The sequence below is a fragment of the Nostoc sp. UCD121 genome (assembly GCF_014222285.1).
Classification (GTDB): Bacteria; Cyanobacteriota; Cyanobacteriia; order Cyanobacteriales; family Nostocaceae; genus Nostoc.
Window position 1 is genome coordinate 1 of record NZ_JACKZS010000022.1, and the last position, 57671, is coordinate 57671.

The 57671-nt window shown below is 40.4% G+C and carries 46 protein-coding genes and 2 pseudogenes (1 of these 48 running past the window's edge); 22 read left to right on the plus strand and 26 right to left on the minus strand.

All coding sequences use genetic code 11. From position 1 onward, the window contains the following. From GNF10_RS07310 to GNF10_RS07320, 3 genes are all read left to right on the plus strand, one after another. On the plus strand, positions 1-1694 hold a 1694-nt coding region (locus GNF10_RS07310; RefSeq protein ID WP_260446226.1), incomplete at its 5' end, for a thiazole synthase. 191 nt (positions 1695-1885) lie between these two features. Continuing rightward, positions 1886-2065 carry a photosystem II assembly protein Psb34 gene (locus GNF10_RS07315; RefSeq protein ID WP_179074287.1) on the plus strand — a complete coding sequence of 60 codons (180 nt, stop codon included), beginning with the start codon at positions 1886-1888 and terminating at the stop codon, positions 2063-2065. Positions 2066-2458: 393 nt separating this feature from the next. After that, positions 2459-4621, plus strand: a complete 2163-nt coding sequence (locus GNF10_RS07320) for a tetratricopeptide repeat protein (RefSeq protein WP_185584795.1) — start codon at positions 2459-2461, stop codon at positions 4619-4621. An 88-nt stretch (positions 4622-4709) separates the two neighbouring features. Here GNF10_RS07320 and GNF10_RS07325 read toward each other — a convergent pair whose 3' ends face one another. Further along, on the minus strand, positions 4710-4901 hold the full coding sequence (locus tag GNF10_RS07325) for a hypothetical protein (protein ID WP_185584794.1): 192 nt from the start codon (positions 4899-4901) through the stop codon (positions 4710-4712). A gap of 162 nt (positions 4902-5063) precedes the next feature. Here GNF10_RS07325 and GNF10_RS07330 point away from each other — a divergent pair, with 162 nt between their 5' ends. The 7 genes and pseudogenes from GNF10_RS07330 to GNF10_RS07360 all read left to right on the plus strand — a co-directional run bounded on the left by GNF10_RS07330 (position 5064) and on the right by GNF10_RS07360 (position 14819). Next, positions 5064-7352, plus strand: a complete 2289-nt coding sequence (locus tag GNF10_RS07330; RefSeq protein WP_185584793.1) for an NACHT domain-containing NTPase — start codon at positions 5064-5066, stop codon at positions 7350-7352. Between the two features lie 402 nt (positions 7353-7754). Then, positions 7755-8468 (plus strand): conjugal transfer protein TrbI, encoded by a 714-nt coding sequence (locus tag GNF10_RS07335; RefSeq protein ID WP_185584792.1) that lies wholly within the window; start codon positions 7755-7757, stop codon positions 8466-8468. Between the two features lie 1687 nt (positions 8469-10155). Continuing rightward, a pseudogene (locus tag GNF10_RS07340) lies at positions 10156-10773 on the plus strand (S-layer homology domain-containing protein); the annotation flags it as partial. A 36-nt stretch (positions 10774-10809) separates the two neighbouring features. After that, on the plus strand, positions 10810-12201 hold the full coding sequence (locus GNF10_RS07345) for a cobyrinate a,c-diamide synthase (RefSeq protein ID WP_185586387.1): 1392 nt from the start codon (positions 10810-10812) through the stop codon (positions 12199-12201). 261 nt (positions 12202-12462) lie between these two features. Then, entirely contained in the window at positions 12463-13773 is a 1311-nt protein-coding gene (locus GNF10_RS07350) for a hypothetical protein (RefSeq protein ID WP_185586388.1), read from the plus strand. 24 nt (positions 13774-13797) lie between these two features. Further along, positions 13798-14316, plus strand: coding sequence for a hypothetical protein (locus GNF10_RS07355; protein WP_185586389.1), 519 nt, complete (start codon positions 13798-13800; stop codon positions 14314-14316). Between the two features lie 8 nt (positions 14317-14324). Further along, on the plus strand, positions 14325-14819 hold the full coding sequence (locus GNF10_RS07360; protein ID WP_185586390.1) for a hypothetical protein: 495 nt from the start codon (positions 14325-14327) through the stop codon (positions 14817-14819). A gap of 244 nt (positions 14820-15063) precedes the next feature. Here the strand turns inward: GNF10_RS07360 and GNF10_RS07365 are convergent, their stop codons facing one another. Further along, entirely contained in the window at positions 15064-15501 is a 438-nt protein-coding gene (locus GNF10_RS07365; protein WP_114081859.1) for a cyclic nucleotide-binding domain-containing protein, read from the minus strand. A 697-nt stretch (positions 15502-16198) separates the two neighbouring features. Here GNF10_RS07365 and GNF10_RS07370 point away from each other — a divergent pair. Continuing rightward, positions 16199-16873 (plus strand): cadmium resistance transporter, encoded by a 675-nt coding sequence (locus GNF10_RS07370; RefSeq protein ID WP_185586391.1) that lies wholly within the window; start codon positions 16199-16201, stop codon positions 16871-16873. A gap of 272 nt (positions 16874-17145) precedes the next feature. Then, the gene (locus GNF10_RS07375) at positions 17146-17817 is read left to right on the plus strand and encodes a pentapeptide repeat-containing protein (RefSeq protein ID WP_185586392.1); all 672 of its coding nucleotides are present in this window, start codon (positions 17146-17148) and stop codon (positions 17815-17817) included. Positions 17818-17891: 74 nt separating this feature from the next. Here the strand turns inward: GNF10_RS07375 and recJ are convergent, their stop codons facing one another. From recJ to GNF10_RS07395, 4 genes are all read right to left on the minus strand, one after another. Further along, on the minus strand, positions 17892-20309 hold the full coding sequence (gene recJ, locus GNF10_RS07380; RefSeq protein WP_185586393.1) for a single-stranded-DNA-specific exonuclease RecJ: 2418 nt from the start codon (positions 20307-20309) through the stop codon (positions 17892-17894). Positions 20310-20312: 3 nt separating this feature from the next. Continuing rightward, positions 20313-20954, minus strand: coding sequence for a GNAT family N-acetyltransferase (locus GNF10_RS07385; protein ID WP_185586394.1), 642 nt, complete (start codon positions 20952-20954; stop codon positions 20313-20315). Between the two features lie 52 nt (positions 20955-21006). After that, positions 21007-21819, minus strand: a complete 813-nt coding sequence (locus tag GNF10_RS07390) for a PD-(D/E)XK nuclease family protein (RefSeq protein WP_185586395.1) — start codon at positions 21817-21819, stop codon at positions 21007-21009. Between the two features lie 185 nt (positions 21820-22004). Beyond that, on the minus strand, positions 22005-23645 hold the full coding sequence (locus GNF10_RS07395) for a 2-isopropylmalate synthase (RefSeq protein ID WP_311774124.1): 1641 nt from the start codon (positions 23643-23645) through the stop codon (positions 22005-22007). Positions 23646-23740: 95 nt separating this feature from the next. Between GNF10_RS07395 and GNF10_RS07400 the strand changes: the two genes are divergently transcribed. Next, positions 23741-24421, plus strand: a complete 681-nt coding sequence (locus GNF10_RS07400) for a GntR family transcriptional regulator (protein WP_185586397.1) — start codon at positions 23741-23743, stop codon at positions 24419-24421. A gap of 193 nt (positions 24422-24614) precedes the next feature. Then, positions 24615-25055 (plus strand): (2Fe-2S) ferredoxin domain-containing protein, encoded by a 441-nt coding sequence (locus tag GNF10_RS07405; protein WP_185586398.1) that lies wholly within the window; start codon positions 24615-24617, stop codon positions 25053-25055. A gap of 51 nt (positions 25056-25106) precedes the next feature. Here GNF10_RS07405 and GNF10_RS07410 read toward each other — a convergent pair whose 3' ends face one another. From GNF10_RS07410 to GNF10_RS07420, 3 genes are all read right to left on the minus strand, one after another. Further along, entirely contained in the window at positions 25107-25769 is a 663-nt protein-coding gene (locus GNF10_RS07410) for a nuclear transport factor 2 family protein (RefSeq protein ID WP_185586399.1), read from the minus strand. A gap of 420 nt (positions 25770-26189) precedes the next feature. Continuing rightward, complete coding sequence (locus GNF10_RS07415; protein ID WP_185607135.1) at positions 26190-31613, minus strand: ATP-binding sensor histidine kinase; 5424 nt, start codon at positions 31611-31613, stop codon at positions 26190-26192. 171 nt (positions 31614-31784) lie between these two features. After that, the gene (locus tag GNF10_RS07420; protein ID WP_185581608.1) at positions 31785-32321 is read right to left on the minus strand and encodes a nucleotidyltransferase family protein; all 537 of its coding nucleotides are present in this window, start codon (positions 32319-32321) and stop codon (positions 31785-31787) included. A 105-nt stretch (positions 32322-32426) separates the two neighbouring features. Between GNF10_RS07420 and GNF10_RS07425 the strand changes: the two genes are divergently transcribed. The 3 genes from GNF10_RS07425 to cobO all read left to right on the plus strand — a co-directional run bounded on the left by GNF10_RS07425 (position 32427) and on the right by cobO (position 34255). After that, the gene (locus tag GNF10_RS07425) at positions 32427-32660 is read left to right on the plus strand and encodes a plasmid pRiA4b ORF-3 family protein (protein WP_260446180.1); all 234 of its coding nucleotides are present in this window, start codon (positions 32427-32429) and stop codon (positions 32658-32660) included. A 127-nt stretch (positions 32661-32787) separates the two neighbouring features. Next, positions 32788-33243, plus strand: coding sequence for a GFA family protein (locus tag GNF10_RS07430; RefSeq protein WP_185581607.1), 456 nt, complete (start codon positions 32788-32790; stop codon positions 33241-33243). A 334-nt stretch (positions 33244-33577) separates the two neighbouring features. Next, positions 33578-34255 (plus strand): cob(I)yrinic acid a,c-diamide adenosyltransferase, encoded by a 678-nt coding sequence (gene cobO / locus GNF10_RS07435; RefSeq protein WP_185584477.1) that lies wholly within the window; start codon positions 33578-33580, stop codon positions 34253-34255. An 8-nt stretch (positions 34256-34263) separates the two neighbouring features. On the opposite strand, the gene GNF10_RS07440 is transcribed toward cobO, so the two are convergent. The 4 genes from GNF10_RS07440 to GNF10_RS07455 form a co-directional block, all read right to left on the minus strand. Next, the gene (locus GNF10_RS07440) at positions 34264-34971 is read right to left on the minus strand and encodes a hypothetical protein (protein ID WP_185584479.1); all 708 of its coding nucleotides are present in this window, start codon (positions 34969-34971) and stop codon (positions 34264-34266) included. Between the two features lie 370 nt (positions 34972-35341). Next, positions 35342-36325 carry an RNA polymerase sigma factor, RpoD/SigA family gene (locus tag GNF10_RS07445; RefSeq protein WP_185584481.1) on the minus strand — a complete coding sequence of 328 codons (984 nt, stop codon included), beginning with the start codon at positions 36323-36325 and terminating at the stop codon, positions 35342-35344. A 654-nt stretch (positions 36326-36979) separates the two neighbouring features. Beyond that, complete coding sequence (locus GNF10_RS07450; RefSeq protein WP_185584486.1) at positions 36980-38710, minus strand: ATP-binding protein; 1731 nt, start codon at positions 38708-38710, stop codon at positions 36980-36982. A gap of 170 nt (positions 38711-38880) precedes the next feature. Further along, the gene (locus tag GNF10_RS07455) at positions 38881-39675 is read right to left on the minus strand and encodes a glutathione S-transferase family protein (RefSeq protein WP_185584484.1); all 795 of its coding nucleotides are present in this window, start codon (positions 39673-39675) and stop codon (positions 38881-38883) included. A gap of 711 nt (positions 39676-40386) precedes the next feature. Here GNF10_RS07455 and GNF10_RS07460 point away from each other — a divergent pair. After that, positions 40387-41205: a fasciclin domain-containing protein gene (locus GNF10_RS07460; protein WP_185585983.1), complete on the plus strand. Its 819-nt coding sequence runs from the start codon at positions 40387-40389 to the stop codon at positions 41203-41205. 133 nt (positions 41206-41338) lie between these two features. Here the strand turns inward: GNF10_RS07460 and GNF10_RS07465 are convergent, their stop codons facing one another. Then, positions 41339-42244 carry a polysaccharide deacetylase family protein gene (locus tag GNF10_RS07465; protein WP_185585984.1) on the minus strand — a complete coding sequence of 302 codons (906 nt, stop codon included), beginning with the start codon at positions 42242-42244 and terminating at the stop codon, positions 41339-41341. A 612-nt stretch (positions 42245-42856) separates the two neighbouring features. Continuing rightward, positions 42857-44155, minus strand: coding sequence for a glutamate-1-semialdehyde 2,1-aminomutase (hemL, locus tag GNF10_RS07470; RefSeq protein ID WP_185585985.1), 1299 nt, complete (start codon positions 44153-44155; stop codon positions 42857-42859). Positions 44156-44261: 106 nt separating this feature from the next. Here hemL and GNF10_RS07475 point away from each other — a divergent pair, with 106 nt between their 5' ends. Beyond that, complete coding sequence (locus GNF10_RS07475; RefSeq protein WP_012410442.1) at positions 44262-44450, plus strand: ChaB family protein; 189 nt, start codon at positions 44262-44264, stop codon at positions 44448-44450. A 101-nt stretch (positions 44451-44551) separates the two neighbouring features. Then, positions 44552-45202 carry a bifunctional phosphoribosyl-AMP cyclohydrolase/phosphoribosyl-ATP diphosphatase HisIE gene (gene hisIE, locus GNF10_RS07480; RefSeq protein ID WP_185585986.1) on the plus strand — a complete coding sequence of 217 codons (651 nt, stop codon included), beginning with the start codon at positions 44552-44554 and terminating at the stop codon, positions 45200-45202. A gap of 8 nt (positions 45203-45210) precedes the next feature. Here hisIE and GNF10_RS07485 read toward each other — a convergent pair whose 3' ends face one another. Together GNF10_RS07485 and GNF10_RS07490 are read right to left on the minus strand one after the other, a co-directional pair. Continuing rightward, positions 45211-46482, minus strand: coding sequence for an MFS transporter (locus tag GNF10_RS07485; RefSeq protein WP_185585987.1), 1272 nt, complete (start codon positions 46480-46482; stop codon positions 45211-45213). A gap of 324 nt (positions 46483-46806) precedes the next feature. Then, positions 46807-47037, minus strand: a complete 231-nt coding sequence (locus GNF10_RS07490) for a hypothetical protein (RefSeq protein WP_179074261.1) — start codon at positions 47035-47037, stop codon at positions 46807-46809. Between GNF10_RS07490 and GNF10_RS07495 the strand changes: the two are divergent. Beyond that, a pseudogene (locus tag GNF10_RS07495) lies at positions 47036-47227 on the plus strand (DUF2811 domain-containing protein); the annotation flags it as partial. The gene GNF10_RS07490 and the pseudogene GNF10_RS07495 overlap by 2 nt on opposite strands. Positions 47228-48050: 823 nt before the next feature. On the opposite strand, the gene GNF10_RS07500 reads toward GNF10_RS07495, so the two are convergent. After that, entirely contained in the window at positions 48051-48770 is a 720-nt protein-coding gene (locus GNF10_RS07500; protein ID WP_041565535.1) for a response regulator transcription factor, read from the minus strand. A gap of 620 nt (positions 48771-49390) precedes the next feature. Between GNF10_RS07500 and GNF10_RS07505 the strand changes: the two genes are divergently transcribed. After that, on the plus strand, positions 49391-50020 hold the full coding sequence (locus GNF10_RS07505) for a CPP1-like family protein (protein ID WP_114081822.1): 630 nt from the start codon (positions 49391-49393) through the stop codon (positions 50018-50020). A gap of 151 nt (positions 50021-50171) precedes the next feature. On the opposite strand, the gene GNF10_RS07510 is transcribed toward GNF10_RS07505, so the two are convergent. The 8 genes from GNF10_RS07510 to pstC form a co-directional block, all read right to left on the minus strand. Continuing rightward, on the minus strand, positions 50172-50864 hold the full coding sequence (locus GNF10_RS07510; RefSeq protein WP_185585988.1) for an HAD family hydrolase: 693 nt from the start codon (positions 50862-50864) through the stop codon (positions 50172-50174). Between the two features lie 103 nt (positions 50865-50967). After that, positions 50968-52032 carry a 4-hydroxyphenylpyruvate dioxygenase gene (gene hppD, locus GNF10_RS07515; protein WP_185585989.1) on the minus strand — a complete coding sequence of 355 codons (1065 nt, stop codon included), beginning with the start codon at positions 52030-52032 and terminating at the stop codon, positions 50968-50970. A gap of 106 nt (positions 52033-52138) precedes the next feature. Beyond that, positions 52139-52843, minus strand: coding sequence for an SDR family oxidoreductase (locus GNF10_RS07520; RefSeq protein WP_185585990.1), 705 nt, complete (start codon positions 52841-52843; stop codon positions 52139-52141). A gap of 81 nt (positions 52844-52924) precedes the next feature. Further along, positions 52925-54214 (minus strand): NYN domain-containing protein, encoded by a 1290-nt coding sequence (locus GNF10_RS07525; protein ID WP_185592136.1) that lies wholly within the window; start codon positions 54212-54214, stop codon positions 52925-52927. 184 nt (positions 54215-54398) lie between these two features. Then, entirely contained in the window at positions 54399-55178 is a 780-nt protein-coding gene (locus GNF10_RS07530; protein WP_185581866.1) for a phosphate ABC transporter ATP-binding protein, read from the minus strand. A gap of 462 nt (positions 55179-55640) precedes the next feature. Then, on the minus strand, positions 55641-56420 hold the full coding sequence (gene pstB / locus GNF10_RS07535) for a phosphate ABC transporter ATP-binding protein PstB (RefSeq protein ID WP_185581865.1): 780 nt from the start codon (positions 56418-56420) through the stop codon (positions 55641-55643). A 197-nt stretch (positions 56421-56617) separates the two neighbouring features. Continuing rightward, positions 56618-57499, minus strand: coding sequence for a phosphate ABC transporter permease PstA (gene pstA, locus GNF10_RS07540; RefSeq protein WP_179074256.1), 882 nt, complete (start codon positions 57497-57499; stop codon positions 56618-56620). 52 nt (positions 57500-57551) lie between these two features. Continuing rightward, positions 57552-57671 carry the final stretch of a phosphate ABC transporter permease subunit PstC gene (pstC, locus tag GNF10_RS07545; RefSeq protein WP_185581935.1) on the minus strand. The gene runs 858 nt beyond the window's last position, so only the last 120 of its 978 coding nucleotides appear in the window; its start codon lies beyond the right edge, outside the window; its stop codon occupies positions 57552-57554.

The window sequence follows — 57671 nt, forward strand, 5'->3', positions numbered from 1 at the left end:
GAGCAGGGAGCAGGGAGCAGGGGGAAAATTTCTCTCCTCTGCACCCTTCTCCCAGTCCTCCTGCCTCTTCCCCGGCTTACTGGTTAAATAAAGAGGCAATTCATCAATATCAGCCAGGATTGGGAGTAGAGGTAGTTGGTGGCTGGTGGTATCCTGAAGATGCACAAGTTGATAATAAGGCTTTAGCTCAAGTATTGCGGACGGCGGCTGAGTGTGTTGGTGTTGAACTCAAAGACGGTATTACAGTAGAAGCATTTTTACAGCAGCAAGGACAAGTGGTTGGCGTGCAAACCAATGTTGGGATAATTCGCGCCGCGCACTATGTTCTAGCTTCAGGTGCTTGGTCAAATGAGTTATTGCCGCTACCCGTGCTACCCAGAAAAGGACAAATGCTGAGTGTACGGCTACCAGAATTTGCGCCGGAAGTGCCTTTAAAGCGGATTTTGTTTGGGGATAATATTTACATAGTACCAAGACGCGATCGCCTAATTATTGGGGCAACAAGCGAAGACGTTGGCTTCACCCCCAACAACACCCCAGACGGCATTCAAAAATTATTACAAGCTGCCATCCGGCTGTATCCTCAATTAAGGCATTATCCCATCCAAGAGTTCTGGTGGGGATTTCGCCCAGCCACCCCCGATGAGTTACCCATCCTTGGTACTAGCCACTGTCAAAATTTAACCCTTGCTACAGGTCATTACCGTAACGGGATTCTACTTACACCCATAACAGCCACATTGATTGCCGATTTAATCTTAGAACAAAAGCCCGATCCTCTACTTGCTCATTTTCACTATTCGCGCTTCCAATCCCAGCCATCTACATCCACCCAAATGCTGACTCATTCTGCCAACTTCTCCAACGGGAATCGTCCTACTATATCCTCCCTCCCAGTTCAAGACTCGCCGCTAATTATTGCTGGCAAAACCTTCCAATCCCGCTTGATGACGGGAACTGGTAAGTATCGCAGCATCGAAGAAATGCAGCAAAGCGTTGCCGCCAGTGATTGCCAGATTGTCACCGTGGCTGTACGACGGGTACAAACCAAGGCTCCCGGACATGAAGGTTTAGCCGAAGCTTTGGATTGGACAAAAATTTGGATGTTGCCCAATACCGCAGGTTGCCAAACTGCTGAAGAGGCAATTCGGGTGGCGCGTTTGGGGCGAGAAATGGCGAAATTGTTAGGGCAGGAAGATAATAACTTTGTCAAGTTAGAAGTTATACCTGACCTTAAGTATTTACTTCCAGACCCAATTGGGACGCTGCAAGCCGCAGAACAACTAGTTAAAGAAGGTTTTGCAGTATTGCCTTATATTAACGCTGACCCTATGTTAGCCAAGCGTTTAGAAGAAGTAGGCTGTGCGACGGTAATGCCTTTGGCATCGCCGATTGGTTCTGGACAAGGGTTAAAAACAACCGCCAATATCCAGATCATCATCGAAAATGCGAATGTACCGGTGGTGGTAGATGCTGGTATTGGTTCACCCTCCGAAGCTGCCCAAGCAATGGAATTGGGAGCAGATGCTTTATTGATTAATAGTGCGATCGCTCTTTCTCCAAACCCAGCAGCAATGGCTCGTGCCATGAATTTAGGAGCAGTCGCCGGTCGCCTAGCATACCTTGCTGGCAGGATGCCGATTAAAGATTACGCCAGTCCTAGTTCACCTCTCACTGGGACAATTACTAATTAGGGAATGGGGAATGGGGAGAGGAGTTTTACCCTCAGCAAGTGTAGCATCCCGCCCCTTTGCCTCTTTTCAATGCCCAATTCCCAATGCCCAATTCCCAATTCCCAATAATGTAACGATTTGTCTAGCAGTTTCAGAGCGGATTTATCATTTATGTAACATTAAATGAAGTATCAAGATAAAGGAATTAATTCATGCCCTATATCAATGAAGAAGGCGGCCTTCTGAATAATTTTGCCCGGGAACCAAAGATTTATCAAGCAGAACCTCCAACACAAGGGCAAAAACGAACTTATCTCATATTAGGAATTGCCGCTACAGCTTTGGTTGTCGGCTTGATTCTAGTCGCCTTCTTCGTTTCTAAGAGCAGTTAATCATAAAATATTTTCAGAAAACTTAATCTTCTTTATCGTTTTTCAGGTTCCGATTTTAAGAGGGGCCTGCTTTTTTATTTTTTGTTAAAATTGAACTAGCAATTAAAGTATATAATTATACTTTTTATGGCTGTTAGACTTGAAGGCTAAATTTATTCTGAGCAGCACAACATCTACTTATACTTAAAAATAATTTTTATTACAGCAGTTTGCAAATAAGTGAGCTATAAAATGTAGGACTCAAAATCACATATCAAAAATTTCTGCTTCCTACCTCCAGCCTCAAACCCCCTAGCTTTGTACTTCATACAAAAGAAAACTGCTGTATGACTTTAGCCCATTTAGATATACCCAAAACGTTGATATGTACTATGTTTTGGCTTTTTAGCCGCTATGAGCGTGAATGATACTGCACAGAACAATAATTCTACTTTGAATCGGCAAGTATACCACCGCCTGAAACTTGCCCTAAGCCTTGGCTTACGACGACAACTATTTTTAGCAGTATGTGATGATTTACACCTGAGAAATCAAGTAGCAGCCCGCTTGCATTCTACATTGGCTTATCCTGTTGGACAGGTGCTATATCAGTCATCAAATGCCCAAGAGAATAGCACTCCAGCTTATCCGCGATTAGTCACATTGCGTTTGAATTTAAACGAACCCAATCCCATAGTTCAGATAAATCAATGGTTAGCTAATTATCCACCACCAATTGTTGGAGCATCAAAAGATACTCCTGGAAGACCTTTTCCAGTACCAGCATTTCAGATTGTCGGCGTGGAACATCTCACCAAGGAAACAGTAGCAACACAGCGTTTATTTTTACACTATCTGCGCTTAAGTGAGCAATATTTTTCTACACAAGAATCCAGCCGATTCCTAGAATCTAACTTACTGTTGTGGATACCGCGTCCTTGGTTATCTGCCATTAAGCAATCAGCACCACAATTTTGGCGTTGCCGGACTGGTGTATTTGTGTTTGCTGGAGAACCCACACCCGCAACTCAAAATGCAGGCTATCCAGAACGTTTTTCACCTTCGAGAAACTTGGATTTAGGGAATATTGAGCAGTCGGTTTTAGATAAATCAGTTAACCAAGCAGAACTCAAAACCACAACTTCTGAGTTCAAGTTTGAGAATAATTCCGGTTTCCCAACAGAGATACAAGGGAATGGCGTACACAAAACCCAGGAATTTACTAATAGGTCTGGTAGTGGTAAAAATAATCAATCGCTGTTGTCTTTATCTTATGTAAGTAGCGAGTTAACAGAGCTAGTAATCGCAACAATTAACGCAAGTAGGGATAAAAATACTGAAAATTATTTACAACCGCAGCAGATTTTGTTGGAGATTGAAGAATTACACGAAAAGCAAGCTTCAGGGGATGTACTGGCAGAAGCTTATCATCGCTTAGGCACTTTATACCGCCTTCGGATTGAGCAAGGAGAGTCAACCCTAGAAAACCTGATGGTGGCAATTATTGCCTATCAGGAGGCTATTAGCTATGACGAAAGCTCACCACAACTTCCAGATATCTTGAATGATTTGGGTACACTCTACTGGATGTTATACCGTACACCACCCAATTCTGAGGAGGGACAAACTTATATAGAGCAGGCAATAGAATTTTATCAGTTGGCATTAAAGATGATTTCACCGCAGACGCATCGGGAAACTTACGCGCGTGTGCAAAATAATTTGGGGACGGCTTATGGTGATTTAGCTCGTTTTTCTCACCCATCTGACAATTGGCAGCAGGCAATATCAGCTTACAATGAAGCACTCAGCTACCGTACAGCCAATATGGATTCATTAAAGTATGCAGCTTGCCAGAATAATTTGGGTACTGCTTACTGGCATCTAGGGCAATACAACCAACCGATTGTGCATTTAAAGAAAGCGATCGCAGCTTACAACGAAGCACTCGTATACTACAACCCCGAAGAGGAACCGCTCAAGTATGGCATGATTCAAAACAACATCGGCACTGCCTGTTGGAATCTGGCACAATACGAGCAACCTGCCCAAAATCTCCTGCTAGCTATTAATGTCTATAGCAAAGCTCTTAAGTATCGCACTCCAGCTAATGTTCCCAGTGCCTGCGCCGCTACACAAAATAATCTAGGTACTGCTTACTGGCATTTAGCAAATCTTTCTCAGACAACTAAAGAGACACGTCAAAAGTATTTGCAACTATGTATAAGCGCTTATGAAGAGGCTATAGCTTTGGCTCACTCACTTAGCGGTACTCCTTTAAGCTTTGATTTACTTGCCTCTTATAATAACTTGGCACTAGCACATTATCAGCTAGTAATAGATAAGTCGTTTAATGGTGATAAAGCAACACATTCTCAACACTTAGAAGTAGCTTTAGACTACCATTTGCAAGCTTTAAATGGATTGAGCAAACAATCAGAGGCTTATCAAACAACCTTCAATTATGTGGTGAAAACTATTCGTGCTTTTCATAATGAATTAGGCATACAGGGACAAACTCTAGCTTTATCTAAAGTTCCTAGTCAGTTGTTGCCAGAGATTTTGTCAAAGTTATAAGGTATTCAGAATTAACTTGATATCAATTAAAACCCGCCAGCGCGGGTTTCGTTTCTATGCTTATGTGGCTATTAGAGGCTTGGATTAGTTAATTGTGATCGCTTGACCTTGACCGAGGTATCAACAATCCAATATATGTACCAACAGCAAATTTTGTTAAATCGAGAAATTGAGGGCGACTTTTGTCGTCGATAACTGCAAGAGTTAGAGAACCAATCACCATAATCAGCGTTACAACAGCTAAGACTTCATCTCTGGAAGGAAATTTCTTGGATAACATTGATCCACCCCCAAATCGTTTGAATCACTACATTCCTACTTTGACAGGCGAGTGTTTGCTGTAGGCTTAAATACAGGCTTGTGATATGAATGACTTGTGTATGCGATGAGCATGAATTGCCAAATTGACAGTTAGAATCAGCAAAAGTGTAATGGTTAGCTTATGTCCGGGCGATCGCTTTGCTGTTCTCTAGAAGGTATTCAAAAAGCAAAAAAAGCTTTAATTCGTTATTCATTAACTCAAAAGGCATTAGCTGAAGAGTTAGAAGTAACTCGCCAGCCGATCGGAAAGTTCTTTACAGGTAAACCTGTTGACCGCAATCTCTTTGTCCAGATTTGCGACAGGCTAGACCTAGAGTGGGAAGAAATAGTTGCTGAACCGGCTAGTGAACCAGAGGTAAATCAAGATAACAGCATTGATATTAATGCGATCGTGCAAGCAGTACGCGAAAAGATAAAACTCCTCATTCAAGAACGTTGCGGCACAATGCGAGTGCTAGATATGACTCAACCCATTGGCTTGAATGACATTTACACCAGCGTTAATATTCTGGAAAAAATCACTGGGCTACAACCGCTAGGAATTGATGAATTATTGCAACACTGTAGCAGCCAGGATTTTGACCTCTTTGGACTCAATAAAATTACTGAAAAACGAGTGCCGGGATTGGAAGCGGTTGAGAAGTATTCCAAGCTAATGATTTTAGGTAAACCAGGAGCAGGTAAAACCACATTTTTGAAGTATTTAGCAATTCAGTGTATTGGAGGTGAGTTTCAGGCTGAACATGTACCGATTTTTGTCACCCTCAAAAACTTTGCGGAAGCTGCAAACAAACCTGGATTATTGCAACACATCACTGAAGAGACGATAAATCCTATCTCTTCTATCCGAGATGTACTAACCTATGGCAAGGCATTAGTTTTACTTGATGGGTTGGATGAGGTTAGAGAAGAGGATAGTGATCGCATCTTAAAAGAAATTCGTGATTTTTCTGATCGTTACCCAAAAAATCAGTTTGTCATGACCTGCCGAATTGCAGCACGAGAGTATATTTTTGAGAAGTTCACAGAGGTGGAAGTTGCTGATTTTGACGATGACCAAATTTCCAACTTTACCAATAACTGGTTTAAGGAGAAAGCTATAAAACCAGAGACTTTTATCAAACGTCTCGAAGAGAATAGCCGAATCAAACAACTTGCTGCAAGTCCTCTGCTGCTGACGTTGCTTTGTTTAGCATTTGAAGAGTCAGGAGATTTCCCTGCAAATCGTTCTGAGTTATATAAAGAAGGACTAGATGCGTTATTGAAAAAATGGGATGCCAAGCGGGGAATTCAACGCGACCAGATTTACAAAAAGCTATCAGTCCAACGCAAAGAAGATTTACTCAGCAAAATGGCATTGACTACCTTTGAGAGCAGTGAATATTTCTTCAAGCAGAAAGCAGCAGAACAATACATTACAGAATACATCCGTAATTTACCTGATGCTAATACTGATGAAGAAGCATTGCAACTTGACAGTGAGCAAGTTTTGCGTTCAATTGAGCATCATCATGGGCTAGTTGTCGCAAGAGCGAAAAGGATTTACTCATTTTCTCACCTGACATTTCATGAGTATTTCACAGCGAGAGAATTTGTGGTTGTGAGACAGTCATCAGAGGAAGCGCTGCAAAATCTTGTTAGCCATATTACTGAGAAACGCTGGCAGGAAGTCTTTTCGCTGGCGGTTGGGATGTCTCCAAGTGCAGATCGGTTATTGCTGTTGATCAAAGAGAAAATTGATTTTATAGTGGCTGATGATCAGAGGTTGCAGCAGTTTCTTCTGTGGGTAAAAGAAAAATCTCTTTCCGTTGAGGTTTCTTACAAACCAGCAGCACTTAGAGCATTTTATCTCTCCCTCTCCCACTCCCTTGACTTCTCCCGTTTCTTCGACTTCTCCAGTTCCCTCGACTTCTCCAGTTCCCTCGACTTCTCCAGTTCCCTCGACCTCTCTCTAAACTACTACCTCTTCCTCTCCCTCGGCCTCTCTCTGTGCCTCTCTCTCTCCCTTGAATTCTTTCGCTCCCTCGACTACGACCTCTCCCTCTCCCTGTGCCTCTCCCTGTGCCTCGACCTCTACCTCGATCCAGAACTCAAGAATTTACTGCAAAAACTTCAAGAGCAAATACCAAGCAGACAAAACTGGCAAGAATCTGAGAAATGGTGGTTAGCTAATGGAAAGGCTTGGTGTGAAGAATTAAGACTAGTAATGATTAAACATCGCAATATTGGTCATGATTGGCAGTTCAGTAACGAGCAAAAGGAATTGCTTCAGCAGTATTATGATACCAATAAATTACTGGCAGATTGTCTAAATAGCGATTGTTATGTTAGCCGTGAAGTGCGACAGCAAATAGAAGATACTTTGCTATTACCGATCGCAGAGATTAAACAGCGTCAGCAGCAATCTTAAATACACACACAGCAGATAGTTGATCTTTCAGCCCCACAGGTAAATCATTCGTTAGGAAAACGAAAATATTTACCCAGTCCTAGCAAATAAATCTAGAATATAAGTAAGAGTTCGCAGTTAGCCTATCCCCTCTATTTAATGGCTTAGATATGTGGACATAAGTAATAAAAGAACACTTAGGAACAAAATGATACTCGTTTACGTCGTATGAATGTCTTGCCTCTGATTTGAATAACGCACATTAGCAGGATACTAATTCAGAGTTGCGATCGCACAGACTGCCATGATAACAAGTGCTTTTATCTTCGGAATACGCTTATAGACAGGTTCAAAAACAGTCAGAAACAAACTCAGTAAATCACCGTCATTAAATACATCACATACACAAAGGAAAACCCTCTTATGGCTCGCTCACATCAATGGAAATCTAGAACTGCTGCACTAATGGCAATAGCCGTTACCGCAAGCGTCGCTAGCCCCCTATTAAGCTTGGCTCCTGCCAATGCACAATATAGAATTGGGCAAGACAGAAATACTCAATATGGAAACGTTACCATTCCTTCTGGGGTTGCTTTTCCTGTCACCTACGAGAAAGAGACTATTACTATTGCTCCTGGGGAAAGTAAATCTATAACCTTGAGAATAGCCAATGACATTATCGACAGAAATAGAAATGTCTTAATTCCTGCTGGAACTAAAGTAAATGGACGGCTAGAATCTGTTGACTTAGATAATTATTCAAGAAATACAGATGACAACCAAGGAAAAGGCGTGCGGTTTGTCGCTCAAGAATTAGAATTTTCTAATGGTCAGCGTCAGTCGATTAATGCAAGTTCTCGGACATACACCACAACTCAAAAAGTTTCACAAGGGCCTAGCACTGGTCAGGTTTTAACTGATGCAGCTATTGGTGGAGGTGCTGGTCTTTTAGGTTCACTAATTACTGGTAACAACAGAATTGATGATTTAAAACCTGTTATTGGTGCGGCTGCGGGTGCAGGTGCAAGTGTCCTATTACGGAAAAAAGAAGCAAATGTGTTTGTCATCAGACCCGCACAAGATTTAAGGCTCACACTGAATTCTAATTTGAATTTAGTACCACGCTCGCGCTACTAGATTTTACTCTATTCAAGTCGTGACTTTAATCACCCCTTATAGGCGATCGCCACTTTAACTAGAGTGTGCGATCGCCTTCATTTTTAGACCTAAAAAATTCTATTTAACAGCAACTATCATATCTCTATATCGTCTTCATCACCATCGATATTTATTGGAATACTTGTTGAAGTATGCTATTGAAAGAAAGAGCTAGGAAAGTCATCTCTATTTTATTCTCTATCTAAAAGAGTATTTAAAATTACCTAATATCCTGATACTTTTTATCAAGTAGTGTATAAAAGAGCATTTTCTTATGGTAAATAAAGGTTTCATTTTAAGCACATCTCTTGTAATTCCCGTGGCATTAATTCTTCTGACTCAGGGAGAAAAAATAGAACTACCTTTAGGTCAAAACGCCCCTCAGATATCTACTAACAACGAAATTAACCTATCCAGCAGCAAGCTAATTAGCGCGAATTCAACACCGAAAACATACTATGTTAGTGGTAATGGAAACGACAAAAATAGCGGACTTTCTACTTCATCTGCATTCAGGACAATTCAGAAAGCAGCAGACCTTACCAACCCTGGTGATACAGTATTGATTATGAATGGAGTCTACAAAAATGTAGCCAAAGCTTTGAGTGCAGTAAATATTAAACGTTCTGGAACTGCAAATGCATGGATTAGGTATAAAGCATATCCTGGACATTTCCCAAAAATTCAGCACAATACATGGAGCGGTATTCTGATTTCAAGTAGAGCTTCATATATTGAGATCAACGGACTGGAGGTTATAGGGAATAATGCCAATATAACTCTTGATTATGCGATGAGTGAGAAGAATAACAAACTAAACCCACTCACGAGTGGAAACTGCATCAGCATTGACGGGCGAACCAGTGGTCATGTTCATCACATCCGTATTCTGAACAATAAAGTGCATGACTGTGGAGGAGCAGGTATTTCAGCGATTCAATCAGATTATGTGACAGTAGATAATAATGTAGTTTTCAATAATGCCTGGTATGGTGTTTATGGTGCTAGTGGTATTTCAATATTGAGTAATTGGAATTCTGACAAAAACCAGGGATACAAAATGTTTGTTACCAACAACAAGGCTTACAACAATCGTATGTACATCCCTTGGATTGCAGTTGGAAAGATCACAGATGGTAATGGTATTATTATTGATAATACAAGAAACGAGCATAATAATTCAAAATTGGGCGCATATCAAGGACGCACTTTAGTTAAAAACAATCTGACATTTAACAATGGTGGCTCAGGTATTCATACATTCTTAAGCGATCATGTTGATATTGTAAATAACACTGCTGTTTTAAATAATCAAAGTCCTGAAATTAAAGATGGGCAAATATTTGCTAATGTATCATCTGATATCAAGATTTTAAACAATATTCTCTATGCTTACCCTGGCAAAGATATTAATAGTAACAATAAAAATAAAAACGTTGTTTATGATTACAATATATATCTTAATGCTTCTAAAATAAGTGTTAAGGGAACTCACGATATTGTTGCAGATTCACAGGTTTTAAAAAAGTATCCTACTCTCGAAAAAATATCTAATGATTGGAAATCGCGGCTAGATAAACAAAATCCACCAACACAGATTTATGTAGAGTCTAATTCCGCAGGTTTTGTTTGTGAGTCAGTAACTTATAGTTTACAAGGGAAACCTATCCAAGCGGGATGCTCCCCGCTATCTTTAGCTCAAACTGCTTTTTCTGATGTTTCATCTAACTATTGGGCAGCACAATTTATTCAACAATTGTCACAGCGAGGTGTAATTGCTGGATTTCCTGATGGTAGATTCCGCCCTGAAGAACCGGTGACACGCGCTCAATTTGCCGCTATGGTCAACAAAGCTTTCCCTAAATCACAGCAGAGGCAGGCGATAAGTTTTGCTGACGTGCCTAGCAACTATTGGGCATACAGTGCAATTGGGCAAGCTTATACCATTGGTTTTTTATCTGGATATCCCGGTAATCGTTTTCAACCTAACCAGGCTATTCCCCGCCAGCAGGTTTTGGTTTCCCTCGCCAACGGTCTGGGATATACTTTTGGTGGCAATACCGAAAACACTCTGAAATATTTTAACGATGCCTCTAACATCGCTAGCTATGCCCGTAGCCCGATCGCAGCTGCAACTGAAAAACAAATCGTCGTAAACTATCCTAATGTCAAATCCCTGAATCCAACCGCAACCGCAACTCGCGCCCAGGTAGCAGCTTTTATCTACCAAGCACTGGTTAGTTCTAAGCAAGCCTCAGCAATTAACTCGCCTTATGTCGTGTCAAACCTCAGCAATTAACTGCCTAATCAACAATTATCCATGTCTATAATCATTGCTGGAGAACGTAGTGGGGTGGGCAAGACAACAGTCACGCTTACCCTTTTAGCATCTTTACGTCGTCGCGATCGCCTGGTGCAATCTTTCAAAGTAGGCCCAGACTACATCGATCCGATGTTTCATCAACACGTAACTGGTCGTCCTTGTCGCAACTTAGACCCAGTGTTGACTTCAGAAACCTACGTTCAGCAATGTTTTGCCCGTCATAGTCAACTGACTGAATATGCCCTAGTAGAAGGGGTAATGGGATTATTTGATGGAATTTCGTCATTAGTCATGAGTCCTTTGTCATTTGCAGAAGACAAAGGGCTAATTACTGACTTTGCAAGTACGGCACACATTGCACGGCTTTTAGATTTACCTGTAGTGTTGGTGATTGATTGCAGTCGCTTATCGGGTTCTGTAGCTGCGATCGCTCATGGCTACCAATCTATTGACCCCCGAATTAAAATAGCTGGGGTAGTATTAAATCGCGTGGGAAGCGATCGCCATCTCTCTCTCCTCAGAGATGCCCTAAAACCCTTAAAATTACCCGTTCTCGGCGTGTTGCGCCGTCAAGATAACATCACAATTCCCGATCGCCATTTGGGTTTAGTACCCACAGCAGAACTTCCCGAACTCAACGCTTTAATTGATCGCCTCGCCGATTTAGGAGATACTTGCTTCGATTGGCAAAACTTATTGCCCCTGTTAAAATCACAACCTCTTCCTCATCCCCCTAATCTGCCTCATTCTCCCTCCTCCATCAGAATTGCAGTTGCCCGCGATCGCGCTTTTAATTTTTATTACCAAGACAATCTCGATTTGCTGCAACAACTTGGTGCAGAACTGGTTTTCTGGAGTCCATTAGAAGACGCTGCAATACCAAAAGATGTCCAGGGAATGTATTTTGGGGGTGGTTTCCCAGAAATTTTTGCCCAGCAACTAGCAGAAAATGCCAGCGTTCGTGATGGAGTGAAAACAGCAATTCTCCAAGGAATGCCTGCGATCGCTGAATGCGGAGGATTAATGTATTTATGTGAGCAAATTATCGATTTTGAGGGTAAATCTTGGGCGATGACGGGAGTTTTACCGACATCTGCTGTCATGGGTGCGCGTTTAACTCTGGGCTATCGTCGTGCAGTAGCTTTGCAAGATAATCTATTAGTGAAGGCAGGTACAGCTGTTCACGGACATGAATTTCATCGTTCCCATTTAACCTTAACTCCCACTAAGCCCCTATTTGAAACTTCTCGCTACGATTGTGATGAAAATATGGGATGCGAAGGATGGGGTTTACCTGCAAATGTTCATGCTTCTTATGTTCATCTGCATTGGGGGAGAAGTGTAGAAATTCCCCAACAGTTTCTTAAAGAATGTAAAACTTACGCATAATATAGCGGTTTTCAATTGCGTTAAATAGAGACTTAACCCCCGGCCCCTCCCCTACTAGGGTTGGGGAGTGAGCATCAAAGCCTCTCTTCTTTTATGCTCACCGTTGTGCCTATCTTAATGGATTAATCTTGGCTCGCTAAATAAAAGGTGGGATGCTCCCAATTGCCCATATCCCCGTAAAATTACTATTGCTAAACAGTAATTTTACATATAGATTAATCTCGTATTTAGGTAAATAATTTTACAACAGGAATATCATTGATGCATGAAATACAAAAAAATATTAATAGTAGTGATACTTATGAAATGATTAGTATTAACTCTGCTTGCTGGAACAAAGGGAAAATCCTGTTAACTTTTCTGCTAATGTTGACAGATATTTCTATCCAATCGGCAGTTGCTGCGGATAGCGTTATTTCTGAAAATCCAGAGACTCAATTGAGACTATCTAGACTTAATACACAACCAAATATTAGCTTAAGACAAAGGTTGCTGGCATCTCAGAAAAGTAATACTGTTGCTGAATTAGAAACTGTAAGCGTTAGTGTTGCTGAATTAGAAACTGTAAATTTTAGTGATGGTGTTAGTGCTAACGTTAAACCTAAAATCTTCAACCAAAAACAACACGTTGCTTCTTTAAAAACTAGCAATTTTTTTAAAAAACAACAAAATGCATCTTTAACTGAATCAGCCAACACTCAAACCCGAAAAGCGATTTTTTCCCCTCAAGTCAACTCGTCAAATATTAGTCAAGCACAACTGCTGATACCACCCAACCAAGGCATTCTATCCCAAACTCAAACTCCTTCTACTGGCTCTGAAACTGAACTAAATGATAGTGAATTACGTCAAAGGCTAAAAATTAAGCCTTTGTTGGGAGGCATCGGTGCTAAACAAACCTATCCTCCTAGCCTCAGCTTTGGGATTCCCAGTGCTTTCGGCGCTAATTGGGGAGACTTTTTCTTAGCAGCATCGGGAGCAACTCGCAAGAAAGCAAATGGCGATACAGGTTTCGATGGCAGTACAAGTACAGGTTTTGGTTTGGGAAATAGCCAGAAATTAATTGGTTTAGAAGTCTCCTTTAACAACGGTAGTATCAAAAACTTTGGTGCTAATGGAACTTTCGATCTCAAAGCCCACCGTATTCTCTATGCTGGTAGTAAAAATCAAATTGCAGGTGCAGTTGCCTGGAATACCTTTGCTCAGTATGGCAATGAAGCAGTAGCTGATTCTACTGTCTATGGTGCGATTACAAATGTCTCTGTGTTGCAACCGAATAACTCTAATAATAAAATGCCATTGGCGCTCACAGTGGGAGTGGGAGGCGGTAACTTCCGCCCAGGAAATGACAGTGTTGGGGTATTTGGAGGATTCGGTTTACAAGTTGATCCTCAAGTTGGTATTGGTGCATCTTGGAGTGGAGTAGGTCTAAACGCTGGAGTTTCTTTCGTTCCGGTTCCAACTATTCCTCTTACAGTTGTACTTCAAGGTTCAGACCTCACGGATAGGACACCTGGTGGTACTGCTGTCGTTATCAGCATCAGCTATGGTTTCAATTTTTTGCCTAAATAAATACTTTATCTCTAGAGAATGATCGTGATAAAAATCAAGTCTTTAATCCTTGCTTTTAGTCTGAGTCCTCTGCTGTTGAGTGCTTGGCAGTTACCAAGCCAAGCCCAACTCAGCCAAAATAGTCCCAGTAAAGGAACAGCCGGTTCAGTCAGTGGTAATAACGCAGGTGCTGGTAGTATTAGCGTTTTTTCAGTCCCCGTTAATGTTCAAACAGGTGGTGGAACATTTACTATTACCGTTTCGCCGACGGTTCAAGCGGCTTTGAATGCGGCTGCACAAAGTGCTGTTGTGGCGTTACAATCTGGCGGTTCGACACAACAACAAATCGCATCATTGCTTGCATCGGGGGCTACTCTAACGGTGAGTAGCACTGAAGCGCCAGTTGCTGGTGGCATATCGCTTCAAACAGTTGCTGGTGCGGGACAAAGTTCTCCGACACTAGCGGCTGCCATTGTGTCTGTAGGTAACTCCATTTCTGCACTGCCCAATGGCTCCGTTTCTTTGCAAATTGGTGGTAACACAATAGTTATATCTAATCCATAAAGATGATTATGAGCCAGTTCAAGTCTTTACTGATTTCTCTGAGTCTTAGTCCCCTACTTTTAGGATTGGGGAATTTTCCAAGTCAAGCACAAACCCCTAATAGTTTATCTGAAGAAACTATAACAAGGGTTGTTACAATCAAGAAAACAAATGGAGAAAATCTTAGTTTTAAAATTGTTGGGCCACGTGATAAGGCTAATAATGCAGCCGTTGTTTTAGCAACTGTGTTGGGAGTAGGAGTTGATGCTAATGCTGCCAAAACCGTTATTTCTATAGTGTTAGCCGGGGCTGATCCTGTATTGACAACTGATTTAATTCTGAACCTCAACGGCTTGGTGACAGAGCGAACGGGGGTGAATGTAACTAAGCTTAATCAGGCAATTAATACTTACAATACCATTGTTGACAAAGCTGATACAAATTCCCTAAAAGCTCTAAAGAACACTCCCGAATTTACTGCTATTGGAGGGTTGTTGCGAAATCTCAGAGAGCCTTTAGGTTAAATATTTTGGCGTTGCACAATCTAAGTATGACTCTTATCGGATGGTATATTGTCCGCCCAAAAAAGCAGGTACGGGCAATATGCTCTTTGATATCCGCCACTTCTAAGGCAATAAGATATGCTTAACTGAACTGTATTGATCTCTAAGGCATTTGGGAAACCTCAAGTACAGCAAGCAGAGTTGGGAAGCGGCGAATAAACAGTGTCTTTTATCGATAAAATTCTTAATAAGTTGCTATAAATTATTAACGCGAGTTCGATAAATTCATATCGTCATTTAACTTGCGAATCAAACGGGATAACTCACGAATGATATTCACCGCAATTTCAGGAGTTTCTTCGATCGCATCATACAATTGCTCTTGCGTCAGTTCCAAAAATTCGCAAGGTTCCAAAGTTGTTGCAGTGGCAGAACGAGGTTGAGTATCAAATACTGCCATCTCACCAAAATATTTTCCCTGTTCCACCTCTGCAAGCATTTTATTGCCGATGTGAACCTTAACCCGGCCTGACACGACGATATAAAGCGATCGCCCTTCTTCTCCTTGGCGAAAGATGGTGTAATTAGCTGGAAATGACAGTTCGTTCATCACTGAAGTGAGCCGCACAATAAAATCATCCCGCAATTCCTTAAAAATCGGGACTCGCCGGACAAATAATAAACGGTCAACACTGGTTAGCATAATTACAAGTTAAACATAAAACATTACTGTAAATTTGAAACCTGAAGCCAGAGCGCAATTAGTCATATTAACCGATGTTGAACGCTAGCCGCCAAGAATATCTCAAACTTTAGTCTGTCTTTGATAGAGGAGGAAGGGAGCAGGGAGCGGGGGGAACATGAGTCTGAGTCCCCCACTTCTTATAAGTCCTTAGTAAAGAGCGGGAAGCTGGCGCAACAGGTGTGGTCAAATCCCATTCTTTTCTGTCCCCCTGCCCCCTTGCCTCTTATTCAATAGGAGCGATGCCTACGGCGTTAAACTACGCTCTTAAACTCTCAGTATGAAGCTTAACCAACTGCCAGCTAGGGGAAACTAGTTTTGTTAAAAACTTTGCCAACCCCGCTAAAGCAACACCTATAAAACAGACTGTTTATCAATCACCTTTATTTATCGTTTTAAAAAACAAGAGTATTTGCTCTTATATGGTTGAAAGCCATAATATTGACTTCATGAGCTCCCAAGGTACCTTGCTGAGGAAAAAATCACCAATTTGATTAGAGGCAATCGCCTCTAAAAACTGGGGAACTGGCTGATGACTAGCGAACCTGAATCGTTTGTCGTTAGGTAAAACAGTCACAACATCTCCTCATCTACCCTCACTGCGAGGTGCAGAGAAGGACTAGGACATAACAGCATTGAATTATCGTGAGCAACAATTATGAGTTGGCTAATTAGTACATTAATTATTGGAATCTCTGTCGCTTTTGCCACCACTTTTGACGACAATTTATATTTGACAGCTTTTTTTGGAAAAGTCAATCGCAGCTTTCGTCCTAAGCATATTATTATCGGTGAATTTCTGGGATTTACTACCTTAGTATGCGCTAGTCTCCCTGGTTTCTTCGGTGGTCTTCTGATTCCTAGCACCTGGATTGGATTACTAGGTTTGCTTCCCATCGCCATTGGTATCAGTAATCTCATCAGCCGAGAAGAGGAAGGAGAGACAGTGCAAGCTGTGTCAGTTGAGTTAAAGTCTCCTCTTAAATCTGAACGCCAGAACAAATCATTATTAGCAACCATCCGCGATCCTCAAACCTATCGCGTTTCTGCTGTCACCATTGCCAATGGAGGAAACAACATTGGGATCTATGTACCGTTGTTTGCTAGTAGTAATCTTCCAAGTTTGAGTGTAATTTTGTGTGTTTGTTATTTCAGTATTGGGGCGTGGTGTTTCCTTTCTTACAACCTGACTCGTAATCCTCTGATGACCCCCGTTTTAACCCGCTTCGGCCGAAAAGTCTTCCCGTTTGTCTTAATTTACCTGGGACTCTCTATCTTAATTAAAAGTGAATCATATCGACTGTTACCTAGTCTGGCAATGCTTTCTAATTAGGAATTACACCCGAACTGAAAACTTGTTACTTGGGGATGCGATGTCTACGACGGGCTACGCCTACGCAGATGGGTGCTATTCCCTAACATAACCAAACAATCACCTGAGCTTTGCCCATCCAAAAAGATTTTTTAATCACTTGAATTTATCAACTTGAATCAAAATAATATTTGATCTTATCAATCAATTTATCTAAAGTGAGAATAAAGCACATTATTGATGGCTCTTATACAAGCAAACCCACTACTACGAATAATCACAGGAAAGAACTCATGAATCAATCAATTTCCAAAAAACTAACTCGGTGGATTGTAACAGCAGTATTTCTAGTACTTGTAGCAGGATTTTCGCTCCTTGACCAGCAAGCAGTTAAAGCTCAAACATTAACAACATCCATACCTACTGAGTCTGAACTAGCTCCAATTACATCTCCCGTTACATCGCCAATGGAGTCTGAACTAGCTCCAATCATACCTCCGGTTACACCGCCGATGGAATCTGTAACTTCCCCAGTTATACCTCCAGTTGTATCTGTAGCAACAAATGTTAGACATTTATTACAAACTAATGAATGTGTTGGATGTAACCTAACTGGAGCAATGCTTAAGGATGCAAATCTGCAAGCGGCAAATTTAGAGGGTGCTAACTTACAAAATGCAGACTTAGAAAGGGCTAACCTACAGCAAACAAACTTAAAAGGGGCAAACTTTCAAGGAGCAGATTTAGGTAAGGTAAACCTTTTGGGAGCAAACCTTGTAGGAGCAAACCTATTTGATGCAGACTTAGAAAAAGCCAACCTGTTGGGAGCAAATCTGCAAATGGCTAACCTACAGGGCGCAGACTTGGAAAAGACAAATCTCACAAATGCAAACATCCAGGGAGTTAACTTGATGGGGGTCGATTTGGAAGGTGCGATCAGGCCTGAAGGATTCACTGTTCAGTGATTAAACTGAAGTTCTGAGTAAATTTAATAAAAACCTCAAAAGCCTGATTCAGTAATGAATACAGGCTTTTATTTTTAAAGGTTTGTACTCATATAATTATCGGAGTTTGCGATCGCCACAATAGTAGATAAAGGCACGTCAGCAAAATACTGTTGCTGAAATTGTTCTTCTCGGACAGCAGCTAAAAATCGTGCCACTGTTTCATCAGCAAGGTTTTCTGCCCTATCACTCGGATGCCAGGTAATTTGTAAATAATTGTCTTGTCGTTTGATTGTGAACCCTAAATGTTTTAAAGCTTTGATTCCTACAAGTAAAGTTTGGTCGCTGATGCCGATTTTCTCTAAAAGTTGGACGCGCGTAACTGGTTGATTTGTGCGGCTGAGATATTTGGCAATTCCGACAAGAGTCAGCCAAATTTGATTGGGTGGTTGGTGCTTGGGTTTAGACCAAGCGATCGCTAATTGTTGTTGATTGGAAAGCGTAGATGCGGAACGGCTTATCGCTAGACATCGCCGCAACCATAGGCGTAAATTATCCCAACTCGTGGGGCAATCTTCAAGAATTAACGCTGTTAGCGGTAATGGGTCGTTTAGCCCGTCTTGAGTTGGGTTAGCCGTAGCCTGTTGTGAGTATTCCCGATTCCGTAAGTCTAAGATTAGTGGTGAGTGTTGAGTGTTCAGTGCTGAGTTAACACTCGGACGCACAGCAATTAATCTGATTTCATAACGTTTTTTAAAGGTGTTGTAGTCTAATTCAGCTATGCAATCACACCTTCCTATGGGTAATTCATCTTTGTAGTGCCCCCACCATAAGCCAGGAAAAGCACTTCTGCCGGAATCATCCCGAATATCAAACTCGGTTTTAATGTACTGTACCTTTTTTCCTTGCCAATCCTGCTGATTGCGATGCCAAGCATTTTCAAACCAGTAGTTTTGAATTAGCAACTTCGGAACAGGATTACCCATTCCACAAGGTTCTAGCACTCTCAGTTCTAAAAATAACTCTTTTCCCAAGTCTGCAACTGTCACCGTCAAGTCTGCTTGCACGGTTGGCGTTAGGGTTGTACTACCTAAAGATTGCCGCAACTGCTGATTAATCGCTGCTGTAAATAAAGGAATATTCTCTACTAATAAACTCAACCCGGCTGCAAAGGGATGTCCGCCAAAGCGATGTAACAAATGTGCTTGCTCTTTCACCAGTTGGTATAAATCGACGGAGTTCACCGAACGGGCGGAACCACGGGCGAGGGGAGGGGATGAGGAAGTAAGATTTTCTCCCCCATCTCCTTCTGTACTTAACAAAATAGTCGGGCGACCTGTTTCTTGTGCTATTTGTCCAGCAACTAAGCCCAACACACCCGCAGGCCATTGGGCATCTTCTAGAACGATGACGCTAGTAGTTGATAAGTCTAATTGAGTAAGTTTTTGTGCTACTTGCGCTTGCACATCTTTTTGCAAAGATTTGCGCCTGGTGTTTGCAAGTTCTGTAACTTCGGCTAATTCATTACAACGTTTGGCATCTCGACTAGTTAATAATTCTACGCAAAAACTGGCATCACCTTGGATGCGGCTAACGGCGTTAATTCTTGGCCCCAAACCAAAGGAAATATCTGTGGGGCGATCGCCATTTTTCTGGCACAATTCTAATAATCGCCCCACTCCCGGACGACGACGCGCTGCTGGCGGCTGTTTAAAATCTTCTTGTAGTCGTTGAATTCCCAACTGCGCCAAATAACGACAATCTCCACTTAACTGCACTAAGTCGGCAATTAATCCTACTGCTACTAAATCTAATAAATCTTCTAACGGATGTTTGGCAACACTAGGCAGACTTTGATATAACGCTTCCACCAACTTATAAGCTACCGCTACCCCAGAAAGATTAAATAACTGATGTTCTCTTGAAAAATAGCGGGGATTGATAATTGCTGCGACAGGTGGGCGTTCAGTTGGTAAAGTATGATGGTCTGTAACTATTACATCTATGCCTAGCTGTTTAGCGTAGATAATTTCCTCAGTATTTGTGCTGCCAGTATCGCAAGTAACAATTAATTTACAACCTTGTTTTGCTAAGTTATCAATACCTTGATTATTGAGACCGTGAGATTCTTTCAGGCGATTGGGAATATAGTAAATTAACTGAGTATTTTGTTTAAAAAATTGCCCTAATCCATCCCAAAGTACAGATGTAGCGGTAATCCCATCAGCATCAAAGTCTCCCCAGATAGCAATTTTCTCTTTAGCGTTATATGCTTGTTGCAACCGTGCGATCGCTAAGTCCATTTCTTGCCCAAACTCAAAGGGACTCGCTGGTTGGTAAGCTTTATAGTTAATAAAAGCTGTTAATTGTTGATGATCTTTAATTCCCCGTTGCCACAACAATTGCGCTGCATATATTCCACTTGATAGGGGTGTATGCTGTTTTACCGCTTGGATGAACCATTCCGGGGGTTGTTCGGTTGCTGTTATAGTCCACTGCTGTTGTTCTGGCATTGTTTAAATCGGGGATTGATCCTCAGTTGTTTGAGATTCATTCACTAGGGGATTAAGAATTACTTCATTAGCGACGCTATCAGCTTTACGGGCGCGAATTGCCGGACGCGATCGCTTGTAACCTGCTCTTTCAGCTTTTTGGTGTTCGTAATCAATTAATCTGCCATAATATTCATGCTTGCTTAAATTCATCGACAAAAAAATATGCTGGCGAGTATTACCAAAACCCTTGCGGTTAAAAAACTTTAAGGCTGAAGTATTGGTGGGATCGGTATCTACCAGCATAAATCGCGCCCCATCTTCAATCATCCGGGCGACGACTTTATCCACCAACTTGTCTGCTACTCCCCGACGCTGATACTTCGGGCTAACTCCCAACCATAAAATGTATCCATAAGTCCAGGATGCTTTAGTGATGATAGTTCCCAAAATAAATCCGGCTAATTCTCCTTCTGTTTCAGCCACAAGACAATATTCAGGATCGGTGTTGTAAAGTCCAATCACCTCCCATTCATCCCAGGTGCGGTACAAATAAGGATATAAATCGCTGGTAAATAACCCTTCTCCCAAGTGGTAAACGGGAGCAATGTCATCAATTCCTAATTCGCGGACATAAATGGCTTCAGTTTCGTCAAAAGTTGACATAAATTTAGAAGTTGTGATTTTTTATATCCTTATTGGACTTGACAAACATCCTTTAATGTATGTGGTTAAGTGAGATTTCTTGAATGCTGTCAAAATTGGGCAATGAGTCTTTCACTGCTTCTTCGGGAACTTGTGTGCGATTGCACCGTTTGGCAAACTGACAATAATCACAGGTTTTGCTACCCTCCGCCACTTGAGGAAACTGCTGGTTATTTTGGTAATCTTCCAGCCAATTAGTTAACTGGCTTAACAGTTGATTAAGTTTCTGTGCTATTTTTGTGTGTTGAACAGTATTGTAATTAAATTTAATATTTTGCGGCTTACCCTCAGATTGGACAAACCAGTAAGTCATGGAAATATTTTCTGATGAATAATCGCTAGTTTCTGCCAATACGTATAGATAAAGCCGTGTTTGCCAGTTGGATTCTAACTCGCGTTTATTGGGTGGTTTAGGATAAGTTTTCCAGTCAAGAATTTGCGCTTGTTGGTTATCTGCAATCAATAAATCATAGACAACCGTCAGCAGATAATCTTGAACTTGCAGGGTGCGGTAGTGTTCACTTTCACGGAAAGTTTGATTATCAGATGCAGCCGTTAAAATTTCAGGTGCTGCATCAGCAAAACCTAGCATCCAGCTTTGCAGTTTAGCATCTGCTTGCAAAAAACTATCAATTGGTAAACCCATTTCTCGCTGCTGCATTAGCAAGTGAAAACGACTACCCAAAGTTTGCCGTTCTTCTTGTTCTGGATTTGAGGGCGAATTGAGTTTTTCTAGATAGGTATGTTGAAACTTACGCGGACAAGCTTCTAGTAAGTTGAGTTGTCCTTGAGATAATCGCAGTAGTTGAGTAGAAGTTAACAGCATTCTTCTATTTTAATTAGGACTTACGCAAAACTACACGCGGTAGGGGCAATTCATGAATTGCCCCTACCTGGAAATTAGGGTTTGGGCTATTTTTTGCGTAAGTCCTATTAATGTGAGTGCGACGGGTGAATTGACTCTGGTAGGAGGTTTTGGATTTAATTCAGGAAGTAGGCGATCGCGTAAACCTAAAGATTTACATTTACCTGCTTTGCCTGCGGTGGCTTTTTAGCCTCGTCGAACTCAAAATGGGATCTCTCTGTTTGCAAATAACGATAAAGACGATTTAGAGCGTTGATATGAGCATAAGCTGCGGCTACCACAATATCAGTATCAGATGCTTGTCCAGAGAATATCCGCTCTTGATGCTTCAAGCGAACTGTGACAGTTCCTAGTGCATCAATTCCTCCAGTCACAGATTGGACAGAAAACTCAATTAGTTGATTGGGAATCTGCACCAATCGATTAATTACTTGATACACCGCATCCACTGGCCCAGTGCCAACACTCGCATCTGTGAGGATTTTCCCATCGGGGGTAACAATTGTAATAGTTGCAGTTGGACAAGTACAGTCACCACAAATTACCTGAACGTGTTCGATTTGGAAGCCACTTTCTACTGGAATCTGCGTTTCATCTCGAACGATCGCTTCTAAATCCCAATCTGATATTTCTTTCTTCTTATCTGCGACATCTTTGAACCGATTGAAGGCTTTATTCAAGTCCGCCTCGTTCAATTCAAACCCCAACTCCTTGAGCCTGGTACGAAAAGCATTTCGTCCAGAGTGCTTGCCCAAAACAATGCGATTTTCTGGCAAACCGATCGCAGCAGCTTCCATAATTTCATAAGTCTGGCGATGCTTGATAATCCCATCTTGGTGAATACCAGACTCATGGGCGAAAGCGTTTGCTCCCACGATCGCCTTATTAGGCTGAATCAGCATCCCAGTTAATTGGGAAACCAAGGATGAGGTTTTATAAATCTCCTGAGTCTTAATATTAGTCAGGGGTGTATCGGCATCAACCGGACGACCAAAGTAAGGATTGAAAAATGGTTTGCGAACCTGCAATGCCATCACAATTTCTTCCAATGCTGCATTACCTGCTCGTTCCCCAATGCCATTAATAGTACATTCCACCTGACGCACACCATACTCAATTGCAGCCAAAGCGTTAGCTGTCGCCAAACCTAAATCATTTTGCGTGTGAATGGAAAGAATCACCCCATCAATATTAGGAACATGTTCTCGAATCCCTTGAATCAGATTTCCGATTTCTTTAGGTGTGCAGTAACCAACGGTATCAGGAATGTTGATTGTAGTTGCACCTGCTGCGATCGCTCTTGACAAAATTTCATAAAGAAACTCTGGCTCAGTGCGACTGGCATCCATTGGTGAAAATTCTATATCGTCTACAAAGGATTTGGCATAAGCAATCATTTCTGATGCGATCGCTAATACTTCGCTGCGAGACTTTTTCAACTGATATTTCAGATGAATATCAGAGGTAGAAATCATCGTGTGGATTCTGGGACGATCTGCTCCCTTCAAAGCTTCGGCGGCGGCGTGAATATCCTGGCGAATGGCTCTAGCTAAACTGCAAATGATTGGCCCGCCAGGTATTCCGACTTGTTCCGCAATGGTTTTAACAGCTTGAAAATCTCCCGGACTCGCAACGGCAAAACCTGCTTCAATGACATCGACACCAAGGAGAGCTAGTTGATGAGCGATCGCCAGCTTTTCTTCTACATTGAGGGTTGCGCCCGGTGACTGTTCGCCATCCCGTAGCGTGGTGTCGAAGATAATAACTCGGTCTGGTTGAGATGCGATGCTCATAAATGTCTCCCGTGGTATTGAAGGGATGTTTAAAAAACTTACTTTGGATATTGTATACAATATTTTAGATTTTGTATACAATATTCAACATGAACTTAAATGACTTAGCAGCCAATGTGCTGCAACAACAACGCAGTACCCCAGATTTAATTGCCGATGCTTTGCGAGAAGCGATTCTGCGCGGCATTTTTCAGGAAGGACAATCACTGAGACAGGATGAAATCGCCACTCAGTTTGGCGTTAGTCGCATTCCCGTGCGCGAAGCGCTCAAGCAGCTAGAAGCAGAAGGATTGGTGACACTGCATTTAAATCGTGGTGCGATCGTATCAGTGTTGACAGCACAAGAGGCGCAAGAAATCTGTGAAATTCGCAGCGCTTTAGAAGTGAAAGCGATGCAGTTGGCAATACCCAAGTTTAAGGAAACAGATATAGAAAAAGCTGCTGTGATTCTGGAAGCGACAAATCAAGCAACTGATGCAGGTATGTTGGCAAAACTCAACTGGGAATTTCATGCGACGCTGTACGCCACTGCTGAACGTCCTCGGTTGTTGGGGATGATTAAAACTTTACACGTTAATTGTGATCGCTATGTTCGCGTACAATTAGCGCAGATGGATTACCAAGAGCGATCGCAAAAAGAACACTATCAACTCTTAGATGCTTGTCAAAAGCAGGATACAAAAGCTGCTGTCAGGTTGCTAAAACGACACATCGACACCGCAGGAGAACAGCTAATTGCATACTTACAGCAAATTGCTCAGAAACGCTGATTCTTGTTGGAACTAGATGATCAACCAGAACAGACTAAACGGGAAAATTAAACTATCCTGTTCAACAAACCTCTTTCAGCCTTTATATTCAAGTTCAACTCTATCCCTCTCCGCCTCGGAGAGGGACGGTTTTACATAGTAAAACCAGGGAAAGGTCTTTTTAAGTTGTTCAGAGAAATAAATAGGATAGTCAATGAAAAAACTGATCCGGCGTATTAAGAGATTGCTCCAACGTATCTTCAAGAGATTTGCATCCACTTCTGAGCAGACATCGCCCTTAATAAATTCTCGCCCTTTAGAAACTTCTATTCCCAGCGTTTCTCCCCGATGGGAGTCTGGTTTGGTGCTTGTGTGTTCACAATGTACAAACGAGCAATCAGGCTCAACAGCTTCCGAAGACTTAGAGAATTGGTTAAAATCTCGTTTAAAATTTGAGGGATTATGGGGAGAATTTCGGGTTGTTAGCACCAGTTGTTTAGGGATTTGTCCAAAAGTAGGCATTACTGTCGTTGTTGTAAGTAATGGAAATGGTGGTAATAGTCCATGTTTAATTGTAAATCCTAGGAGCGATGTCTACGACGGGCTACGCCTACGCGAACTTCTTTACTCCTACATCAAACAGAATAAAAAGTAAAAAGTATTCTCTACTTTTTACTTTTTATTTTTGCCTTACCTCTGTAAAAAATTATTTATTGAAACCAGACATTTTTGGTCTTACAAATGTAGCTGATGAATTACTGCTTCGGGCATTAGCATTTGAAGAGTCAACTGTCGGTGAACTGAGATTCAAGAAATCGATGAGTTTGAGAGTACGTTTACGAATTTTCCAGCGCCCATTTATGTTGGCAACTTGATCTTCATAAGTACCATTAGCGACATCAATACTAGTTTCCGAACGCTTGTGAGTCGCATGGAGATAAGAGGTCATCGTTGCTTTATTATTCTCAATTGAAATGTTGATCGTACCCATCAAATGTTGGGTAGCTGTATAACCATTTCCTTGGAATACTGAATAGACAAAATCTGCCCAAGAATCTGTCCCATAATTTGTTTGAGTTGTTCCATCAGGAAAAATGGCCGTTAGTACTGCATCTTGAGTAAAACAATCCCGATAAATATTTTTTCCTTCTAGGAGATTTCCTCTACCAATGGCATCAGTTCCCAGGGCGTAACAGGATGTTAATTTTTGAATTTCTAATTCTGCATTAGGTTGAGTTGCACTTGCTAGTTCAAACCTACCTCCAATAAACAGCACAAGAATAACTGCAAGCACAATCAAGCTAATCTGATTTAACAAAAACGAGATAGCCTTTGAAACTATCCGCCCACCTTCTCTTCTTTTTTCCACAGGAGAACCACCTTAATATTTACGATTTTCACATCTTGTAACTTCCTACAAACTTAATTTACGGCTGATATGAGCTGATAAAAACTAGACTAAAATTATTGCATATTTAGTTAGAGTTTATTTTTATATCAGTTAGTAAATGAGAAAGATAGTACAAGATTTGATGTATACAATTAGTTATTATGATAGCAGGCAACACGTAAAGTTTTAAGTGCTAAATTAGACCAGTTTTGTGTTGATTTGGTTAAGTAATGATTTTACCAGTTGCATAGTTTTTAACAGCAAAATAACCTTTACTCTAGCAAGCTTAAAAAAGAGAATGTAATGAATTATTCTTGACAAACAAAATACCCGAATTATCAAACAATTCGAGTATCAGTTGCTATAGCTTTGCTAATCTATCTCTATCATGAGAGATTATTATCCCAAAACGGGAATAGAAATTATAAATCCTGTTCCTTGTCCCAAGACGGATTCACAAATCAGACTTCCACTATGATTTTCTATTATAATTTGGCGACTAATAGATAATCCTAATCCTGTACCTTTTCCTACGCATTTGGTTGTAAATAGATTTTCAAAGATACAAGCTTTAACTTCTTCTGGCATTCCTTTAGCGTTATCTTGAATCTTAATTGTCAGATTATTATTTTCTTCTATCTTAGTTAAGATAGTAATAATATTCGGATACCTTTCTTGGACTTCCATAAAACTACGACCGATATTTGCTTCTTCTAAAGCATCAATTGCATTGGCAATAATATTCATAAACACCTGATTCAATTGTCCTAAATAGCATTTCACTAATGGAATATTTCCATACTCCTTAATGACTTGAATCGCCGGACGGTTATGATCGGCTTTCAAACGATGCTGTAAAATCAACAAAGTACTATCAATACCTTCATGGATATTAGCTAATACTTTAGAGGTAGTATCGGCACGGGAAAAAGTACGAAGAGAAGTACTAATGTTACGAATGCGCTGTGTTCCTACCGTCATACCATCAATCATTTTAGGTAAATCTTCTAGTAGAAAATCTATATCTATCTCTTCGGCTTTTTCTTCAATTTCAGCACCAGGATTCGGGAACTTTTCTCGGTATAGTTGCAGATAGCCTATTAAATCATTAACAGTATCTTTTGCTTGGACGATACTACCTGTAATAAAACCAACTGGATTGTTGATTTCATGTGCTACACCTGCAACCAAATTTCCTAAAGAAGACATTTTTTCACTTTGAATAAGTTGTAGTTGTGCCTCTTGTAAATCTTTGATTGACTGTTCTAATTCTCTAGACTTATCTTGTTCTCTTGTGTACAAACGGGCATTTTGTATGGCAATAGCCATTTGAGAAACCAAGACTTTTAATACCTCTATTCTTTCTGTAACAAAAGCTCCTGATGACAACTGATTTTCTAAATAAATAATTCCGGTAAGATGTGATTGGTAAATTATGGGCAAGCAAAAGATTGATTTTATTTTAGATTTCTGAATATAAATATCAAAATTAAATGGTTCTGTAGTTATTGCATCATTCAATACAAGATATTGCTGAGTGCGAAAAACGTAATTAATCACAGAAAGTGGTAAATCCTGATAGGTCTCAACAGGAATAGAGTGTAAAACTATTGCTACATTGTCAGTAGCATTTCCAGAAGCTTCGATATATAGTTGATTATCTTTGAGTAGGAGTAATACTGCTTTTTGCGCGGCAGCATTTTCTAGTAAAATTTTGATTAGCTTGCTCAACAAATTCTCTAAAACAATTTCATTGGTAATCGCTTGTGAAAACTTGATGAATGTATTAAAGTCTAAAAAATCGCTTAAACTACTACTATTCGTAGTTGTAGTAGTGGTGAGGTGAATTGTATCTATTTTGGAAGTAGTAGTTTCTACAGTAGTAGTTTGTCCTACTAGAAAAGTATACTTTGATTCTAAGTATTTAACTTTAGCGATCGCACCCCAACGAATATAGGCATAATAAGCTTTAGTTATATAGGTTTGATGAATTAACTCTTTACCTAGAGATTGATAAAATTTTCCTGCTAACTCATAAGCTAAAGCTTCTTCTTGGAGAAAACCATTCTCTTGAGATTTGGCAATAGAATTTTCATAGTAGTCCATTGCTTCCAGCTTTTGACCCAAAATCCGACACCGTTCTGCCTCCACGAGATAAAATCTATGTAAGTGATTTGTCGGAGCATGAGTAGCCCAGAGTTCCATCTTTTGCTGATTAGCTTGGACTTTTTCTAGAATAGCTGGCCTCTCTGACTCTTTAGCAATATGATATATTGCCAACTGTGCTAAAGAATCGTAGAAATAGAACAGTGGAACAACAAACAACCCTGTGACACCACCTAAAGATTTTTCTGCGATCGCAGCATATTCTACAGCTTTAAAATACTCCCCAAATATGTAAGAGAGCATTAGTTTATTGACAAATAAATGATTAATTGTGTAAAGATCATTTACTTGCTGATGAATTTGCAGCATACTTTGCTCGTCATAGGCTTCTCCAATTAAACAGTCTACATTTTCGTAATTTCCTTTCAGATTTAAAACTGTTTGCAAATATACTAAATTCCAAGTTAAAGCTACTTGCTGATTGATTTTCTTCAGCGATTCACAGTAAGCTATTAATTCCTTTTCTAAAACCCAAAGTTCCTTACCTAACCAAAAGGAATGATAGGGATAAATGTAACCACAATAGCCAGCATATTCTAAATCTCCGGTTTCTAGACCACTAGCATATCCAGACATTGATGATGTTAATGTCTCCCTAACATGCTCCTTCCAGTGCATAACATGAGCGCTAACAACCGTTAGAATCTTAGCTTTGAGTTCTTCAGCATTAAATTGTGACACCAAACTAGAAGCTAATTTACCAAATTCATAGCCAGAATCAATTTCTCCTTGAACTCCACAAAGAAGTAAGCCATAAAGACTATAACCATAGCCAGATACAGCCGTATTGCCATAATTTAAAGACAAATTGACCATTTTACAAACAATAATTGGCATCATTGCAGGAGCAGTTTGAAAAGCCGCGGGGAGAACTCCCATTAAGATTTTCATGGCTGCAATCTTGTTAGGATCAGACATTAATGGTAAGTTAATTAAATCTGCAATGGCTTTATCTTTCAAAAAAACAGCAATATCATCCATCCCCTGCTGGATATCAGTTGATGTCGGTTCATCTGGAAAATTTATTCCTAACAATTTTAGAATTGATACTGCTATCTGAATGGCTTCCAGTTGCTTGCTTTGAATGATAGAAGCGATAATCTGTACTTCGTAGACTTTCACTTTATCTAGAAGGATTTTGGCTTCTTGCTGCACCACCTCAGCCCATTGCTGCATCTGCTGAAAATTACCGCCTAAATAGGCTGCTTCTGCGGCTCCTTCATATAAACATAAAGTTAAGTTATATTCAGTTTGCCAAGCGTCTATAGTTAAAAGTTCTATCCCATTTGTAAAATACTTAAGCGCAGCTTCATAAGCTGTAGAAGCTTTAGCTTTTCGCCCTGCAATTAAGTTTAATCGTGCCAATTCAGTTTTATCAGATTGTTCTATTAGGTTAATAATACCTACATTCAACTGATTAACTATATCAAAAATGTTAGCTTCTATTTCCTCCTTTGGGATATTTTGTAGAAGCAATTGTCCAATTTTTAAGTGAGTAGATTTCTTGAGTTCTTCTGGAATCAGCGAATATGCTGCTTGTTGTACTCTATCATGCAAGAACTTGTAACCCACTCGTGAAGTGTCGAAATTTAAATTAACCGCTTCTTCTTGATTAAAAACTAAAGGAATACGGTAAGCTTCACTTAAAGGTAGAATTAATCCCGCTTGCAAAGCTGAGTGTAAATCATTGGCTGTCAAAGAAGCTGATTTTTCATTGACTATCGATAAAACATCAAGACTAAATCTGTCGCCCACACAAGCTGCTAATTTTAAAACATCTTGAGTAGATTTTGGTAGTTTCTCAACTCGACTGGCAACTAGCTCAACTACATTCTTTTCGGTAATTCCAATTGCTTGAATATCCTTTAAGCTCCATTGCCATTGAGCCTTAATAAAGCCAAATTTCAAAAGTCCTTCTTGATGAAGTGCCTGAATAAGTTGTGTGAGAAAAAATGGATTTCCACCTGTTTTATTAGAAATTAATTCAGCTAGCTGGATAATTCTATCGCTAAAAGTGTTGTATTCAGAATCAGGGTTAATATCTGCTTCTTGTAAAGTTTCTGCAACTAGTTGAGTCACATTCTCTAAATTTAAAGGTTGCAACACAATATTATTAACAACTGTGCCAGCATTCTTAATTTCTTCTATTTTTTGGATTAAAGGATGTGCTGCATTAACTTCATTATCTCTATATGCACCAATAAATAATAGATATTTGCTGTCATTATCAGTTACAAGTAGTTGGATTAAATTCAATGTGGCTGAGTCTGCCCATTGCAAATCATCTAAAAATATGACTAAGGGATGTTCTTTTTGGGTAAAAACTTGGATAAATTCTTTAAAAACTCGATTGAAGCGGTTTTGTGATTCTGTTGCACCAATTTGGGCAACGTCTGGCTGTGTACCAATAATTAATTCTACTTCGGGAATTACATCAGTAATGACTTTACCATTTGTTCCTAAAGCTGATAATATTTTTTCACGCCAGTTTTGTATTTTTTCATTATTCTCTGTCAGTAAATACCGCATTAAATAGGCAAAAGCTTGAATTAAAGAGGCATAAGGTATATTTCGTTTTAATTGGTCAAATTTACCAGAAATAAAGTAACCTTGTCTGCGAGTAATGGGTTTATTAACTTCGTTAACTAAAACTGATTTACCAATACCTGAATAACCAGAAACTAGCATCATTTCACTAGTTCCAGATGTAACACGCTCAAATGCCGCTAGTAGTTCATTAACTTGGTTTTCTCGACCATATAATTTTTGAGGAATTAATAACTGGCTTAAGACATCTAAACGACCTGGAACAAAATCAGTAATTGTACCTTGAGTTTTTAACTGGTTAAGACATAACTCTAAGTCTGCTAATAATCCTATAGCACTTTGATATCTATCTTCGGCATTTTTCGCCATCAACTTCAGCACAATTTCTGAGATGGCGTTAGGAATTGTTGGATTTAATAACTGTGGATTTCTCGGTTGAACAGCAATATGGCTATAAACTAGTTCTAAGGGATCTTGACTAAAAAATGGTGTTTTCTCGGTGAGCATTTCATATAAAGTCACACCGAGAGAATAAAAGTCAGTGCGATAATCAAGAATACGATTCATTCTCCCCGTTTGTTCAGGAGACATGTAGGCAAGTGTGCCTTCAACGCAGTTAGGGTTATTAAATTGGGGATTTTCCTTATTGAGGCGGGAGGCTATACCAAAGTCAGTGAGTTTAACAATACCTGTCTGGGAGTTAACAATTATGTTGCTAGGCTTGATATCTTTATGAATAATCTGATGTTTATGTAAATAATCTAGAGCTTTAGTCAGTTGAATAGCAATATTTAAATGGTTAATTAAGTCAAGTTTTTCTGTCTGAAGAATTTTGGCTAAAGATTGACCACCAAAGTCTTCTAATAACAGTCCAACTCGATCATTAAAGGTTTCTAAACTAATAGATTTAACTATGTTGGGATGGTCTAAACCTTGCTGAATTTGATACTCATTTTTCAGGCGAGTAAAGGCTTCAAGAGTAGGATATTCATTCTTAAGCAATTTGAGGATAACTCGCTGTTGCGTTTTTGGCATTTGTGTTTGATAAATAATTGTTTGGATTCCTTCGTGGAGAGTTGAGTTGATTGGGTATCCAGTACGATTTGGCATTGATTTTTACCTATAAACTAACAAAATTAGTACTACCCCCGTCTTGTCATAAAAGGGGTTCTATTTTAATTATTCCCAGTGGTAGAAAATTATTAACATTGTGATTCCGTATTCAAGGGTTATAAATTGAAACGCGATTATTCCCTTGTAACGGAAAATCTACTCTAAGTTTTACGCCAAACGCAGATTAGGACACTTCTGCAAGAATCCAGATGCCTTATTGTGGGCATCTATATTATGAGTATGTGCTGGCGTAGGTCGAATAATTCCATCAAACAGGTCATCTAACCCGTAGGGAGTGAAAAATTGCCATTGGCCTTGTGCATTTAGTCGAACTCCGACAGCAGTAGCAGTGTGTAGCCACTCTGCGATCGCATCCTCTGTACTAGTATAGGGTCTGCTACCAAGCCGCCAACGAGCAAAACTGGCTTGATTTTTGACATCAAACTCGTCATGAGGAAATTGTTCGGTGAGAGTCGTCTTTGCTGCTAGTTCTTGAGAACGATTTCCTTCTATATCAAAGAATGCAATATCAAAATCTTTAATACCTAACCCACAGTCATTGCCAAAAATCGAAGACCAAACAGTGTTTCGGACTGCACCACCGGCTAACCACCAGTTAGATAGATTTAGTTGAGCGATCGCAGGTAATACTGTATCAATAGGTGTATTAGCTAAAATCATCTGTAGACGAGTGTTACTATTCATATCAAACTCTTGGGATTGTCAACTAGAAGATGAGAATATTATCATTCACATCTCATTAAGCTTACGGTCTTGATAGACCTACTATGACACTTATGTCATGCCTATATGGAAACACCCCCATTTGCCGACCAAGTGCAGATTGGTGATGTGTCTCTAGAACCGGGTGGTAAGATGACCTATCTTTATGATTTTGGTGATAACTGGAAATTTGATGTGCAGTTAGAAGCAATTAATCCACCTGATAACAAAATCAAAAAACCAAAAATTTTAGAAGTTCACGGAAATGCACCTCAACAGTATTGGAGTGAGGATGATGAATCGGATGAAGATGAAGGATGAAGAGGATTTAGGGAAACATAGAGAATCGTGTTCATAAGTCTTCTATTTGTGCCTACTAAAACCCGCTTTAAGATTGAGATAGTTTTAGTTACAATAAAGCAACACAAAATATCAGGAGATAAAACTTGTGAGTCTTCCATATACTGGAGGTTGTCAATGTGGACAGATTCGTTATGAAATTCATGCCCAACCTTTAACCCTTTATCTATGCCACTGCAAGGAGTGTCAGAAACAATCGTCTAGTGCCTTTGGTATGTCTCTTACAGTACTACGAGATGCTGTTGTAATTGTTCAGGAAAAACCGAAAGTTTGGACTCGGAAAAATGATAGTGGACGTGAAGTAAATAACCTATTCTGTGGCGACTGCGGAACGCGAGTGTTCCATGAACGGACTTATAAAACCGATACTATTAATGTCAAAGCTGGAACCTTAGATGATACAAGTTGGTTACGTCCAGTGGGTAACATTTGGACACGCAGTGCCCAGTCATGGGTGATAATTTCAGATCAGTTGCTCAACTATGATGGACAACCAGAGGATACGCAGCCTTTATGGGAAGAATGGAAACAACAACATCCATAAATGCTCCTGATATTAGACATCATAGCTCTTGAGGCTTAAAGCATCTAGCTCATGATTTTACCAAAGGAGATAATCAGAAATTTTTATTGTTAAAATGCTTTAATGAACATATTAAATTATTTAAAACAGTAATAGTAAACTCAAATTATAATTTCAGTTTGTGTATTATATATTTCTACTTGTCTGCAAATCCTTAATAAAGGTAACATACTATTAATATTTCCCATGAAAACTTACTGGACATTTCCAATCAAGTAATTTAAGTGAAATTGGATAATTAAGAAGATTTTGGTTCATTCCCAACACTTTTAACAGTTATTTCTAGACAAGCTTGATGAAAAACGATACACCACAAGAATTAAACCAAGATCAAGAAATTGGGCGCTTGATTGATGAGGTAATGTCTTCATCTCTGACTGATGAACAGTACCGCAAAAAAATGCAGCGACGCAAAGAAGTGCAAGACAAGCGCATAGCAGAAGCTGTACCAGAAAAAGGGTTAATTATTGTAAATACTGGTAATGGTAAAGGTAAAACCACTGCGGCTTTGGGGATGGTGTTACGATCGCTAGGTCACGGGTATAAAGTAGCGATCGTCCAATTCATCAAGGGAAGCTGGGAACCTTCAGAAAAAAGGGTTTTCAGTTCTTGGGAAGACCAGTTAGAATTTCACGCAATGGGCGAAGGGTTCACTTGGGAAACTCAAGACCGCGATCGCGATCTTGACAAAGCTAGTGCCGCCTGGGAAAAATCATTAGAATATATTCGCAACCCAGATTTTCATCTGGTGTTGTTGGACGAAATTAATATTGCCCTCAAAATGGCTTACTTACCATTAGAGGACGTTTTGGCGGGTTTGGCGCAAAAACCAGCTAATAAGCACGTTATTCTCACAGGCAGAGGCGCACCGGCTGGTTTAATTGAGCGTGCTGACCTCGTAACCGAAATGACCTTAATTAAGCACCCTTTCCGCGATCAAGGCGTGAAAGCGCAACCAGGAATTGAGTATTAACTTAACGATTATTTGCACATTTGCAACGTGCGGCGATCGCTAGCTGTAATGGAATTTAATTGATAAAAGTCTTGCAGAGCCACTGAGTAAGGATAACTGCTGAACTCATCTTCACTGACTCTAGGTAGGTTGCTGTTTGCAGCTACTTGATTTGATCGAGGAGTACTGGCTTCATTTGACGAACTATTAACCGTCATCGCCAACTCTCCTGACTTGTTGAGCGTACCTTGAAAACAATTAAATTCTGATTGGGGCATATACAATGCACCAGTTATCTTGTCCTGCTGCTTTTGAAATATGATATAACCTTGACCAAGCTGGTTCGATTTTGGCGATTGACCATAGAGATAAACCCCATCTTTTACAGGAAAATTCACTTTTGGCAAACCTTCTGCACCTTTTGTAGCTCCCTGAGAATCTGGAACCAGCGCTGTGGTTCTAGGGAGTGTTTTTCCGCTCTGATGTACAAAAATCTCTTTCTCTCCAGCAGATGCTCTCAGCTGACTTCTCTGCTCTCTAACTTTTCTTAGCTGCGATAAAAGGGAGTTTTCAGAGGTTGTGGTTTTTTGAATCTGAGCCGATGATAATGGAGAATCTGTAACTGGTACTACTTGAGTCTGCTTGCCTATAAAGCCCAAACCGAGAAGTAAGCCTAAGCCCGCTAGGGAAATTCCCCACTGGCGGGGAGATAAGAACTGATAAAGGTTGTTAAGCACCCTACTTCTCCTGTTAAAAAATCAACTAAGTTCTCTAGAACTTACTTAAACTATAACCAAGTCTTAATTGTCAAAGACTTTGTTAACGACTTATATTACTATTGTCCAAAAAAGAAAACTGTCAAAAACTAAAGTTTTCATTTAATTTAGCTCAACAATCTTACATTACCACCAGTTAAAGTATATATTCTTCATCCAAGAGATTCATCCCATTGGGTGAAGTTCATAATATATTCAACCCTCTCAATTAATAGGGACGCACAGCTTACCCTATTGTCTAGCCCCTTATCAGCATAAAAAATTGCCCCCTAAACTTTAGGAGGCCTATGACCAAGGTAGTGGAGAGACGCGATATTTCGCGTCTCCATCTTTAACTAGCAACGTATTCTTGGACATTGGCGCGACGGCGACGCATGTGAGCCAAAGCCTGATGCTCTAACTGGCGGACACGTTCGCGGCTGAGATTCAATCTCTCACCCACTTTCGCCAATGACATTTCATTACCATCTTCTAAACCAAAGCGTAGGATTAAAACTTCTCGCTGCTGCGGGGTTAGTTCTGCTAGCAAGTTGTTCAAATCTTGGCGTAAGAATTCCTGGTTGGTGTAATACTCTGGTGATGGGCCGCTATCTTCGAGCATTTCTTGCAACTCAGTATCCTGGTTATCGCCGACTTTAACGTCCAAAGACACTGGTTGACGCGCCATATTCAGGTACTCACGGATCTGAGCAGGTTCTAGTTCCAGTTCTTTGGCAATTTCGGCTGGAGTCGGCGATCGCCCCAAGGTTTGAGCCAACTCACGCTGTACTTTCTTGATTTTGTTCAGTTTTTCGGTAATGTGAATCGGCAACCGGATAGTACGTCCTTGTTGCGCGATCGCGCGGGTAATAGCTTGGCGAATCCACCAGTAAGCGTAAGTCGAAAACTTATAACCCCTCATTGGGTCAAATTTCTCCACACCCCGCTCTAATCCTAGTGTTCCTTCCTGAATTAAATCCAGAAATTCCATATTTCGCTTTTGGTATTTTTTCGCAATAGCAACGACCAAGCGCAAATTCGCTTCGATCATTTTTTGCTTTGCCCGCTTACCTTGCGCTACCGTTTGTTGTACTTCAGTTTCCGATTGTTGAACCACGTCAGCCCACTCTGACATCTCTGGTTCACGGTGCAGTTTCTTCGCCAAAACCTCTTTGGCATCGATGAGCGTCATCATTTGTTGAACCTGCTTCCCATATACAATCTCTTGTTCACGGGTTAGCAGTGGTACACGGCCAATTTCTCGCAAATAGGTTCGCACCATATCGGCCGTGAATCTGGTGTTGAGATTTTCCGTTTGGGTATTGACAGTAGGCATTGGTGCGTTGTCCTCTACTCCGTAAATAAAATGTATGTTTTCTTACTAAAATGGATGGATAAAAGTAGTAAATCTATCACGAAATATCAGGAGCTACTAAAAACAATTATCAATTGATATAGACGTTTTTAAGACGTTAAGCCCCTAAGATAGGTTCCCCTACCTTCCCTAAATTTTCAATCTCTTATTAGCACACTGGTTATTTTTGAGAATTCTTACTTTAGGTAGTTACTGAGGTAATGAGAAAATCCGAAGTCGGTATGAGTTCACTTAGTTTTATAATACGATAAATCAGGCAGATAGTAAAGTATCTTAAGATAAAACTTCCAATTATAATCCAAAATTGGTCGTTTGGAAAAAAAATTAGGCTTCCTTGAAATTACTGACTATATCTATAGTGACCTCAAAAACCCCTCTTCTGTTGCCAAGAACTAGCCGGATAACCGAACTTAATTTCTTGTGAGGATGGAGGGATGTTACGAATTGGGAATTGGGAATGGGCACTTATACTGAGCGACACCGTTGGCGCAGCCTCTCGTAGAGAAGTACTGGGCATTGGTCGCTAAGGGATTAATCTTGATGTAGATTAAATCAGTGACTTCCCGTAGGGTAGGAAAAATTACCAATGACAAATGACCAATGACAAATAACTATTTAAAATCCCAAGTCAGCTTTGGCGAGTTCAGCAGCAGCGAATACTTCCGCGTCAGGTTTTTCTTCCCAGGCTGGCTCACCAATTTCTTCGTAAAAAGTTGCGTCGTAAGGACGGGTACGTACTACTACGGGCATGGGTACGGCATGACCCAAAATTAAAGCTTGTTGTTTAGAGTCTAACTTTGCCAGTACTGATCGCAGTCCGCTACCACCAGATACACCCGTAAAAATCGCGTCAATGTCTTTTTCGTCATTAAGCAAAGCGGTAATGCGAGTTCCAATCTGGGACATAATTTCATTATCTATCCCTGATGGACGTTGATCAACTACCAAAAGTGTGACAAAATACTTCCGCAACTCACGGGCAATAGTCCCAAAGATAGTGCTTTGGACGATAGCCGGGTCAAGAAAACGGTGTGCCTCTTCAATGGTAATCATCAACGGCGTGGGGCGATCGCAAGGGTTTTTGCTTTGGAGGAATTTATCTGCTTTTTTGACGTAATGCTCATGGATACGTCGGGTGATCATGTTCGTCACCAACATATAAGAGAGCATATTAGACTGGGAACCAAATTCTATCACAACATTCTTCCCAGATTCCAGACATTGCACAATTTTACTAATGTAATTCTGGGGGCAAACTGCTCGCATATACTTCAAGCTGTCCATCCGCAAGAGTTTGCGCTGTAACGCCATAATCGAGCCTTTGTGTCCCCGCTTCTCGTCGCAGAACATCTCGATTTCTTCGTTAGTCATGTTTAGCAGTTGGACAATCCAAGACTTGCCAAACTCACTATATAGAATATTGGCGTTATCTAGGGCTGCGTCAGATAGTCCTAAATCTCGACTACATAACTTAATATCTTCAACTTCAATTTGCTCGTAACTCAAATAAAGTTCTTGAGCATCACGCACACCCCGGCGTTTTGTCGATTCGGGGTCAAGGGTATAAACTTCTACTTTACTTGGAAAAAGTTGCTTTAATCCCTTAACTGTATTGACGTTCTTTCCTTCTGCGACAGCTTCCCAGCCATATTCAGAGTGCATATCAAAAATCAAATTCACTGCCGCATTTTTACGGATAACGCCAGCTAAAAGTAGCCGAGTTAGAAAGGATTTACCAGTACCAGATTTCCCAAAAACCCCATTACTCCGTTCTACGAAGCGGTTTAAATCGATACAAACAGGCACATCCATATCCAAAGGTTTCCCAATGGAAAAATTTCGCCTTTGGGGGTCATCTTCCCAACCAAACACGCGGCGAAAATCGTCAACACTGGCTTCGTAAACTTGACTAAAGTGGCTAGGAATAGTTTTAACAGGCAACAATTCCATCGTCGTGCTGGTTTGTGGCACAAAGGAAGCTAAACCCGTTACTGATGGGATAAAGGGATTTGCCGATTTGCCGTTTGTTGGGGAGAAAGATTCTTCCGTTTCGGGAGTGAACATCAACATCGGCGCGAGGTTGATAGTACCATAAGTACCACTTCCAGCTAAAACATCCCGTAAAAAAGTGTCTTCCCAACTGGGGGGATTAGCAATAATTCGGGCATTAGCAGCTCCTAATGCTACATCTGTCAGCATACAAAAAAAGCGCGATCGCATCCCTTGCACAACAAGAAACTTACCAACCCGCATATCTTCTACAGAAATGTCAGGATGCAATCGTACTTCTAAACCTTCAGTTAGAGAACCTTGAATAACCGAACCTAATGGCTGTCCCGAATTCATCTGATTAGTCATTTGTCATTTGTCATTGGTCATTTGTCATTGGTCATTGGTCATTTGTCATTGGTCATTTGTCACTAGTTATTAATTATTTTCCCTAATCTCCCTAATCTCCATGTCCCATGCCCAATTCCCAACCCAATGCCCAATGCCCAATGCCCAATGCCCATTCCCTAATCAATCTGAATCGAAGTTGGCGCACCCCCTGCTGCTGAAGTGGTACTGATTAATGGTTTACGGAATTGGGCGTAAATGCGATCGCGCCAAGTAAAGAATGGTTCATAATCTATATTCTCTGAAAAGATTGGCAATCCTTTACCTCTAATAGAAGCTGGTAAATCCAGATAGGGGCCAGAGGGAAACTTGAGTAATATCGATAAGCCAGCCACTGCTAAGTCAGCTAAAGTCGGCTCATCTCCAGTTAAATAAGGACTATCTGCCAATAATAACGTTAACGCTTCCAAGTCTTGTTTTAAAGATGCGATCGCTGATTGGATCACATCTGGACTATAACCTACCCCAAAACCCAACACTGTCAGTAAGTCAGTAGGTACTCCTCCAACCAGACTTTTAAATATATCTGGTGTTGAGGTCGGTAATAAAGACCTGCGGAAATTTTGATCTTGACTTACGGCTGCAAATAGCGCTTTCCTACCTTTGATGCCTATAGATTCATCCGCCCATTCTTCTATCAATAAAGTTAAACCCCGTTTTTTGGGATCTTGGGGTATTATGGGGCGATCGGGATACTCTAAGTCTAAATACTTAGCTATTTCCGTAGAATCCGCAATATATTTATTACGATCCTTTAACACTGGGACTTGTTTCTGACCAGTCAGCCGGAATAGTTCTACTTGTCCAATCCCAGGCGTAACCTCTATTTTGCGATAATCTAGTCCTTTAAAATCTAGAATTAGGCGCACTTTCTCTGAGTATTGAGATAGTTCCCATTGGTATAATTCCAGCATGTTGTATACCTAATAACTGGTCAACTTCTTAAACTTTACAATTGTATCTTTAGTTAAAGTAATTTTTCTTTACATTAGTTGCTTTTTGCCTGATCTAATTAAGATTATGATTGACTCATACCTAGTTTTTGGCAAAATCATCGATTTCAAAAGTATTATTTTCCGATTTAAATATCAAATAATTAAATAATTTCCTTCAGAATACATAAATAAACTTAACCGCTCATTTGCAAATATTGAGCAGTTACTTTCATTGCTGCCACTGTTAGACTAAATTATCTGTAGTTTGGCTGAATAATTAATGCTTAATTCAGATATATCAGCTTGTCCTATATGGGATTCAGTCTTTTTTAAACTTATCAATTTACGTACAAATTTATCTATAAATTGGCTTTTTAATAGACTTTTTCCACAGTTTCTTGTGACTGAAACCTTGGATATGTGAAATCTTCACACTCGTTTAGAGTTGAGGCTACATCAAGTGAAGCTTTCTAATTATTTATCAGCGTCACAGAGAAAATACACTCATTACATAAAATATATGGTAGATATATTTCATACCGATCAGCTTGCTCCAATGTTATATATTTTACTTCGCTAGCAAAAACTCTTCTGAGGAAAAATTTTACTTCCCTCTTTGGTTAGATTTTGTGCATAGCAAAATGTTATAAATCTTTATGTAATGTATGGACAAAAAGACAAACAAAATTTATGAAGACAAATAACAGCAAACTGCTGACCACGTTGGCAGGCATAGCAGGATTCACTAGTTTAAGCCTTCTCATTACTTTACCATCTGAAGCCAAAGAGGTATTAAATCCTAACCCCAGTATTTTCAACGAAGCTCTCTATAACAAGGGTCAACGCCTTCAAGCAAACGCTCAATCCACACCTACTGAGGCTGCTTCCGAAACACAAAAGGGCAATACCAAGCGCAAACAAGTAGCACAGAAAGGTAGTGTAACAAATCCCAGACCCAGTATTTTCAACGAGCCGCCCTATAACCGTGGTGGTAGCGTTACACCTAGTGAACCAACACCCTCTACCCCAGGAACTCAACCCACTGATACACTTCCTACAACTCCATCAGCACCAGGGGCAAGCGACAATCAAGGCAAAAACTTGTTAGGGTTAGCAGAGTCAAACGCTTCTTTTAAAACCTTAACTAGGGCTTTGAAAGCAGCAGGGTTGACCGGAGCTTTGCAAGGCAAAGATAACTTAACTATTTTTGCACCCACTGATGCCGCTTTTGCTAAGTTGCCAGCAGATGCTTTGCAAGAATTGTTAAACCCAGCTAACAAAGAAGTATTGCTCAAGATTTTAACTTACCATGTAGTGCCTGGTAAGGTATTGTCCACTGATTTGAAGTCTGGTGAAGTTAAAAGCCTCGAAGGTGGCGCAATCAACGTTAAGGTTGATCCTTCTACTGGCGTAACTGTCAATGATGCTAAAGTCACACAAGCAGATATCACAGGCAGCAACGGTGTAATCCACGCAATTGATCAGGTAATTTTGCCTCCTGACTTGTAGCTTGTAGGTATTAGTACAATCAGTAACAGAATTAGGTAGGAATAAAGTATTAATACATAAATATCCCGTTCAATGTTAATTTTGGACGGTTTTTTTGTATTGTAATAACGGTGAGCTAAATTGGCAACCCCAGCTAATGGTTTTGCTTTTGTTTTGCAATCAGCTTTTGATCCTTATCTTGCATTTCTAAAAGTTCAGGGATAGTAACAAAGCTATAGCCCTGTTTTCGAAAGTTGGCAATAATTTCTGGTAAAGCTTGTACAGTTTTAGAGCGATTACCACCACCATCATGCATCAGCACAATTCCACCTGGCTTGGCTCTTCTGAACACATTATTAATTAACTTTGGTACAGCAGGACGTGAGTAGTCAATAGAGTCAGATGACCAGAGGATGATGGCATATTTGCTATTTCTAGCGTAATCAGCCACTCCATTGTGCATGATTCCCCCTGGTGGTCGAAATAGATTTGTTTTAATCCCTGTTACTTGATAAATCTGGTCTGCTGTGTGGTCAATTTCATAAGCGGCTGCTTGTGGATTCAAAAACTGATACCAATGATGCCAAGTATGATTACCAATTACGTGACCTTCAGCAACTTCTCGCTTCAGTAAGCCTGGATAATTTTTCACATTCTGCCCAATGACAAAAAATGTCCCTTTGATTTGATTTTGTTTGAGAATATCCAGTACCTGGGCGGTGCTTTCAGTCCATGGACCATCATCAAAGGTGAGAGCAATTAATTTCTGTTGGGGAGCAAGTTTTGCCGCACTAACTATTGCTCCTTGAAAACTTGGTGGCACAGTATATGAAAGACCCTTTATTTGTGCTTGTTGCTGCCAAATTTTAAGCATCGTTGCTTTTAATTCTTCAATCTGCTGTTGGGCTCCAACTTTGGCTGGTAGATTGTTTACATTTATATTTTCTGTACTTTGAGCCTCAGATGATCTCGACTTAATAAACATTATCGTGGTGGTACTCAATACAAGCAACGCTATTAATATTTTTTGCACACCAAAAAATGATTTATTGTCCTCCACTTCATAGCTCCTTCAAGGGTAGAACCATTTTTTTCACGATACTTCTGGCAGTTTTTGATACTGTTATAAGCCTTGTCATGCAAACTACAGCATGATTAGTAATATTTTTTAAAGTTAGCTCTAACCCTGACTCCGAAAAAATGCCTTACTCTACGGATATCCAAATATCTATAAACAAAACCCTCACCAAAAAAGTGAGAGCCTTCTTGCACCTTAGTTTTCGTAGACTAAGAGATATGAAGGGAATTTAGATAACTATAAAAGGCAATTAATTTTGCCTTGTTAACACGAATATACTTAATGTAGTTTAAATATTGCATACTGCATTGACGAAGCCATTGCGAGATTATGACAAAGGTGTGACCTTATTTGAGTGATAACGGTACAGTACAGACCCATTAAAAATTTCTTTGCTCCCCTAATATACAAGATGAGTCAACAGCATTGGCTGCTGAAAGTTCTGCAAATAAGGCTTTTGATTCAGCAGTGCTGAATGGTGAGTAATCATTTTTATGGGGCGGGCAAGATTACCTACCCCGCAAAATGTTAGGCAATATCCCCACCCCACAAGAGGTAACTGGATACTTGTTTATTTGGGAATCCCTTAACAACCTACAGACTAGACATTACATCTCGTGCAATTGCTAAAGTTTGATCAATGTCTTCTTCAGTGTGAGCAAAAGACGTAAACCCAGCTTCAAATTGAGAGGGTGCTAGGTAAACACCACGTTCTAACATACCCCGATGGAAGCGTCCGAATTTGGCTGTATCAGACTTTTTCGCATCTTCGTAGTTATGAACTGGGCCAGAGGTAAAGAATAAACCAAACATCGCACTGATTTGACCGCCGCAAGCTGCATGACCAGTTTCTTTAGCAATTTGCAGCAAACCATCTGCTAGCTTTTTAGTAATCCGCTCAAGATAATCGTAAGTACCTGGCTTTTGCAGCAATTCTAAAGTCTTAATACCAGCAGTCATCGCCAAGGGATTACCAGAAAGAGTCCCAGCTTGATATACGGGGCCAGCAGGGGCAACCATTGACATAATATCTCGGCGACCGCCATAAGCTCCTACTGGCAAACCACCACCAATAACCTTGCCCAAGGTTGTTAAATCGGGGGTAACGCCAAATTTTTCTTGAGCGCCACCGTAAGCAATGCGGAAGCCTGTCATCACTTCGTCAAATACTAATAAGGCTCCATACTCGTGAGTGAGTTCCCGTAATCCTTCTAAGAAACCTGCGTCGGGTGCAATAAATCCAGCATTACCAACAACTGGCTCAAGAATAACGCCAGCAATCTCGTCGCGGTTTTCTTCAAACAAGGCTTTGACGGATTCTAGGTCATTGTAAGGTGCGGTTAGAGTAGTGCTAGTTGCCGCTTTCGGAACTCCTGGTGAGTCTGGTAAACCAAGTGTCGCAACACCAGAACCTGCCTTCACGAGAAAGGTATCGGCGTGTCCGTGGTAACAGCCTTCAAACTTGATGATTTTGTCTCGCTTGGTGAAAGCCCGCATCAGCCGCAAAACTCCCATACAGGCTTCAGTTCCAGAGTTAACAAATCTGACCATTTCGATGCTGGGAACGGCATCAATGACCATTTCTGCTAAAACATTTTCTAGAGTTGAGGGAGCGCCGAAACTGGTGCCTTTTTCTAAAGCTTCATGCAACGCTGCAATTACTTCTGGATGAGCATGACCACAAATAGCTGGGCCCCAAGTACCTACATAGTCTATATATTGGTTGCCATCTACATCCCAAATATATGCGCCTTTAACACGATCAAAAACGATGGGTTGTCCGCCCACAGATTTAAACGCACGAACTGGAGAACTGACTCCTCCGGGCATGAGGTTTTGAGCAGCGGCGAAGACCTCTTGTGATTTTGTTGTTTTAATTGTGGTATTTACCAAGGTTCTCTCCTAACAGTGGACAATAAAAAGCTCTATCTCAGGATAGGGTTAAAAATTGCTTAGAATTTCTATCCTATAGAATTAACTGAACCAAAAAAATAACAATATGTTATACAAGTCGAACAAAGACTTGCCTCTAGATATTCAAACTCGATTATCTGAAGCATACCAGGATCTTTACCGAGCAGCTTTTAACTCGGCCATCCATTGGTATGGTGAGGCATCAAAAGCTCATAAAGTTGCTTTAAGTGCTGTAAAGATGCAGTCTGCAATGGAACACAATGCTCTTGTTTAGAGCTAGATAAGATAGTTAAATTCAAAAAAACATACCAGTTGCTCTATTCAGAATGGTATCGTAAATCCATAAGTTATTCTCATTAGAGCAAACTAGCTGGTATGTCTTCTAACGATTTGCGATCGCTACATTACGCCATCCCTGTTGAAAAAATTCGCTACGATGAACGGGGTTTAGTGCCTGCAATTGTCCAAGATTATTTGGATGGTACTGTCCTAATGATGGCGTGGATGAATCAGGAGTCGTTACAAAAAACTTTAGAAACTGAAGAAACTTGGTTTTGGAGCCGTTCCCGGCAAGAATTATGGCACAAGGGGGCGACTTCTGGACATATTCAAAAAGTGCAAAGTATCCGTTATGACTGTGATAGTGATGCGTTGCTCATAGGGGTAGAGCAATTAGGAGATGTTGCTTGTCATACTGGAGAACGTAGTTGTTTTCACCAAATAGAAGGAAATATTGTCCCACCACCAGGGGATACATTGTCGCAATTGTTTCAAATAATATGCGATCGCCGCGACAATCCGACAGAAAGTTCTTATACCTGTAAGTTATTCGCAGGTGGCGATAACAAAATTCTGAAAAAGATTGGTGAGGAAACCGCCGAGGTAGTAATGGCCTTTAAGGATGATGAAGCAGATGCGATCGCAGGTGAAGTGGCTGATTTGCTATATCATACTTTGGTTGCCTTAGCTCATCATCAAGTTGATTTGAAAGCGGTATATCGGAAGTTGCAAGAACGCCGTCAATAGAGTAAGCCCTACTCAGGCAAAATCCGATTGAGATACTGTAAAATCACCACCACAATCAGCACACTCAAGGGGAATCCTAGCCAGAAAGTATTGGTAATAATTGGCGGTTGATCTAATGCCCATCCGCCCAAGGGATGACCAATAAAAGATCCAATCGCCCAACACACAGCATTGACTGAGAAATAAACGCCACGTTGATTTTCCGGGGCTAACTCAGTCACTAAAGAGGCGGCAGATGGAGTATAAGAAACAATTGCAACTGCAAACACCCCCAACGCCAATGCTACCCAAGCTAAATTATAAGATGGGGCAGTACCGCTTACCCAAATGAGTCCAAAACCAACTCCCCAAAGAATGGCGGAAACGGTTAGTGCCAGTGTGTGAGAACAACGTTTTAGGAAAGTGGTGACAGGCAACTGAAAAATGATAGCTAGTACCAGATGCCAAGTAAATAGAACGCTAATGGTAGTTTGAGCAAATCCTTCAGTAGTGCTTTTGATAACAAAGTTTTTGAAGTAAAGCGGCAGGGTGCTGTGGATTTGAGAAATATAGATTGTAAAGAATATATTAACTGCTATGTAGACCAGGAAACGGCGATCGCTTAATACTGCCATCCAAGAAGTAATATATTCTTTCCTTTCCAATTCCTTTATCTGCTGTTGTTCGGTTTTACTAATTCCCACATAGACAACCCCAAAAAACATCAGAAAAGAGATGGCATCAACGACAAATAGCCATCGATAACTCCCGATTATCGAGATCAAAAACCCAGCAAGCATAATTCCGATCGCTAACCCAAGATTATCAGCCAGTCGTGCGATCGCAAAAGTTTCGCGGCGATTGTCAATCTGGCTAGCGTCAGCCACAACAGCTTCAGCCGCCGGCCAATAGAAACCTATCCCTAAACCGCTAATCAAGCTACCAATTACCAAAATAGTAAAATCATTGGTTGCAGCTAAAACCAGAGAAGCAATTGCTGAAATCGCCGTCGCTAGCAACAAAGTGCGGCGGCGGCCCCAGTGTTCAGAATCAGCCAAAGAACCACCTACAATCCTCCCCACAATGCCGGAAATCGAGGCGCTACCCAAGGCTACCCCAACACTGGTTGCAGATAAACCAACTTCATTCACAAAAAAGATGGGGGCGTAAAACAGGGTACAGCCAGTTCCAACTTCCGAGAGAAATCTACCTATTGCAAAAATCCAGACTTGAGGATGTATTGAGGGCAGCCACGATGATAGCTGAGATTGAGAAGCTAATTTCATGAGTTTAGATGTCATAGTTTGCTGACATTTTTGTAATTCTTATCATTGGCTGCTATTTTTCTCACTCATTCCACAGGGTTTCCACAGGGATTTTAGCAGTTTTCCACAGGTTCACTACGAACTAATGGGCTTCTTACCCTCTGACTGGGGATTGTTAATTAACAGTGGCAAAGAACTTCAAGGACTGAGTTTTTATAAAGTAAAGTAACGAAAAATAGGCTCTAATGCTTATTCTTTCGTTCGTATTTATTTTTTATACATTCATTTTTAACATTTCGCAGCATTGACAAACCCACCCCCTCTTGGCGCACAATGATTCGGCTTGCTTTTGTAATTCCTTCAACCGTTGGCATCAAATGTGTAAAATATATTACCTGAGATGTAGACGTAGATTGTCGGGATGACAAAAGAGTGGTGAGGTAGTTCGGTCTTCTCCCAAAGGGAGAGGCTAGCGCCAAGGGGGTTTCCCCCATGAGAAACTACCGAACCCGTAAGGGTGAGGAAGCCATAAGCCGCTTCACCGCAAGCAACTTGTCCCTCTTGATTATCCTCATAGGAGGAAAATCTCATGAAATCAACGGTTAGCATCTTTACAGAAATTCCCGAGACACTCCACGAATCCTTAAAAAACTACTTAGAAACCCATCCTGATTGGGATGAAAATAGGGTATTGACGGCGGCACTATCATTGTTTTTACTCCAAAATGGAGATAGCGATCGCCGGGCTGCCCGAGTCTATCTGGAAACTTTATTCCACCACTCCTCAGTAGAAACGCCCAGTATCGATTCACCCGCAACAGCTAATCTATTAGATACCCCATAGGTACGGGCGTTATCCTCGCTCATACTCTAATGTGGGCACGGCAAACCGTGCCCCATAAATGGGATTTGACCCAATAGCGATTAAGCATATCGGGGCAATATTACAATAAAAAAGAGCAGTAGATTCTGCTCTATAACTTTCTCAAAACTATACGCAGCAAGGGCAATTAATGAATTGCTCCTACTGCGTGTACGTATTTTTACATTAGTCTCAACTTAGAGACTGGGCAAGAAAAAACAAGGAGCTTAAGCCCCTTGTTCTGGCAGGTAAAGTCCCGTGTAGATGGGGTTTCTAAGCCAATACGGTTCAATTAGCGCCAAAAATCTTTCAGAACTTACGCAAGAACTCTCTGAAACTCTTATTCCTTTGTGTCCTTCTCTGACGAGACGCTGCGCGAATGCGCCCTTTGTGGTTCGTTTTCTCTTAATTTTAGGTAAGTCTTGTCCTTAACTGAACCGTATCGGTTTCTACAGCGCAGATTTCAGGTTAAATTAACAAGCTATGCGCCCCTAAAAACTTCACCTAAGCACATATCTGCCAAAATAGTCAGATCCAAAGAAATATTTTCCAGTGGACTTTCTTTACTGTCCACTGTCTTAAACGGATAAACCAATATTTCAAATAACTGTCTGGTCAGTATTTGAGCAATATCTATGTATGTTTAATTGTCTAAATTTGTCTTTTACTAAAGCTAAAAAAATTCACTAATCACTCCCCCAAAAGTCAACAGTCAAGAGTTAAAAAACTCTAGACTATAGACTCAGGACTTGGCTTCCAAATGTTGGGGATGAGCAGGAGATTCAAACTTATACCCTACGCCACGTACAGTTTGAATTAATGCTGGCTGACTAGCATCAATTTCAATCTTCTTGCGAATTTGGCCAATATGTACATCTACAACCCGTTGGTCGCCGACATATTCATAGTCCCACACCTCTTGGATGAGTTCTGCCCGTCGCCAAACTCGACCTGGATGACTTGCTAAAAAATGCAACAAGTCAAATTCCAGAGCAGTTAAGGGTACTGCTTGGTTATTAAGTGCTACCTCCCGTCGCACCGGATCAATCATCAGTTTTTCAAATACCAAGCGTTTCTGCTCGGCAGTAGTTATCACTCGCTGCCGTCTCAAAATCGCTCCGACTCTGACTTCTAGCTCTCCCAACCCAAAAGGCTTGGTGAGATAGTCGTCAGCACCTTTGGCAAAGCCGCGAATTTTGTCAGCTTCGTCAGCACGGCTAGTCAACATCAAAACAAAAACACCATTACGACTTTGCATCTCTTGGCAAAGGTTAAACCCCGTTACATCTGGTAGATTCACGTCTAGAATCACCAAATCAGGGTTAAATTGCTCAAATAGAGCTAAGGCTGTCTTTCCGTCTTCGGCAGCCTCCACCTGATAGTTCTGTTTAATCAAAAAGCGTTGGATTAAATTCCGAACCGCAGGATCGTCGTCAACTACAAGAATCTTGGCAGGAGCCATGACCATTACTTTGCACAAAAATTCGTAAGATTAACAAAAGGGTTGCGTAAAAACGCAGTTACCACTTTGGGACTAACTAAGAATCTACATGGCTAGGGTATAGGAATCCCGATCATTCACAAATAAATACTGTAATCAGAAATGTGGGCGATGAAAACGCGAAACTTCTGTTAGCCACAGTAGATAGGCGCTCTGACTTTAGCCGTAATAGTTCTAGTTAGATGGCAACTTAAAACGTTTCAATTTTAAATCGATATGTGGATATATACCACAAGCGATTATTCAGTATAATTAAAAAAAATCTATTAAGGCTCAGTAATTTTCCCAAATTGGAAGCAATAAAGTTGATTTTTTCATAAAAACTCTGGATTTTAGGTACTCTCCGTTCAAATTCTAGATTAAAGCCAGAATTAAGCAACGACATGAGGGTATACACGGAGTTATAGCGATATGTTAAAGTGACTATAGTTGAAATTACAAAGTCAATCAAACTAACCCGTGCTACTATCCTGGTAGGGCATAAAATAGGTCGAGACTTTAGTTTCGATTAAAACAAAACCTAAAGCTGTTTTTATTCGACAAAAGACTGCCGCTGACTGAGGCTGAAGTAACAAACTCCCATGAGCGATCAAAATCCCTACGAAAAACTTGGGGTATCAGAAGAGGCTAGCTTCGATGAAATTCAGGATGCTCGTAATCGCCTATTCGAGCAACATAGTGGCGATGCCAAGCATTTAGAAGTAATTGAAGCGGCTTACGATGCGATTTTAATGGATCGCTTACGGATGCGCCAGGAAGGTAAAATTAAAGTTCCTGAGCGCATCCGGTTTCCAGAGTTGCGAGTGCAATCACCTCCTAAAGAAAGTCCAACGCCTCGTGAGCAGTCACCTGCATGGCTGCAACGAATGTTGGATCAGCCAACACCTGCGGATATACTTTTACCAGGAGCTTGGTTTCTTGGTTTGAGTTCTATCAGCTTGTTTTACCCAGAGGGAGGCGAGCAGATTTTGCAGTTAGCATTGGTGGTTGGGGTAGGCACCAGTATTTACTTTCTCAATCGCAAGGAAGGTAAATTTGGCCGAGCAGTTTTGTTTACCCTGATAAGTTTAATCATTGGCTTAATCGCTGGGGGACTAGTTGCTAGCTGGCTCTTACCACAAATATCATCATTCACCAATCTGGGAACGAATCAGTTCTCTACTGTAGTAACGTTTATATTGTTGTGGTTGGTTAGTAGTTTTCTACGGTAAACCACTAGCTGTAAGCAAATTTCCATAAAGAATACATGGCTTATGTGTGTTCTTCTCAAATATACAGAGTTAGGAGTCAGAATATGTATTCTGACTCCTGCTTTAATTTGTAGGATTAATTCAATCTGTTAGAGCTACAGAGAGAGGCTTTCTAGACAAGGTATTTGGGTTTTAAGACTAAATCTACAGCAGTGCTGAAATCTTTAACGATTAAATCGGGGTGGTAAAGTTCCAATTGGGTGCGATCGCGAATACCACATTCCACAGCCATCACCTTGATATCATAATTTTTAGCTGCGGTGATGTCGGCTTCCGTATCTCCCACCATCCAGGTATCGGCAGCCGGAGGTAGTTCTTTTAATGACCTAGCCATTAACAAGGGCTTATCTTCAATATCACGAGTTTTAACGTAGTCATTACTCAAGCAATAACAACGATTTTCTGGGAAAAATCTCCCTAAATCGTATTTTTTAAAGGCATAATCTAGTTCTCGAACTCGGCGCATGGTCATAACTGCCAAATCAATTCCCGCTTCTTGAATTTTTAACAATGCATCCACAGCACCAGGCGCGAGAGTGTCATAGTTGAAATAAGCTTCTGTATGCACAGTTTGTCGCCGTAACTGGGCGAATTCTTGGGCTTGGGCTTCGTCTAATCCAGAATTTAAGGCGATTTGTTTTTCGGGAACGCGCGATCGCTTTAACTGCCAAAATTCCGCTTTCGGAAGTTCTTGCACTACTTGATCTGGGCGACGAGTTTTCTCTAAGCAGAATTGATAAACACGGTAGTACCGTTCGGAAACATCAATAATTGGGCCGTCGAAGTCAGTAATCAGTCTTAGCATCGGCGGAAAAAGTTAATTTTTATTAAAATTATCTCAGATGTATGGCTATTTTTTGAGGGTATCAAGTCTGGCTGAATTTCAATTGATATTTTGTACTCAGGCATCATTGCAAAGTACCACGTTTGATTTGTTCGCTTTCAATGGCTTCAAATAAGGCGCGAAAGTTACCTTCGCCAAAACCTTGAGCTTGGAAACGGCGCTCAATAAACTCAAAGAAAAATGTCGGCTGTTCAAATATTGGCTGGGTGAAAATTTGCAGTAGTAGGGGTGCAGTTTGTTGTGTCCCTACGGGAGTATATTCTTGCCAGTCCACCAGAATTTCCTGTTGAGCGATCGCTTCTAGTTCTAGAGGTGATAGCGTGAGTCCTGAACGCTGTTTTAGCTGTGAATAGTAGGTTTGGGGAACTGAGAGCAAAGGTAAACCACTGGCACGAAATTTAGCGATCGCACTCACCAGATTAGTTGTCCGTAAGGCAATATGTTGAATACCTGGCCCCCGATTGACATCAAGAAACTCCTGAATTTGAGAATTTCTAGAAGCCGGTTCATTAATTGGCAATTGGACGCTACCGTTACGCGAAACCATCACCTGGCTGTGTAAAGCAGAGCGATTGGTTTTAATTTTAAATGCTTGCTGGGGTTGAAAATCTAGAATTTTTTCGTACCAAGCCACAGCACGATCCAATTCACCAACCGCCACGTTTAGCACGATGTGATCGATGGCGGTAAAAGTGTTGTCATTTGTGTTATTTACAGATGACGACGGACAAATGACCAATGACCTTTCTATTAATGTATGAGTCAGTCCACCCCAGGCGGCAATTTTGCCACACTTGAGAAAAGCCCTACCTACCTCGCGTTCTTGGATGGGTTGTAGGATTGTAGCACCATGTTTTTGAGCTTGTGCGATCGCAGCTTCTACATCTTCCACAGCAAAAGCGACATCTGCTACACCGGGTGGATATTTACGCAAGAACTCCGCGACTGGACTTGTAGGTAACAGTGGTGAAGATAGAAAAAAGCAAACAGCACCACTTTTCACCACTTCTGTACAAGTGTGAAACGAACTGCTGCGATCGGCTACTGATTGAAAACCAAGATGGTGTACAAACCAATCCCGCCAAATTTTGGCATCTTCTACATAGAAATGAACGTGATCAATTTTCATAGATATTGAAAATCCAGCATAACAGCTTATATATCTGTGAATTTTGCCTCTTTTGCTAGATTTTCATGTCCTTCCTAAGCAGGAATTATTTAGGCGAACTCCCACTCTAAAAGAACAGATGACTATCAGGTTGAATATTAATTTCCATTGGTACAGCTTGCGGTTCGGCAGAAAGGGCAAAGAAAATAGCATTGGCAGCAGTTTCAGGACTGAGCATTTTTTTCCGGTCTACTTTTAGGTTGACATTATCCCAGAAAGGAGAATCTACCCCACCAAAGTAGAATAGCGTGAACTTGATACCAAAACGCTTGAGTTCCTCTGCCATGCACTTGCTAAAACCCACAACACCAAATTTAGAAGCAGAATAAGCTGCTGCCATCCCCATCGAATGCTTGCCGAGAATTCCTACCACATTACAGATGTGACCAGACTTGCGCTTTTGCATCTCTTCAGCAGCCGCCTGGGTAGTATAAAAGCTGCCTTTTAAGTTGACATCTAGCATCTTGTCTAAATCAGCAGGTTCCAGGCTGTTGTAAGGCTTGAGTATACCTATACCGGCTGCATTCACTAAAATATCGATTTGACCAAACTTAGCGATGGTCTTTTCTATCAAAATATCTACTTGTTGGGGGTCAGTAATATCGGTGGGAACGGTCAAAACTTCCCCTGGTAAATCAGTAGCCAGTGTTGTTAAACGAGCTGCGTCCCTCGCAGCCAATACCAACCTGACTCCGGTGGGCGCAAGTTTATGTGTTAAAGCTGAACCAATACCACCAGTAGCACCGACAATAACGACAACTTTATCCTGCATTGCAATATTTATATTTCTTTACATCTGTTTACATAATACTGAATTACAGGCTTAGGTTGTACGTAAACATCCAGAAAGCATCTACTCGCGCAATAGTGCTGTCACCTCATATTCCTTGCCACTCGCTTTTAATGTAAATGTGGGAGACGATTCTAGATATTTAGTAAAATTGGAACCTAACTTTAATTTTTTAATAATTGAATTAGGAGATTCTCCGGTTATTTTCCGGATCTCTGTACCTAGCTTAGACACAGATAACTTAGTTTGGGGAGAATTTATATGTATATCTTGAATAAGTTTAAATAGTAATTTATCTAATATTTCTCGATTAGAAATTTCCGTAAATTCTTCTTGTTTCTCTTGGTCTTTAATAGATTCAGCAAATGAGTTATCTACAACAGATATTGGCTTCTCTTTTTCTGGCTGATTTAAATTATGTTTAATATTTATCTCGCATCTTTCTTGAAATGAAGTTGCAACATCCACTAAGCTGTTTAATTTAGCATTCATTGATTCCTCTTCAGTTTTAATTAAATCTTGAATTGGATCAATCACTTTTTCAAAAGATGGAACTTCTGTTGCCATTGACAAAGAATAATAAGTTATTTTGCCAGTATTCCGGTTGTCTATATGCAAATTTTGCCCTTGTCTACGTACCCAATAGACAATTAATCCTTGATTTTGGAGTTCGTTACAAAGATGGTTTAAAATTCCATCGCTAGAACAGACTAATATTTCTTTAACTGTTGGATAAGAGCGTAAAATAGAAGCACCGAATGCGATCATTTTTGTATCAGCACTATTTTTACCTTCAGGCACATGGACAAGTTGATAGCCACGGTTATATAGTTCAATATCTTGCTTCCCAATATTGGGATTTTTCCAGTTAGCAAATGCAATTTTAACTTGAAGACGAGATTTACAAATACTGGCTAAAAATAATTCTGAATTAATATCTAATTTTAAGTTTTCTGCATCCAAAAGTAGAAGAGAGATTCCTGTTTCTAACTTATGTCTAATTTCATTTTCTTGCTGAATTCTTAAGATCAATTGGCTGAACACAGCAGATTCTAAGCAATCAGGCGATAATATAGTTTGCAGCAGTTCTTCAGCTAATATAAAATTAAAAGAGCCAAGACCTTGCTCTATGATTTTTTCTTCTGGTAGGTTTTTTACTAAAGACAATTCTGACGCATCAGCCATAGATACTTTAGTATGTCCATTGCTGTTAGCAAGCAAGTCCATTTCCAGGGAACAAGGTAAGGCAGGCTCAAAGAATTGTTTGCCACAATTTTTGCAGAGGTAATTCTGCTGGTCATTGCTACGACCATTTTTATAATATGAAGTAGATTCGCACAGAGGACATTTCATCTTGTGATTCAGGTGGTCTAGGCAGATAGTTTTCTTTAAGTATATAGTATAAAAAGAGACTGTCAATATCAGTCTGCATTGCCCAACACAAGAAGAACTTAAAGGAAGTAAAAATTAAATTCAACTTTAATTTCCGCCTACACTATGTCATAGCCCTCTAAATAGTTAGATTTTAAGAAACGCTTCAATTAACGCGGGCGAAAACGTATTCACGGGTGCGAGAATCTACGGGGTTAGTAAAAATTTTATTTGTAGTACCAAATTCAATCATTTGAGTAATACGATTTTCATTACTATGAAAGAAAGCCGTAAAATCAGATAGGCGAGTAACTTGCTGCATATTGTGAGTAACGATCACAATTGTTAACTCAGAGCGCAATTTATGGATCAAATGCTCAATTTTCATGCTACCAGCAGGATCAAGACCTGAACAAGGCTCATCCATCAACAAAACATTTGGTTTGACTGCTAAAGCCCGAGCAATACATAATCTTTGTTGTTGACCACCAGAAAGTTCTAAAGCAGACTTGTGCAACTTATTTTTCACTTCATCCCAAAGTTCCGCAGCTTTGATTGCAGATTCAACAATCCCATCTAATTCTACTTTCGGATGCCATCCAATTAATTTCACTCCATAAGCAACATTATCGTAAACGCTCATAGGAAAAAGATTTGGCTTGGGAAAAACCATACTAACTTGGCGACGTAAGCGATTGATATTGACCCGACGCTCATAAATACTCTGACCAAAAAATTCTACTTTTCCTTCAACCTTCACTTCTCCTTCTAATTCGCTCATGCGATTTAAGGATTTAATAAATGTAGATTTGCCACAACCGCTAGAACCAATAATTGCCGTGATTTGGTTTTGGTAAATATCCATTGACACGCCTTCAACTATCTTTTGAGTGTCGTAAGAGAAGCTGAAGTTTTTGACTCTGATGGCTGGAATTAGTTTACTCATATTGCCAAAACGTGTAAAACAAAACTTAACTAAGTAAAACAGTACAAATCCGCACAGCTGTTTCACTATGTTACTCCTAAAAGGAGATATACATGGGAATTACGTAGTTATGCTGTAGTCATCCAGCAGATAAACTGTTAGTAAGTATTTATATTAAAACTGTGTTCCAAAATTATCTTTTATAGACTTATCTCAATATCACATAAGCTAACGCGCCTACATATTGCAATATTTTCTGTGTAGACCGTCATTAGTCATTAGTCATTTGTGTTTACCAAGGACAAAGGACAACCTCACCAGTTGATATGCAATCTTATTTGCGTAACAGCTTACCCTTCATGTATAGTGAGGAGTTAGTTTATTTATCAAGATAAATTAGTAACTTTTTTAAACTACATTTTATGAGTATCTTCTAGCGCGAGATAGTTCGACAAAAATCAATAAGTCACGCTAGAACATACCTTAACCGAAACGCCCTGAAATGTAGTCGCGGGTGCGAGGGTCTAGTGGATTATTAAAGATTTGCTCTGTAGCGCCAAATTCAATCATTTGACCAATGCGACTTTCGTCGGTGCTAAAGAAAGCCGTAAAATCAGAAACGCGGGCGGCTTGCTGCATATTGTGGGTAACGATCGCAATTGTCAACTCAGACTGTAAGCTATGAAGGAGTTCCTCAACTTTCATGGTGGCAATGGGGTCAAGAGCGGAGCAAGGCTCATCCATCAGCAGAACTTTCGGCTTGACTGCTAAAGCGCGGGCAATACATAATCTTTGTTGCTGACCACCAGAAAGCCCTAAAGCTGATTTATCGAGCTTATCTTTGACTTCATCCCAAAGAGCAGCGCTTTTAAGGGCAGATTCAACAATTTCATCTAATTCTAATTTTGAATTCCTACCTGCTATTCTCATACCGTAGGCAATATTCTCGTAAATGCTTATCGGAAAAGGATTCGGTTTTTGAAACACCATACCAATTTGGCGGCGTAATCGGTTGATGTTGACACGAGGATCGTAAATATTCTGACCAAAAAATTCTACATGTCCTTCAACTTTCACAGGCCCTTCTAATTCGCTAATGCGATTAAGAATTTTGATGAAGGTAGATTTACCACAACCACTAGGGCCAATAATTGCGGTTACTTGTTTTTGATAAATATCTATTGATACCTTTTCAATTGCTTTTGTTGTGCCATAGTAAAAGCTAATATTTTTAACTTTGATAGCTGGAATTAGGTTACTCATGCTTGATTAAGGTGCGAAATAAAAAATATAAAAACAGAATTCAGGAGTCAGAATTAAGACGAAATTATATAACAGTAGCAGGAGACAATTAAATATGTTTTAACTTTCTACTACTATTCAATAGTCTTAAATTAGTAGCCAATCGGAATCATCTACTAATTAATTCTTACCTCTGACTTCTGAATTCTGTATTCTGCTCATTTTATTCTTCTCTGCCTAATAACTAAGCGAGAAATAATGCTGACACATAAAATTAAGCCGAGTAAAACTATAGAAGTAGTCCATACCAATTGGCTTTTTTCTGGGTCGGGGTCGTTGTAGAGGTTAAAAATCAATACTGGTAAAGAAGCTGTTGGACTTAACAATCCTTCTGACCAATCTAGACTAAATAAAGCGGTAAAAATTAAGGGTGCTGTTTCACCAGCAGCGCGAGCTACAGCTAATAAAATGCCTGTAGTAATTCCGGGGATTGCAGTAGTGACGACAATGCGAAAAGTAGTTTGGAAGCGAGTTCCACCTAAAGCAGCAGAGGCGAGGCGTTGAGATGCAGGAATCAGTTTTAAGGATTCTTCTGTTGTCAGTATAATCACAGGTAGCATAATCACGGCTAAGGCAAAACCACCTGCGATCGCACTAAATCCTTTAGTTACTAAAACTATTACACCATAAGCGAATACACCTACAACGATTGAAGGCACCCCTGTAAGAATGCTGGTGATAAAACGAACAAGACTAGCAATTGTGTTACTTTGTCCAAATTCTGCCAAGAAAATTCCTGTCATAATCCCTGTGGGAATACTTAAAATAGCACCAATTATCACCATGATTATGGTTCCCAGGATGGCATTGCCAAAGCCATTATCAATCACTGCTTTGACAAACATTTCTGATTTGAGTCCAGATATTCCCCGGATGAAAATTTCCCACAAAATTGATAATAAAGGAATGAGTGCTAGACCTGTAAAACCAAAGGCGATCGCATTCATTGAGTATGTAAATATTAACCGCTCTGTTGGAAGAGGACTGCATAATTCTGCTACCAAAGATTCATCCGTTTCTGACTGGATGTAACCACTCATAATTTTTACAAATTTTGATTGATAAACGTCTTGCTACATTGATAAGAAAGTATCATTTGTTTTTCCTACCAACCCACTTCACCAATAGTACAGCGCCAATATTTACAGCTAGAGTCAACCCAAACAAAATCAATCCCAAATAGCTTAAAGCACCTATATGCAATCCCGGTTC

Bases quoted from the DNA above. Each gene is read 5' to 3' on its own strand.
- GNF10_RS07315 (WP_179074287.1), top strand. From the start codon at position 1,886: ATGCCCTATATCAATGAAGAAGGCGGCCTTCTGAATAATTTTGCCCGG.
- GNF10_RS07320 (WP_185584795.1), top strand. From the start codon at position 2,459: ATGAGCGTGAATGATACTGCACAGAACAATAATTCTACTTTGAATCGG.
- GNF10_RS07325 (WP_185584794.1), bottom strand. From the start codon at position 4,901: ATGTTATCCAAGAAATTTCCTTCCAGAGATGAAGTCTTAGCTGTTGTA.
- GNF10_RS07330 (WP_185584793.1), top strand. From the start codon at position 5,064: ATGTCCGGGCGATCGCTTTGCTGTTCTCTAGAAGGTATTCAAAAAGCA.
- GNF10_RS07335 (WP_185584792.1), top strand. From the start codon at position 7,755: ATGGCTCGCTCACATCAATGGAAATCTAGAACTGCTGCACTAATGGCA.
- GNF10_RS07345 (WP_185586387.1), top strand. From the start codon at position 10,810: ATGTCTATAATCATTGCTGGAGAACGTAGTGGGGTGGGCAAGACAACA.
- GNF10_RS07350 (WP_185586388.1), top strand. From the start codon at position 12,463: ATGCATGAAATACAAAAAAATATTAATAGTAGTGATACTTATGAAATG.
- GNF10_RS07360 (WP_185586390.1), top strand. From the start codon at position 14,325: ATGAGCCAGTTCAAGTCTTTACTGATTTCTCTGAGTCTTAGTCCCCTA.
- GNF10_RS07365 (WP_114081859.1), bottom strand. From the start codon at position 15,501: ATGCTAACCAGTGTTGACCGTTTATTATTTGTCCGGCGAGTCCCGATT.
- GNF10_RS07370 (WP_185586391.1), top strand. From the start codon at position 16,199: ATGAGTTGGCTAATTAGTACATTAATTATTGGAATCTCTGTCGCTTTT.
- GNF10_RS07375 (WP_185586392.1), top strand. From the start codon at position 17,146: ATGAATCAATCAATTTCCAAAAAACTAACTCGGTGGATTGTAACAGCA.
- recJ (WP_185586393.1), bottom strand. From the start codon at position 20,309: ATGCCAGAACAACAGCAGTGGACTATAACAGCAACCGAACAACCCCCG.
- GNF10_RS07385 (WP_185586394.1), bottom strand. From the start codon at position 20,954: ATGTCAACTTTTGACGAAACTGAAGCCATTTATGTCCGCGAATTAGGA.
- GNF10_RS07390 (WP_185586395.1), bottom strand. From the start codon at position 21,819: ATGCTGTTAACTTCTACTCAACTACTGCGATTATCTCAAGGACAACTC.
- GNF10_RS07400 (WP_185586397.1), top strand. From the start codon at position 23,741: ATGAACTTAAATGACTTAGCAGCCAATGTGCTGCAACAACAACGCAGT.
- GNF10_RS07405 (WP_185586398.1), top strand. From the start codon at position 24,615: ATGAAAAAACTGATCCGGCGTATTAAGAGATTGCTCCAACGTATCTTC.
- GNF10_RS07415 (WP_185607135.1), bottom strand. From the start codon at position 31,613: ATGCCAAATCGTACTGGATACCCAATCAACTCAACTCTCCACGAAGGA.
- GNF10_RS07420 (WP_185581608.1), bottom strand. From the start codon at position 32,321: ATGAATAGTAACACTCGTCTACAGATGATTTTAGCTAATACACCTATT.
- GNF10_RS07425 (WP_260446180.1), top strand. From the start codon at position 32,427: ATGGAAACACCCCCATTTGCCGACCAAGTGCAGATTGGTGATGTGTCT.
- cobO (WP_185584477.1), top strand. From the start codon at position 33,578: ATGAAAAACGATACACCACAAGAATTAAACCAAGATCAAGAAATTGGG.
- GNF10_RS07445 (WP_185584481.1), bottom strand. From the start codon at position 36,325: ATGCCTACTGTCAATACCCAAACGGAAAATCTCAACACCAGATTCACG.
- GNF10_RS07450 (WP_185584486.1), bottom strand. From the start codon at position 38,710: ATGAATTCGGGACAGCCATTAGGTTCGGTTATTCAAGGTTCTCTAACT.
- GNF10_RS07455 (WP_185584484.1), bottom strand. From the start codon at position 39,675: ATGCTGGAATTATACCAATGGGAACTATCTCAATACTCAGAGAAAGTG.
- GNF10_RS07460 (WP_185585983.1), top strand. From the start codon at position 40,387: ATGAAGACAAATAACAGCAAACTGCTGACCACGTTGGCAGGCATAGCA.
- GNF10_RS07475 (WP_012410442.1), top strand. From the start codon at position 44,262: ATGTTATACAAGTCGAACAAAGACTTGCCTCTAGATATTCAAACTCGA.
- hisIE (WP_185585986.1), top strand. From the start codon at position 44,552: ATGTCTTCTAACGATTTGCGATCGCTACATTACGCCATCCCTGTTGAA.
- GNF10_RS07485 (WP_185585987.1), bottom strand. From the start codon at position 46,482: ATGACATCTAAACTCATGAAATTAGCTTCTCAATCTCAGCTATCATCG.
- GNF10_RS07490 (WP_179074261.1), bottom strand. From the start codon at position 47,037: ATGAGATTTTCCTCCTATGAGGATAATCAAGAGGGACAAGTTGCTTGC.
- GNF10_RS07500 (WP_041565535.1), bottom strand. From the start codon at position 48,770: ATGGCTCCTGCCAAGATTCTTGTAGTTGACGACGATCCTGCGGTTCGG.
- GNF10_RS07505 (WP_114081822.1), top strand. From the start codon at position 49,391: ATGAGCGATCAAAATCCCTACGAAAAACTTGGGGTATCAGAAGAGGCT.
- GNF10_RS07510 (WP_185585988.1), bottom strand. From the start codon at position 50,864: ATGCTAAGACTGATTACTGACTTCGACGGCCCAATTATTGATGTTTCC.
- hppD (WP_185585989.1), bottom strand. From the start codon at position 52,032: ATGAAAATTGATCACGTTCATTTCTATGTAGAAGATGCCAAAATTTGG.
- GNF10_RS07520 (WP_185585990.1), bottom strand. From the start codon at position 52,843: ATGCAGGATAAAGTTGTCGTTATTGTCGGTGCTACTGGTGGTATTGGT.
- GNF10_RS07525 (WP_185592136.1), bottom strand. From the start codon at position 54,214: ATGAAATGTCCTCTGTGCGAATCTACTTCATATTATAAAAATGGTCGT.
- GNF10_RS07530 (WP_185581866.1), bottom strand. From the start codon at position 55,178: ATGAGTAAACTAATTCCAGCCATCAGAGTCAAAAACTTCAGCTTCTCT.
- pstB (WP_185581865.1), bottom strand. From the start codon at position 56,420: ATGAGTAACCTAATTCCAGCTATCAAAGTTAAAAATATTAGCTTTTAC.
- pstA (WP_179074256.1), bottom strand. From the start codon at position 57,499: ATGAGTGGTTACATCCAGTCAGAAACGGATGAATCTTTGGTAGCAGAA.